The following is a 57671-nucleotide window of genomic DNA, read 5'->3' as shown; positions in this document are numbered from 1 at the left end:
CGGCGACGACTACGTGCTCGACGGGCAGAAGCAGTTCATTTCGGGGGCGGGCGCCAGCGATCTCTACGTGGTGATGGTGCGCACCGGCGGCGACGGAGCGAAGGGCATCTCGACGCTGGTGGTGCCCGGCGACACTCCGGGGCTCAGCTTCGGCGCCAACGAGGCGAAGATGGGCTGGAATGCCCAGCCGACCCGGGCGGTGATCTTCGAGGGCGCCCGCGTGCCGATTGCCAACCGGCTCGGCGCGGAGGGCGACGGCTTCCGGATCGCCATGGCCGGCCTCGACGGCGGCCGGCTCAACATCGCCGCCTGTTCGCTGGGCGGCGCCCAGGCGGCGCTCGACAAGACGGTGGGCTACATGGCCGAGCGCCGGGCCTTCGGCAAGGAACTGCGCGACTTCCAGGCGCTCCAGTTCGCGGTGGCCGACATGGCCATCGAGCTGGAGGCGGCGCGCACCTTCCTGTGGCGGGCGGCGAGCGCGCTGGACGCGAAGGCGCCCGACGCCACCCGGCTCTGCGCCATGGCCAAGCGCTTCGTGACCGATGCCGGGTTCGAGGCCGCCAACACGGCGCTGCAGCTGCACGGCGGATACGGGTACCTGGCGGAATACGGGCTGGAGAAGATCGTCCGCGATCTGCGCGTCCACCAGATCCTGGAGGGCACCAACGAGATCATGCGGATGATCGTCGCCCGCGACCTGCTCGGCGTGCGCTGAGGGAGGCCATCATGAACGATCCCGAAGACCTGCCGCCCGAGCCCGAGCCGGCGGTGGCGCGCCTGCTGGAGTGCCCAAGCTGGCTCTACCTGTTGCGCGAGTTCGACACGCTTTACCGGCAGGGCTCGGCCGGCGGCAGCCGGCTTATCCGCTCGCACCGAAAGCGGGTGCGCGACACGCTGTCGGCGATCGTCGAGGCCAACCCGATCGTCACGGTGAGGCCGGCCGAGCCGAAGCCGGTCGTGAGCCATCTGCCGCGCGCGCTGGACCTGGGCGAGCGCGGTGCGATGCGTGACATGGCGCGTGCCGTCTCCCGCGTCGCCGATCGACTGACCTGGGAATATGGCTATCAGTCGGTGCCCCGGCATCTTGCCCGCAAATATGCCTATTGCGAGGTGCTGGGACCGCGCGGTCCGCTCGTTTCCGACCGGCTTGTGCTGGGGTTCGTGCTGTTCGCCCCGGCGACCACCTATCCGCAGCACAGCCACGAGGAGATCGAGGAGAGCTACATCTCCGTCGCCGGAGCCTGGTCGGAGAACGACGTGGCGGTGCACGCGCCGGGCTCGCTGATCCTGAACCGTCCGGGCGACGAGCGCCGGATCACCACGGCCGACCTGGACCCGTGTCTGCTGGCCTATGCCTGGACCGGCTCGGAGGGACGCCTTGCCGCGCCGACGATGAAATTCTCCTCCAACCGCCGCAACCGGATCTCCAAGGGCATCTGAGATCGGGCCCAAGGTCGGTTGCCGCGCCTCGTAGCTGCTCCGAGAAGCCTGGCCGGCAATCGTTCGGACCGGAAGCGCCCGGAGCGCCAGGCGAGCAATCGACAGAACTGCAACCGCTTGCCAAGGCAGTAGCCGGCCGGATCCGGACGGCCGTCGCCGCCGGGTCATCGCCGAGGGCCGGCCGACCGCAGCAGGCCACGCTCGTTCTGCCCGGTGTGGGCTGCTTCGCGGCAGTAGTCACGGGAGCAGAACCGGTTGGGGAATTCAAGAAACCTGCCCTCTGACCTGGCAGGATGCCGACGGAGAGCCCACCAGATTTCGGGGATTCCTGCATAGGGCAGGGTGCAGCATGTGCGTTCAATCTGCTAAGCATGTCTGGCGTGTGTTCTGGAGTCATCAATGCCTCTGCGTGCAGGCCCTGAAGCATTGTTCCGCGACGGCGGGGCGAACGCAGAGCGGATGCATGACACGGCGTGGGACCAGCAGGCCGCAGTGGAGGCGATAGCAGGTTTGCCGAGTGCTGGACCATGGAGGAGCCGACGAGGGCAGAGCCTGCTCCGCGCCGGTCTGGTGGGGGTGTGGTTGCTCGTCGTCTGCTTCGCCTGCAATCCGCATCTGGCGGCCGCCGCCACGTTCACCGATGCGGAGCGGCAATGGATCGCCGACAATCCGCGCGTGACCGTCGGGGTGGTCGCGGACAACGAACCCTATTCCTTCTACCGCAACGGCCGGATGATGGGCTGGACACTCGACATCCTCGACAGGATCGAGGTGGAGAGCGGGCTGACCCTGGTGCCACGCATGGGCACATGGCCGGAGGTCTACGGCACCTTCCGGGCGGGCGGCCTCGATGTCATCGCCGACATCTCGCGGACGGAGGCGAGAGAGCCGTCCATCGCCTTCACCGATGCCTACCATCTGCGGCGAACGGTGATCTTCCACAACGTCGACCGTCCGCTGGCCTTGCCGGTCGATCTCGCCGATCTCCGGACAAAGCGCGTCGGAGTGGTGAAGGACATCTTCTATGCAGGCGCGCTGCGCGAAGCCGGATTGGAGCCGGTGGCGTACGACACGTACCGCGACCTTATGGCAGCGCTCGCCTTCGGCTGGGTGGATGCAGTCGTCGCCGCGGAAATGATCGGTGACTTCTTCGCGCGGGAGAACGGGTTTTCCGACGTGGAACCCGTGGGCTCGCTGCCGATGGCCGGCGTGACGCTGGAAGACTTCCGTCTGGGCGTGCTCAACGACAGCCACGATGGCGAGATGCTGGCGTCCATCCTTGCGAAAACGGTGAGGGCGCTGCCGACGGAAGAACTGGCTTTGATTACCGATCGCTGGCTGAGCTATCGCAGCAGCCGTGTCATGCCGGGCGGGCCCTTGAGGCTGTTGCCGGAGGAGCAGGCCTTCATCCAAGTGGCCGCGCCCCTGAAGGTCGGGTTTATCAGCGACTACGAGCCGTTCAGCTACCTGGAGGATGGCAAGGGCAAGGGGTTCGCCGTCGACCTGGCGCATGAGATCGCATCCGCCACCGGCCTGGAAATGGTGCCGGTTTACGACAACTGGTCGAACCTCCTGGAGGCGTTTCGTGCCGGTGAGATCGATATCATCGCCAATATGTCCCGCACCGCCGAGCGCGAGGACTACACGCTGTTCTCCCGCGAATATCACCGCATTCCGAACGCCGTGTTCGTGCGCTCGGGGTTCGGGCCCTACCGCGGGCTTGAATCGCTGGAAGGGCGCAGCGTCGGGATCGGCGAGGACATCTATTACGCCGATGCGCTGAAGGACCGGCTTGAGGATGTGCGGACGTTCACAACGCAGGAGGAGATCCTGCAGGCGCTGTCCAGCGGCGAGGTGGATGCCGCCATCATGGCGCTGTCCAACGGCAACTCGATCATCCGCCGCCTCGGGCTGATCAACATCGAGATCGGCGGCGAATTCCTCATGGACGGGGTGGAGCGTGAAGACCTGCGGTTCGGCGTCTCACCGCAGATACCCTATGCGCGCAGCATCATCGACCGGGCCATGAGCGCCATGTCGACCACCAACTGGACGGCGCTGGAGACGCGCTGGCTGGGGCCGGCCGTGGCCGGGAAAATTGCGGGCGAGCGACCGGTGCTCACCATGGAAGAGCGCGCCTATCTCGACAGCCTCGGCGTGCTGAAAGTCTGCGTCGATCCCGTGGCTCCACCTTACACCTCGGTCGATGCGGATGGCGCCTTCACCGGCGTCGCGGCGGAGGTGATGGAGCGGCTCGCGGCGCGCGGCGGATTTTCCTGGCAGGTGATGCCGGTCCCGATCTGGGGGGCGGGCATGCAGACGGCGGAGAACCATGCCTGCGACGTGCTTCCCTTCGTGACCGACCAGACCTCGCCGGACGGGGAGTGGACCTTCACGCTGCCCTACCTGGTGCTGCCGATGGCGGTGGCGAGCGCGCTGGACCAGCCGATCATCGACCGGATGAACCAGCTGTCGGGCAAGCGGGTGGGCGTGGCGCCGGGAGAAAGCCCGATCCGCATCCTGGAAGAGCGCTATCCGGAGGTGACGCTCGTCGAGGTCGCCAACGAAGCGGAAGCGCTCCAGGCCGTCCGCGAGGGTACGCTTGACGCCGCGCTCGGAACGCTGCCGAGCCTCGGCTACCTGCTGGCCTCCGAGAGGCTCTACGACGTCAAGATCGCGGGGCGGATTGCGGAGAACTGGCGGGCCTCGATCGCGACCCGGTCGGATGCGCCGCAACTGGCGGCCATCTTCGCCAAGCTGGTCGCCGACCTGGACGAGGACGAGGTCCAGGCGATGATGAGCCAGCAGATGCTGGTTCGCCTCGACCAGCGGGTCGACTATTCCCGGGTGCTTCTGGTGGCGGCGATCGCCCTGGTGGTGCTTGCCCTCGTGGTCTACTGGAACCGCAAGCTCAGGCGGCTCAACCGGGCGCTGGCGCAGGCCAACGAGAAGCTGCAGGACGTCAGCATCACGGACGCGTTGACCGGCCTCTACAACCGGCGCCACTTCGATGCGCGCATCGCCGACGAGTTCGGCCTGTGCCAGCGCAACGGCTGGCTGTTCTCCGTCGCGATGATCGACGTGGACCACTTCAAGCGCGTCAACGACGGCATGGGCCACGTTTTCGGCGACCATTGCCTGCGCCATATCGCGGGCCTGCTGCGGGGTGTCTTTGGCCGGGACGGCGACGTGATCGGCCGCTATGGCGGCGAGGAATTCGTGGTGTTCACGTCCGGCGGAACGGGGGGAGACTTTCTCGAGCGGCTGGAGCGGGTGCGGCGGCTGGTGCAGGACGAGCCCTTCGAGAGCCACGGCGAAACCTGGCACCTCACCATCAGCGTCGGAGCCCAGGCGGCCGTGCCGCCCCGCGATGCGACACCGAGTGATTTCGTGCGGCTGGCGGACGGGCGGCTTTACGAGGCCAAGCAGCGCGGCCGCAACCGCGTCGTCGGCGGAACCGTCTGATCGCCCTTCAGGCGCCGAAGCCGACCTGCCAGACGGTGACGGGGACGGCGAGCAGCAGCAGCAGCGCGAGAGCCACGACGCCGCCGTCCCGGGTGAGAAGGCCCGCCGCAAACAGGGCGATCACGCCGGACGCGATCGACCCCGACGTGGGGATGGCCTCCAGGAGCGGCATGAACAGCGTCAGCCCGAGGATCAGGATGAGGGGGAGAAAGATCCACGGCCGATGAAAGAGGATGGTCAGGCGCCGCTTCAGGAAGCGTTCGACGAAGCGGACGGGACGGCGCAGCCAGGCGATGCCCTTGCACAGCTTCTCCGTGGCGAGCCGGCGGCGGGTGATGAAGCCGGGCAGCCAGACGCTGTCGCGTCCGGCGATCATCTGGACCACCAGGATGAAGACGATCGCGCCGACCAGCGCCGTCAGTCCGGGAATGGCGCTGGCCGGCGAGGTGGATATCAGGGAGAAGACCAGCATCAGCGAGGCGAACGAGGACCGGCCGAGACCGTCGATCACTTCTTCCACTGCGATGCTGTCGCCGTGCGCCGTCTTCTCCAGCCGGTCCAGGACCTCGCTGAGCGCCCCTGTGTGCTCTTTGCCCATGCGTCACCTTTTGCGCTACGCAACGCGCCTGCGCGGCTCCGGTTCCGGTCGCTTCGGCTCTCCCTGCTTCTTCGCGGAAAGATCCCGAGGGCTTCAGCGGGATGTCATGACCGGTCAGGTAGAGGACTGCCCATAGCCCTTTTTTCGGAAGGATCAGATGACGCACAAGGACCTGGCCACCCAACCGGCCGCCGACGAGAGCGTGACCGTGCTCATGGCGCGGGACGTTGCGGTCCTCCCCGCGGCCGCCACCTGCGCCGAGGCGATTGCGAGCCTGGCAGGGCAGGCCGGGGCCGAGACGATCTACCAAGCCTGCGCCACCGATGCCGAGGGACGGTTCGTCGGACTCGTGTCGCTGCGCCGCTGCCTGGCGGCTGCCGGCGGCGATGCCCTCGCGTCCGTCATCGAGGCGCCAGCCTTCACCCTTGGGGCGGCCAACGAGGTACGCCAGTCGGCCAGCGCGCTCCTGGAGGCGGGCACCGAGGCCGTGCCCGTGCTGGCGTCGGACGGATCCGTTGCCGGGCTTCTCACCATCGAGCGCGCTCGGCGGTTCCTGCTGGAGGAAATGGAGGAGACCAGCGAACATTTTGCCGGCATCGTCGGCGAAGTGGCGGACGATTATCTCGACCACACGGTGTGGAGCGACTATCTGCGCCGGGTGCCCTGGATCCTCGGGCTGGCGGTCGCGGGGCTGGCGGCCGGCTACGTGGTCCACGTCTACGAGGACGCGCTCGACGCGCTGGTCATCCTGGCGCTCTACATGCCGATGGTGGCCGACACCGGCGGCAACGTCGGCACCCAGTCGGCGAGCCTGGTGACGCGCGCGATTTCCGTCGGAGACATCACCATGCGCGACAGCGCCCGCATCCTGTGGCGGGAGACGCGGGTGTCGCTGATGATGGCGGCGACGCTGTTCACCTTCGCCTTCCTGAAGGTCTACCTGATTTCCAACTCAGCCGACGTGCCGCTCGGGCTGTCGATCTCCGACATCGGCTTCGCCATCGCGCTGGCGCTGGCCGCGCAGGTGGTGTCGGCGACACTGGTCGGCGCGCTGCTGCCGCTCGTCGCCGTTGCGGCCCGCCAGGATCCGGCGGTGATCTCCGGGCCGGCGCTGACCACCATCGTCGATCTGAGCGGCCTGATCCTCTACTTCACCATCACCGCCTACATGCTCGGCCTGCCGATGCCGACCTGGTAGGGCGGCTGAGGCGGTGGGGCTCACTGTCCTGTGGCGGCGAGGGCGGCGTCGCGCGAGGTCATGCGACCGAGGGAGAAGGCCAGCGTGGAAGCCGCAACGAGGGCGGCGGCATGGGCATCCGCCTGGGCCTGGCGTGCGTCGAGGAGGCCGCTGTCGGCGGCGGTGGCATCGGTGATGGTGCCCACGCCGCTGCGGTAGGAGGCGAGCGCCGCGTCGTAGGTGACATTGGCGGCCTCGGTCAGTTCGCGGGCCGCGGCAAGCGCGGCGAGCGCGGTCCTGAGCGTGTCGCCGGTGATCACGATCTCACGGGCCGCGGCATCCTGGGTTTCCGTGAAGACCTGCCGGGCGCTTTCCGAGAGCGACTTCGCCTCCTCCAGCTGGGCCCGTCTCAGGCCACCGGAATAGATCGGCAAGGCCACGCCGACGAGCACACCGGCTGAGGTCGTCTGCTGGCCAAGGCCCGGCAGGCTGTCGACGGAGAAGCTCGTATTGTTGTGGGCGGCGATGCCGCTGAGATAGACCTTCGGCATGAAGTCCGCCTCGGACGCGCGGATACCGGCCTCGCTTGCCTTCATGCGGGAATAGGCGGCGAGGACGTCCGGCCGCTGGGCCAGCGCCGCCCGGATCATCTCCTCCGTCGGCTCGCCGACCGAGCGCGGCAGCCGGCGGCTGGCGACGTCGCCGACCCGGATTTCGGTCATCGGCGAGACACCCATGGCCGCCAGCAGCCCCTGGTAGGCGTCGCGCCGGGCTCCCTGCGCTTCCACCACACGAAGCTTGGACTGGGCCACCTGCTGGCGCGCCTGGGCCACTTCCACGCTGGTGCCGAGACCGCGCTCCTTGCGGCTCCTCGCGGCGTCGTCGATGAGCCGGCTGTTGCGCAGCGCCTGCGCGGCCGCGCGCTCGCGCGCCTGGGCCGCGCCGTAGCGGTAGTAGGCGGCGGCCACCTCGTAGATGACGCGCTGGTGGGCGCCGGTGAAGGCAACGTTGGCGGCAAACGAGTTCTGCCGCGCCACATCGGCGTTGGCCCGGCGCTGGCCGAAATCGAACAGCAGCCATTCCACCAGCACGGCCGGAACGACGCCCTCGGTGGTGGTGGTGAAGGAATCGATGCCGGTGATGTTGTCCGGCAGCGGGGTGCGGACCTTCTGGGCGCCGCCGATCACGGTGGCGGTAATGGTGGGCAGGAAGGTCGCCTCGGTCATGCCCACGGCGAGGGCGGCCTGCCGTGCCTCCTCCCAGGCGATGCGGGTGCGCGGATTGTTGCGCGCCGCGATGTCGATGAGTTCGGGGAGCTGGTAGGTGTGACCGACCTGCAATTGCGGTGGCGGGTCGAGCACCGCGGCGGCGGGATCGGGCGGGGCGATGAAGTCGCGGCTGCCCGTGCGCGGGGGCTGTGCGTCGTCGCCGGCGGGGAGCAGGGCGGGGCCGGTGTCGGCGGACGGGCTCCAGGGCTCCGACGGCGAGGCCGGTGCGAGCTTCAGCGCGTTGTCGGCGCAGCCGGAAAGCAGCCCAACGAGGGCAAGGGCTGCGAGACAGGAGCGCACGGCGGGGGCGCGGCGGAGACCCATTCAGCCAACCACCAGGGTTTCGATGCGGCCGATGCCGTCGCCCGCTGCGGTGCCGGGCGCGGGGGAGTCCGCCGCAGCGGGCGGCGAGGCCATTGTTTCCTCAAACCGGTCGGCCGCAAGGGCCAGCCGCTCCGCGAGCGGTGTGAGGTCGTTGTCGGAAACGGCAATCTCCGGGGCAAGCGCGCCGGCGGCGCCCACCAGCGCGGCGAGACGCCGGACCTCGGCCGGGTCCGGCTGCTGGCGCCGGGGCTCGAAGGGCAGCAGGAACAGGCCTTCCCGGGCCTCCCCCAGGGCGACGGCCGCGGCGGCGATATCCTCGGTACGGGTATCGCGCGCCGCCGATGGAACGGCTGCCGCCCGCGCCAGGGCGCGCAGCGCCTCGGCGAGCTTCTCGCGCACGGCGGCGACCGCGCTGCGCGGCCAGAGGCCGGTGAAGATCACGTAGATGATGGTGTTGCCGAACAGGATGCCGGCGATGCGGTCGCCGGCGTTGCTGAGGTCGGTGCTGGGGCCGAATCCGGTCAGGATCGTCAGCAGGAAGGCGAGGCCGATCTGCACGCCGGCATAGGAAATGCGCTCGCTGCCCGCCGCCACCCAGCCGGCGACGAGGATTCCGCCGAAGACCAGCACCATCAGGCCGCCGATCGACGCAAGCTGCGGGATCACCCAGATCATCGCGGCAACGCCCATCGCCGCGCCGATCAGGCAGCCGATGATGCGCAGGGCCAGCTTGTGGACCGTTTCCCCGGTGGTGCCGAGGGCCGCGACGTAACAGGTGATCATGGCGGTGTGTATGCCATCCCAGCCGATCCCTGTGTAGATCAGGTAGCAGATCATCGCCGCGGCGGTGGTCTTCAGGGCGTAGCGCTGGTGGTCCGGGTTGGTGAAGGCGTCGGCGGCGAGAAAGGGTGGCTTCTTCGGCACCGGGCGGGCGCCACCGTCGGCTGCGGCAAGGCCCGACAGCGCCTGCCAGGCCAGGGCTTCGGCTGTGGAGGCCGGCGATTCCGCGCGGACCGGGCAGGCCGGGCGCCGGCCCGCGACGATGTCGGCCCGTGCGATGCGGGCCGCGGCCGCCAACCGCCGCCGCGCCATGGTGGCGTCGGGGGCGAGCGCGGCGACTGCCGTCATCAGCCGGTAGCTCGTCTCTACCGCGCCGGCGAGCCAGTCCGTGCGGGCATCCGGAGCCAGGTGGAGCAGGCGCGCGGTCTGTGCCTTCTTCGCGAGGCCGTCGTTGCCCTCGATGAGCAAGGTATCGAGCGCGATGTCGTCGTCCGGCCGATCGAGTGTTCGGGCCGCCGCGTCCAGCCGGTCGGCGATGCGTTCTGCGACGAGGCTGTGCGGCCCCCGTCCGACCACCAGCAGGAAGCCGATCATCAGCACCATCGGCATCACCGCCATCTCCCAGGCGTACTTGAGCGCCTCGGAGCCGACGATGCCGGCGGGGATGTCGCTGGACAGCGTCATGATGAAGGCGATCACCAGGCCGATGATCGCGCCGGTCTCGCCCAGCGACGTGGCGGACGCGAGATAAAGCGCCACGAAGGTTGCTACCGCCATCACGACGAGCCGCGCGAAGGCGGAATCCATCGTGGCCGTCATCAACGGTCCCATCACCGCGACCACCACGGTGGCAAGCCCGATCAGCCCGACCGCCTGGCCGATGGTCTCGCTGGCGTCGGGGCGCATCAGGAAGATCACCAGATAACAGCTGATCGCCGCCTCGGGGATCCGGTAGAGCATGGCCGTCGCGGTCACCAGTGCGCAAAGGAGCGCGATCCGCCAGGTCATGCCGAACCGCCCGGGAAAGGGGCGCAGGTCGTGGACCGCGCGGGCGAAGATGGCGGGCCAGGTGGCCTCAGCAATCGGTGTCATCGTGCACCGTCGCGGTGGCCGAGGCCCCCATCCGCATCAGCTGCTCGGGCGGATCGAAAAGGCGGATGCGGACAGGGAAGCGCTGCGCAACACGCACCCAGTCGAGCGACCGTGGCACCAACGGAAGGCCGCTCGGGATGTTGATCATCTGCTCGGACGTGACGCCCCAGCCGGTGCTCTCGACGCGCCCCCGAATGGCGACACTGCGATCGGCGAGGGCGTGGACGGTGGCGCATCGGCCGACGGTGATGCGGCCGAGTTCGGTCTCCACGAAGTTTGCGGTGGCGTACCAGCTGGACGTGTCGATCAGCGTGAACAGGGCTTCGCCGGGCAGCACGAACTCGCCGGTGCCGACGGTCAGGCCGGTGACCCGTCCGTCATGAGGCGCCCGCACCACCGTGGAGGCGAGCTCGTGTTCGGCGATGGAGAGGGCGGCCTCGCGGGCCTGAACGAGCGCCTGGGCGGCGGCGGGGTTGCCGATGAGCGCATCGGCGGCCTCTGCTTGACGCTGCGCCTCCCGGAGACTGATTTCAGCGTCCCGTTTCGCGGTCGTTGCCGTGCCGACCTCCTGGGCGCTGACATAGCCTTTCGGCTCCAAGGGAAGCAGCCGGTTCAGGGTTTCGGTCGCATAGGCGAGATTTTCCTCGGCGCGCTCCACCTGGCCGACGGCAATGTCCGCGTTGCGGCGCTCCACCTCGATCTCACGACGCCGGTCGGCAAGGGCGGCCTCGGCGATGGCGAGATCCGCCGCGGCCTGGTTGACGGCGAGCTGGTAGGGGTTGGGATCGATGCGAAAGAGAATGTCGCCCTTCTTCACCGCCGCGTTGTCGGAGACCGGAAGCTCGACGACGCGGCCCGCCACGGTGGAGGAAATGTGGACGAGGCTCGCGGTGAGGACCGCTTCCTGGGAGAGCGGATTCAGGCGCGCGTCGTAGAGATGGTTGCGGACCAGGATCGCGGCCGCAATTACGATGACGATCGCAACGATCGCACCGCCCACTTTCGAGGCGTGGACCCGTTCGCTCATGCCGTCAGCGCCCGAACACGAGGTTGGAGATGGCGAGGCCGGCGATGGTCGCGACGGCGATGTAGACCAGCAAGCGAGCGGGCAGCGCATCGTCGAGACCGATGCGCACAAAGATCACCCGCACGACAATGGCGAGGGCAATGCCGGCGAAGGCGGACAGCAGCCAGGACGGGAAGAACGCGCCGAGGAAGGGCACCGCCGGCGCCGACGGCGTGCAGCCGGCGACGGCCGTAGCGCCGAGGAGTGCGGCGAGCGGGACGGGGCGGCGGCGAGCGGCGTTTCGGATCAAGCGGCACTCATCCATGCGCGGCCTGCCGGCTTTCGCGCATGAGAAGGAGCGCGCCGACGAAGAAGCAGAAGGCGCCGAACCAGAGGTTCAGGTTGCTGACGAGCGGGATCCAGCCGGCCTCGGGACCGGACGGGAACCAGGCCATCGTCGAGGCGATCATGAAGGCGATGCAGCCGACCAGGTTGATCGCGGTGATCTGCCAGTCGAGGTCCTTCGGTCGCCAGCTCAGATAGGCGTGACCGGCCTCGATATAGGCGAGGTAGGCGGACACCAGGAACAGCACCGATCCGATCATGCCCGGCAGCCAGATCACCAGGTCCTGAAGGACCCAGCCCGTCGGCGCGGGAAGGGCGTCGAAGGTGTTGAAGTTGAAGGCGACGGTTCCGACGAACTGGGCAATCGTGGACAGCCAGCCGGGACTTTGCGGCTGCCAGCCGATGAGGCGGATGTGGCGCTCCGGGTGGGCCGGCGGCTTGCGATCGAGCGGTGCGGCGTTGGCGGACTGGAAGTGCTGGAGATAGCCGGCGGTGGTGAACGGAATGGAGCCCAGGAAGAAGACGATGTTCACCTGGAAGGCCGAAAGCGCGATCCCGAGTTCCTGCAGGAGCGTCAGGAAGCAGCCCGCCATGAACAGGAAGGCCCCGACGGCGAAGACCGCGCCGGTGATCCAGTTGTAGCGGCGGGTCTGCCAGAACGGCGCATGCGCGGGATCGAGCCCACGCGTGTGATGCTCGAGGCCCTTGCGGTGCTGGCGTGCGCGCCAGACGATCAGCCGGCCGCGATGCCGGTACCGCCTGAGCGTCACGAATGGCCAGGGGCCCGTGGCGAGATGGTGTTGATGGTCGGGACGGGGCGGGATGGTCCCGCCCGCGTCCGCGCGTTTGCCGGTGGTCACGGTCAATGGTGGAAGCCGGACGCCTCGTGCTTGCCGAGCGATTCCTGGATCGGATGCGCCTCGAAATGGGCGATCGCATCCTTCATGTGATCGATCAGCAGCGAGCAGAGGTCGAAGCTGACGCCGTTGCGCACCAGGATGCGCTGGATCGCCTGCTGCTCGCAGTTGGCCGGCAGCGTGTAGGCCGGCACCTGCCAGCCACGCACCCTGAGCCGGTCGGCGAGATCGAACAGGGTGAAGCCGGGCTCCACGCCCTCCTTCATCTTCCAGGAGACGCAGGGGATGCCTTTTTCCGGATCCCCGTCATAGACGACCTCGAACGGCCCCATCCTGCCGATTTCCTGGGCCAGGAACGCCGCGCTCAGATAGCAGGCACCGTGGATCTTGCGGTAGCCGTCGCGGCCGAGGCGCAGGAAGTTGTAGTACTGGCAGACGATCTGGCCGCCCGGGCGGGAGAAGTTCAGCGCGATGTCGCGCATGTTGCCGCCCAGATAGTTCACCCAGAAGACCATCTCTTCCGGCAGGTCCTGCTCCTCGCGCCACAGAACCCAGCCCACGCCCAGCGGAGCGAGGCCGAACTTGTGGCCCGAGGTGTTGATGGAGCGCACCCGCGGCAGGCGGAAATCCCATTCGAGATCAGGCGCGCAGAACGGCGCGAGAAAGCCGCCGCTGGCGCCGTCGACGTGGATCGGGATGTCAAGGCCGGTGCGGGCCTGCAGGTCGTCGAGAATGTCGCTGACCGCCTTCACGGGCTCGTATTCGCCGGTGAAGGTGACGCCCAGCGTCGGCACCACGCCGATGGTGTTCTCGTCGCAGCGCGCGAGCACCTCTTCCGGCGTCATCATGAACTGGCCGTCCTCCATCGGGATCTCGCGGTGCTCGATGTCCCAGTAACGGGTGAACTTGTGCCAGCAGATCTGCACCGGGCCGGTGATCAGGTTCGGCTTGTCGATGGGCTTGCCCTCGGCCTTGCGCCGCGCCTCCCAGCGCCGCTTCATGGCCAGGCCGCCGAGCATGGCCGCTTCGCTGGAGCCGGTGGTGGAGCAGCCGACGCCCGCCTCCGGGTTCGGGGCGTGCCAGAGGTCCGCGAGCATGCGCACACAGCGGGCCTCGAGCTCGGCCGTCTGCGGATACTCGTCCTTGTCGACCATGTTCTTGTCGATGCAGTCATCCATCAGCCGATGGATTTCCGGCTCCTCCCAGGTCTGGCAGAAGGTGGCCAGGTTCTGGCGGGCATTGCCGTCCAGCATCAGTTCGTCGCGCACGGCGGCGTAAACGCGCCGGGGATCACGCTCGGCGGCGGGAAAGCCGCTCTTGGGCAGGGCGTGCGAAAGCTCCTGCGCGCCGTAGGTTTCGTCGTAAAGGGCGGCGTAGCGCTCGGTGGCGTCGTCGTTGGCCATGGCTGTCTCGCTTCAGATCGCGTTCTGGAAGGGTGGATCAGTCTTGGCGCAGCGGCGCCAGGAGTCGGAGGCGGTCGGATTGGCGTCGGCGGCCTTCTCCAGGGGAACGACCGTCGGTTCGCCAAGGGCCGCACACGCGGCGAGGTCGAACCGAACGAAGTTCAGGCTGCGATAGTCGCGGACATAAAAGCATCGGCGGGCGAGGTCGGAAAGGCTTGTCCAGGCGGTGAACTCGGTGGCGTAATCGGTCGTCCCGTCCTGGGCGAGGCCGGCCACCTCCAGGTGGCCGCCGCCTTCTTCCGGATAGTCGATGGTGGCGCCGCGCGGCCGATCGAAATTGTTCATGATGTGGGCGAGCGCCTGCACCGCGAGATCCGGGGTCGCGGCCTTCTCGGTGTAGTGGGCGTAGTAGGCGGCGCGCACGAAGCGGCCGACCGAGGTGTTGGAGGCCGGGAGAGCGGCGGTGGCGATGCCGGAATCCGGCTGCACTGCCTTGTAGGCTCCGAAGGTCGTAGCCGACCGGTCGACGTTGGTCAGGTGCGTGTAATTGTCGAGATTGGTCAGGTGCCAGTCGAAGCGGGGACCGTTGGTCATCACCCCGACGGGGTTGTCGTAGACGGTCATCTCCCCGCTGTGGAATTCGATCACGATCGACGCGCCGCCGGCGTCGTGGACAACGTAGTGGAACGGCGATTCCACCCCGCCCAGGATCGACAGAGCTTCCAGCATGACCGGCTGATCGGCCAGCGCGGCCTTCAGGTCAGCGACGCGGGTGAAGCTGCCCAGCGCCCAGCTGCCCAGGTCCGACGCGGAGAGGACCGCGCGCGTTGTCTCCACCGCCTGGTGGCCGCCGCCGGCGGAAGGGTAGGACAGGACGGAAAAGGTCAAACCCTCGGTGTTCATGCCCTCCAGAACCTTCATGTCACCGATGCCGAGCGGCGTGTCGGCGGTCGGGATCCGGCCGGGCATGGCGATGGTGAGGAAGGCGTAGCGGCCCGTGAAGGTGAAGGCCGGGTGGCCATCCATCTCGGAGGAGAAGGGCATGCCGGCCGGGAAGAAAACGAGCTGGTAGGGCAGATCGACCGTCAGCTCGAGAGTTCGGCCGAAATAGAAGCGGCCGGCCTTGTCGCTATAGAGGAGGGAGGTGCACATGACGCCTTACTCAATCCAGTCTGGGGGATGGTGATCGCCCGGGCCTCAACGCCACCTTTGCGTGGAGGGATAGCGAAGCGGGCGCGGCCAGACACCCCCCGCTTCTCCTAGAAGCGCAGGGTCGCGCCGATGATCGGTCCGCCAAGTTCAAGGTCGAGGCGGGTGTCGCCATCGTCGTAGTCGAGCGCCATGTGCCGGTAGCCGGCCGACACGTAGAAGGCGTCCGAGATGCGGTAATTCAGCGTGGCGAAGGCCTGCCACGTGGTTCGGCCGTCATAGCCTCCGACATCGGCGTAACCGATCACCGACCAGTCGGGGGCGAATTCATAGCGCCCGCGCACGCCGACGATCGGGTCGACCCATGAGAGGCCGCGGCTGGTGGAGGCACCGAGCGCGTAGGACGGCGCGATGCGGGCCTCGGCGGAGGCGGATGCATCGATCTGCCAGGCGCGCAGGCCGCCCACGATGTCAAGGGCACCTTTCGGCTGGGCAGCCACGCTGTAGCCGGCCGTGAGGGTCTGTGACGTCTGGGTGAGGTCGCCCTTGACCGAGACCGGAACCGGAAGGACGCCGGTGATCGACCCGTCGTCGGAGAGCGACACCCAGGTCAGGTCGCCGCTGACCACGAAACGCTTGTAACGGGCGCTGGCGGTGAGGAAGAAGGCACCGTCGAGCCGATCGAAGATGTCGCCGAACGACATGTCGCTCTCGAAGGTCGGCCCCCCGGCGCGCGGCCGGATCTCGGCTTTCGATCCCGCCCCCCAGAGATAGGGCGTGACCTGGAAGCGCCAGTCGTCATCGGCCGCAGCACCTGCGGGAGCGGCCAGCAGAAGGGCGAGCGCGCCGGCTGTGGCTTTGCGCCTCATGGCCTTGTGTCCTTGTAGATAACGCCGTCCTTCATGATCATCCTGAGATTGGTGTCCGGATCGGAGAGGAAGTCGAGGCTTGCGGTCGGGTCGCCGTCGGCGACGAGAATGTCGGCGAAGGCGCCGGGTTCGATCACGCCGAGCTTGCCGTCGTAGGGGCTGCGCGGACCGGACAGGCGCAGCAGCTCGCCGTTGCGGCCGGTGGCGGTGGCGAGCAGGTCCAGCGCGTCGTAGAAGCGGGTGAGCTTGGCGAGCTGGCGTCCCTGGCTCGGCAGGTTTTGCGGGCTGAACAGGATGTCGGTGCCCCAGGCGGTCTTGACGTTGAAGGCCTTTGCCATCTCGTAGGCGCGCACCGTGCCGCGGGCGACTTCCTCCTGCTTGGCGCGGGCGTCCGGACCCGACTTGATGTTGGCGTCGTCGTCGGCAAGGAACGGCTGAAGGCTCCACCAGACGCCTTCGTCGGCCATCATGCGAGCCGCCTCCTCGTCGGCGAGCTGGCCATGCTCGATCGACTGCACACCGGCGCGGATGGCGCGCTTGATGCCGGGCGGCGTGTAGACGTGCACCATGACGTAGGTGTTCCAATCGCCCGCCGCCTGTACGCCGGCTTGAAGCTCCTCCAGCGTGTACTGGACCGTGTCGATCGGGTCATAGGAGGAGGTGACGCCGCCGCCGGCCATCAGCTTGATCTGCGACGCGCCCAACATCAGCTGTTCGCGCACCCGCTTGAGCACCTGGGCGCGACCGTCGGCGATGGCGGAAACACCGACGCGCTCGCCGTAGCTGATGTCGCCGAAGCCTGCCGGCACCTCGTGGCGCATGCGGAAGTCGCCATGACCGGAGGTCTGCGAGATCATCGCGCCGGAGGGATAGATGCGCGGGCCGGACACGATGCCCTGGTCGATGGCCCGCTTGAGGGCGAAGGACGGGCCACCGGCGTCGCGCACCGTGGTGAAGCCGCGCATCAGCGTGCGCTCCGCCTCGCGCCCGGCGGCGAGATAGATGTAGCCGACGTCCGCCGTCATGGCCGTCAGCTCGGTGATGGCGCACAGCATGGTGTGCCAGTGGGCGTCGATCAGGCCCGGCATGGCCAGCCGCCCGCCGCAGTCGATGATTTCGGCGTCGTCAGGGCGGTCGTCGCGGCCGGGGAGCCCGACGATCCGGTTGCCCTCGACGAGGATCGAGACGTCGCCGCGTGGGGCGCTGCCAAGACCATCGAAGAGCCGCAGGTTGGTCAGGAGCAGCGGCCGATCGGACGGGCGCGGCAGAGCCGACTGCGCGGCGGCCGGGCGAAGGCCGAGAAACGGCGCGACGCTGGCTGCCGCCGCGCCGACGAGCAGGGCTCGCCTCGAGAGGTCGGCCTCTACCTTCTGTGATACGGCGCGGGCAGCGGCACCACCGCAATCGCACGGGCCGTGATGGTGTGGTGTGTGGCGATGCGGGCCGCCTACGCCGGAGTTGCAGGCCGCCGTTTCACGGGAATGCATCGTCATCAGAGTGCCCCAAAACCAAACCCGAGCGCCACGCGACCCCGCGCGCGCCATCACCTGCCGCATACAGCACTCTCGTCCTGGAGCGTCAATGCACAGCTGTGAGTGGGCGCGGGGCAGTATTCTTTTCGGTGCAGTATCTTATTACCATGTATCGGAGCTTGTGACGGTCTGTAGCCCCGACATTGGCTGTTCAAAAAAGAATCCTATTCCAAGATTATTTGAAGACTTTACCGGTTTTCCTGGCACTCTTGATTTGATAGGGCCGAAGTCAGGAGTTTGCGGGTGGGCGGTGCAATCGTTCGACTGGATCAGGCCTGTCTGTTCCCTCCGAAATCCAGGGTTTGGGAGAAGGTCCCTATGAGCGAGCAAGACGCGGGAAGTGACAATCCGTCGCCGTCGGAATTGATCGACGCGCGGATCGAGGGGCTTGGAGACTGGCGGGGCACGATGCTGGGACGAATCCGGAGCCTGATCCACAGCGCCGATCCGGAGGTCGTGGAGCAGGTGAAATGGCGCAAGCCGACCAACCCGAACGGTGTGCCCGTGTGGGAGCATGCCGGCATCCTGTGCACCGGCGAGACCTACAAGGACAAGGTGAAGGTGACCTTCGCCAAAGGCGCCGCGCTCGATGACCCGGCAGGCGTCTTCAACGCGAGCCTGGACGGTAATGCGCGCCGGGCGGTCGACATTCGGGAGGGGGATGTTCTCGACGAGGCGGCCTTCGTCGGGCTTGTTCGCCAGGCGGTGTCGCTGAATGTATCCGGCGGCCGAAAGTAGCGACCCGGCCAGAACCGGCCGCGCCGGATACAGAGGGACGGTGCCTCGTGGATGGGCGGCCGCAACGTGCAGGCGGGTGCTGCCAGAGCGCAGAAAGGTCTGCAGCGACTACTTTTGGACCAGAATGCCGTTGGTCGCGATCGTGACGAAGATGGTCGAAAGATCGCTGATGGTCATCGTTGTGGTCGGGCGGAACCAGGTCGATGGCGAATTGCACATGCCGAGGATCGCGTAGGCCGCGACTTTCGGGTCAAGGGTGTCGGAGATCTCGCCACGCTTCTGGCCCTCTGCGATCAGGTCGATCCAGTTGCGCTGGTAGCGACGCCAGATCTTCAGGAGATCCGCGAGGCGGCTGTCCTGCTTGGCCTTGCGCAGGCGCCGCACGGCCACGACCATGTCCGTGTAGCTCGGATTGAACCGGTGAAGATGGTTCTCGATAGCCAGGACCAGCTTGTCGCGCGTCGAGATGTCCAGATCCAGGATGCGCTGCAGCCCGGATTCCAGCGAAACGCTCTCCGGCTTGATGATCTCGATGAGGATGTCGATCTTGTCGGAGAAATAATAGTAGATCGATTCCCGCGTGACCCCGCACTCCGCGGCGATTTCCTCGATAGACGTGTGGGCGACGCCCTGTTCCTCGAAGAGCTCCGCCGCCCGGCGCACGATCAGCTCGCGGCGGGGGGAATTGCGCTTGCCCGGTCGGGCCTTTCGCAGCGCCGAGACGCTAGACATGGGCGGGCTCCAGCGGCGTCTTGTGTTCCAATTCGGCGTGGAGATCCCGGGTATTCTCCCGGTAACGCTCGATGCTCTTGTCCTTCACCGGCCCGAACCCCTTGATGGTCTGTGGGAGTTCGAGGATCCGCGCAGCTGTGTCACGGTGGTCCGCATCGAGCCGCCGCGCGACGTCGCGGATCGTTGCCTCGAACTCGCCGATCAGGCCTCGCTCCTGTCGGCGTTCAGCGGTGTAGCCGAACGGATCGAGGGCGGTGCCGCGCAACACGCGGAACGCCGCAAGCGTGGAGAACAGCGGCCGGATCCAGGGGCCGAATGCCATCTTGCGGGGCCTGCCTGTTGCAGGGTCCGTCTTCGACAGAAGCGGCGGAGCGAGATGATAGGCGATACGCAACTCCCCTTCGAACATCGAGGCCAGGCGCCGGTCGAGCCGGCCGTCGGAGTGAAGCCGTGCCACCTCGTACTCGTCCTTGTAGGTCATCAGCCGGAATAGCGAGCGGGCGGCCGTCTCGGCAAGGGCGCCGTCGCCGCCCGTACGGCGTTCCGCTTCGCGCAGCGGCTCGAGTGCGCGCTCGAAGCGCTTCGCCCAGCGCGCGCCCTGGTAGGCCCGGAGCTCGGCAAGCATTCCGTCATGATCGAGTGGCTGCGGCCGTTCCGCTCGAGGCTCCGCTGCCACCGGCTGGTCGGCGAAGCGGCGGCCAGCCTCGAAGGCGCGGAGGTTCATGGCGACGGCGGCGCCGTTGATCTCGATGGCCCGCTCGATTGACCGACGCTGGAGCGGCACCAGCCCCCGCTGCCATGCGAAGCCCAGCAGGATCATGTTCTTGGCGATGCCGTCGCCGAACCTCTCGACGGCGAGCGTCTCGGCATCGAGCGCATAGAGGCCGGCAGCCTCGCCTTCGAGCTTCGCGAGGCGATCGCGGGCGTCCGGCGTCGCGCTGCCGTCGAAGACGAACGACATGGTCGGCATGATATCGGCATTCGCGACCACCGTCGTTCGCGTGGGCGAAACGGTGGCCAGCGAGCCCGGTGCACCCGCCACGACGACGTCGGTGGCAAGCAGCAGGTCGGTGCTCTGCGGCGGAATCTTGGCGGACAGGGCGTCGCGCGTGGCGGAGATCCGCACGTGGCAGGTGACCGCTCCGTTCTTCTGGGCGAGACCGGCCATGTCCAGGGTCGTGGCGGACACGCCCTCGACGTGCGCCGCCATCGAGAGGATCTGAGAGATGGTGACGACGCCGGTGCCGCCGACGCCGGGAATGAGGATGTTGTAGGGCTCGTCCAGGTGCGGGATGGCGGGTTCGGCCAGGTCGAGGCTCTCGGCCGCGGCGTCGTCCGTTGTGCGCTTCTTCTGGGCGGACACGCCGCTGACGGTCACGAAGCTCGGGCAGAAGCCCTTCAGGCACGACGTGTCGATGTTGCAGGACGACTGGTTGATCTGGCGCTTGCGGCCGAACGGCGTTTCCAGCGGTTCGATCGCGATGCAGCCGGACTGGGCATGGCAGTCGCCACAGCCCTCGCAGACGCGCTCGTCGATGACCACGCGCAGGTCCGGCCGCGGAGCCTCTCCGCGCTTGCGGCGCCGGCGGAGCTCGGTGGCGCAGGTCTGCTCGTAGAGCAGGACGGTCACGCCCCGGATCTCTCTCAGCTCGCGCTGGACGCAGTCCATCTCGCGACGGTCGCGAACCTCGACGGCGTCCGGCAGGCCCGCTCGGGAGGCGTAACGGGAGACGTCGTCCGTGACCAGGACCACCTTGTCGACGCCTTCGGCCAGCACCTGGCTCGCCATCTGCTGCGGTGTCAGCCCGCCTTCCACCGGCTGCCCGCCGGTCATGGCGACGGCGTCGTTGTAAAGGAGCTTAAAGGTGATGGTGGCCTTCGCGGCGACGGCGGCGCGAATGTTCAGCGACGCGGAATGGGCATAGGTGCCGTCGCCGAGATTCTGGAAGCGGTGGCGCTCCTCGGTGAAGGGCGCCTGGCCGATCCAGTGCAGGCCCTCGCCACCCATGTGGGTCATCGACGCGATCTGGCGGTCGGGCAGCCAGCTGGCCATGCCGTGGCAGCCGATCCCGGCCATCGCGGTGCTGCCTTCCGGGACCTTCGTCGAGGTGTTGTGGGGGCAACCGGCGCAGAAATAGGGGGGACGTTCCGGCGGTCCGGCGGGTGACCGTGTTTCCTTCGTAGCCCGAAGGGACGCCACCCGGCCGGAAAGCACCGGATGCTCGGGATGGAGCGTGAGCAGGCGCTCCCCGATGACGATGGCAAGCTGCGCGACGTCGAGGACGCCGCAGTCGGAGATCAGCGGCCGGCCGGCCTCGTCGTGCTTTCCGATCAGGCGGGGGGCGTCGGGTGCGCCGTAGTAGAGGCGGGCGATCTGGTCCTCGACGACCGGACGCTTCTCCTCGATGACCAGCAGCGTCTCGTGACCGGACGCGAAATGGCGCAGGCCCGGTTCGGACAACGGCCAGACGAGACCCGGCTTGTAGAGGCCGAGGCCGAGATCCGCCGCCTCCGTGCCCGACAGGCCCAGAAGTCGGAGGGCATCGAGCACGTCCAGCGACGCCTTGCCCGGCGCAACGATGCCGATGCGCGGCGTAGCGGAGCGGAACAGGGTGGCGTCGAACACCCCGCTCGCGGCGAAGCGCGCCACGGCCGCGCGCTTGGCGCCGGTCAGCCGCGCTTCCATCTGGGCCGGCGGATCAGGCCAGCGGATGTGGACGTCATCCGGCTCGCCGAGGTCGGGTATCTCGACGAGGTCCGTGCCGACCTCGATGGAGGCCGAGCCCTCGACGACCTCGGTGAGGGCGGTCATGCCGACCCACAGCCCGCAATAGCGCGACAGGGCATAGCCGAGGAGGCCGAAGCGGTGGATCTCCGCGACGGAGGCCGGCGCCAGGACCGGGATCTGGGCGGCGATGAAGTCGTAGTCGGACTGGTGGGCAAGCGTGGAGGAGGAGGCCCCATGATCGTCGCCGGCGATGGCGAGGACACCGCCCCAGCGGCTGGTGCCGGCCGCGTTCGCATGCTTCAGCGCATCCATCGACCGGTCGACGCCCGGGCCCTTGCCGTACCAGAGGCCGAGCACGCCCTCGACGGTGCGCTGGGCATTGAGGGCGGTCAGCTGCGAGCCCCAAACGGACGTCGCGGCGAGATCCTCGTTGAGCCCCGGCTCGAAGACGATGCCGTACTCCTCAAGCAGCTTGCTCGACTGCCAAATCTGGTGGTCGAGGCCGCCGAGCGGCGAACCGCGGTAGCCGGATACGAAGCCGCCGGTGCGGAGCCCGGCCTCCCTGTCGCGGCGCCGCTGATCGATGAGGACGCGCACGAGTGCCTGGGTTCCGGTCAGGTGGATCCGTCCGGATGTCCGGGTGAAGCGCTCCTCGATCGGTGTCTTCTCGGTCGTGTCGACTGACGTCATGTCCGGCCTCACAGGAAGCCCGGCAGCCAGAGCGCCAGGATGGGAAAGAGAAAGACGAGCAGCAGCCCGAGCAGCTCGATGCCGATATAGGGGACGATGCTGCCGAGAATCTGGCGCATGGTCACCTCGTCCGGTGCGACGGACTTCATGATGAACAGCAAGAGGCCGAAGGGCGGCGTGATCAGCCCGACCTCGAGCGCAATCAGCATCAGCACGCCGAACCAGATCGGGTCGACGCCGCCCATGCCGATCAGCGGCATGAAGAAGGGCAGGGTGATCAGCATGATGCTGATCTGGTCCATCAGCATTCCCAGGAGCAGCGCCACCAGCAGCATCATCAGCACCAGCGTGCCGATCTCGATGTCGAGGGCGGTGACGACGCCCACCAGCTCGCGTGTCGCACCCGAGAAGGACAGGATCTGGGAGAAGGTGATCGACCCGCTGATGATGATGAAGATCATCGCGGTGGTGGCGGCGGTGCCGGCCAGCGCGCGGCGGATGGAGGCCCAGGTCAGGGACCGGTAGGCGGCCGCCGCGATCACGGTTGCGATGCTGCCGAGCGCGGCCGATTCCGTCGGTGTGGCGAAGCCGCCGAGGATGCTGCCGACGACGATCACTACGATGGCCATCAGCGGTACGACGTGGATCAGGAAGGGCCGCAGCCGGTCGCGGAACGGCTCGATCTCGTCGTCCTGGGCGGGGGCAAGCGAGGGGCGGAGCCGGGAGATCGCGACGATGAACAGGAAGAACAGCGCCGCGAGGAGCAGCCCCGGGATGATGCCGGCCAGCAACAGGCGCGAGATGGAGATGCCGGCGAGGCTGCCGAACAGAACCGCCAGCGCGGAGGGCGGGATCAGCATCGCCACGCCGCCGATGCCGAGAATGGGTCCGACGCTGAGCACCGGATGATAGCCCAGGCGCAGCATGTCCGGCAGCAGGACGCGGCCGAGCACGGCGGTGTTGGCGATGCTGGAGCCCGACAGCGATGCGAAGACGCCGCCGCTGACGACGGCAACCAGCGACAGCCGACCCGGAACGCCGGTGATCAGGCGTTCGATGGCGTGGATGGCGCGGGTGGCGAGGCCGGTGTGCAGCAGCACCTCGCCCATCAGGATGAAGAGGGGGATGGGTACCAGCGCGAAGGATGTCACCGCCTCGGTGGTGCTCAGCGCCAGCAACCGCAGCCCGGACTCGCCGCCGAGAATGAAGTAGGCCCCGGCCAGGTTCAGCGCCAGGAAGGCGAACGCCACCGGCACTCCGATACCCATGAGGAAGACGAGGGCGCCCCCCATGAGCCCGAGCATGACATCCCAGCCGATGCCGCTCATGCCGGATCCGCCGCAGGCTCGAGGACGAAGCGACGCCAGATGCGCAACAGGAACTCCACGGCGAGCAGCGTGATGCCCACGGGCAGGACCGACAGGACGATCCACTGGGGCACGACCAGATACTTGAAGAGGAGAGACCCCTTTACCCACGCATGGAAGGCGGCCTGGGTGGCGTAGTAGGCAAGCAGCAGGCAGGCGATCGTCGCGATCAAGTCGGACACCGTCAGCAGGACCCTCAGAACCGACGGAGAGACCTTTCGGGTCAGAACGTCGACGCTGATGTGCTCGTGGCGCCTCAGCACCCAAGGGGCGCCGAGGAAGGTCACCACGAGCAGTCCGTACTCGCACATCTCAAGGGTCCAGCCGAACGCCGGGAGGCCCAGATTGCGGACAATCACCTCCGCACCCACTGACAAGGCCAGGAACGCGATCACCAGGCTCGCGGCGATGCCGAAAGCATCGCAAACGCGTCCCATGGCCTTGTCGAGTGAGCCGATCATCGGATTGCCTGCCGTCAGTCCTTGTAGGTCAGCTGCTTGATCTGCGGACCGAACTCCGGAGAGTTCTTGATGACCACGTCCCAGCCGGCCTTGTCGGCCATGCCCACATAGGCAGCGCTTTCCTCATCGGAGAAGGTGATTGCCTCGATGCCGGCGTCCGCCTGCAGCGAGCGCTGCTCCTCGTCGACGCGGTTGCGGTAGTCGATGAACCACTCCTCCGTCTCGACAACGGACTCGCGCAGGGTGGCCTGCTGCTCCTCGCTCAGGCTGTCCCACTTGGCCTCGTTGAACAGGACGCTGATCTCGGCGTTGTAGAAGCCCGGCTCGACCCGGTAGTCGGTGACTTCCAGAAGGCCGAGGTCCTTGATGCCCCACAGCGGCCAGGCGTAGCCGTCGACGATGCCGCTCTCCATCGCGGAGTAGACTTCCGAGCCCTGCATCTGGATCACGTTGGCGCCGAGCGCCTCCATGAACGGGCGATAGAGCGGTGTGCCGCGCATATCCCAGCCGTCGAACTCGGGGACGTCGCTCTCCCGGTTGGTGTAGATGTGGTATTTGATGCCGTCGCCCATCTTGCCGAGGAAGACCGCGCCCATCTTCTGGCGATGGATGCTGTCGATCAGGTCCATGGCGCCGTTCTCGCGCAACTCGGCGACCGGGATGTTGAAGAGCTTGTTGGCGTCGGCTTCCGGCACGAGGTTCGTGTAGAAGGCGCCCGACAGGTAGGCCATGTCCACGACGCCGCTCGACACGGCATCGCCGAGCTGGAACGGGCTGATCGACGACGGGTCCGCCACGAGTTCCAGGCGCAGGTCGGAGTCCTTGGCGTTGACGGTCTCGATCAGGTGCTCCAGCGGGCCGTGCCAGACGCCCTGCGGGGCGAGGAACGTGCCGACCCTGAGCACGGTCTCGGCGGAAGCGGTCTGGGGCACGAGCAGTGCCAGTCCGATGGCGATCGCAGCTGTCGTATTCTTCATGGAAGGTCCCTTTTTCTGGTTTGGTGACGCTTGAGCCTATGTCCCTGCCGGGTGCCCTTCGGCCTGGGCGGCCTTGCGGAGCGCGGCCTTGTCGACCTTGCCGATGGGGGTCTTGGGCAGTTCGGAGACGATCTCGACGCAACTCGGGATCTTGTACCGGGTCAGCCGCTCGGCGAGGAATGCCTCGATCGCGTTGACCGTGACGCCCGGCGCGACCACGTGGACATGGATGGCCTCGCCCTTGCGGGTGTGGGGCACGCCGAACGCGGCAGCTTCGCGAACGCCCGGACAGCTGTAGAGCGTTTCCTCGATCTCGCGCGGGAACACGTTGAACCCGCTGACGATCACCATGTCCTTCTTGCGGTCGCTGATGGCCAGATAGCCGTCCTCATCGATGAAGCCGATATCGCCGGTGTAGAGCCAACCGTCCCGGATGGTCTGGGCGGTCTCGTCCGGCCGGTTGCGATAGCCCGTCATCAGCTGCGGGCCGCGGACGCGGATCTCGCCGTTGGCGCCCGGCGGGCAGGGCGTGACGCCATCGACCGGATCGACGATCTGCACCTCTGTTTCCGGCAGGATGACGCCCACCGAGCCCGCCTTGCGGACGCCGTCCCGCGGGTTGGCGGCGATCACCGGCCCGGTTTCGGTCTGGCCGAAGCCTTCGCAGATCACCGATCCAGTCCTGCGTTCCCACTCCGCAAGCGTTTCCGCCGGCAGGGCGGAGGCGCCGGAGAAGCAAAGGGCGAGGTTGCCGAAGTCCGTGCCGTCCATCAGCGGATGGGCAAGCAGGCCGTGGTAGATCGTCGGGCTCCCGGCGAAGAAGCTGATCCGCTCCCGGCCGATGGTGGTCAGCGCGATCTCGGGGGTGTAGCGGGGCAGGATGACAAGGGTTCCGGCGGCGTAAGCGGCCGCGAACAGGCCCATGGAGCTTGCATAGACGTGATAGAGCGGGGTCATCACCAGCAGCCGGTCATCGCCCCCGATGGGCACGATCGCCTGGCGCTGGGAGACGTTCGTCGCCGTCGCGCGGTGGGTGATGTCGACACCCTTCGGCTTACCGGTTGTGCCGCCCGTGTACTGGAGGATGCCGAGCGCGTCGGGGGAGGGAAGGGGCATGTCCGGAGCGGGCTCCGTTGCGCCGTCCCGGAGGCTGCGGACCTGGGGGCCGATTTCGATCACCGTGCCGAGATCGAGCCGATCGCCCAGCGCCGCGATCTTGTTCATCGCCTCCGAGGCCACCAGCACGACGTCGGGCCGGCAGTCCTGGAGGATCTCGCCAAGCTCGTGCGCGGTGTAGAGCGGGTTGAGTGGTGCGGTCTGCGCGCCGGCCGCAAGGCTGGCGAATGCCGCGATCGCGAAGTCGGTGGAGTTCGGCAGGATCAGCGCCACCCGGCCGCCCGAAGCGCCGAGACCAGTGAGTTCATCCGCGAAAGTTGCCACTGCGCCGGCATACTGGGCGTAGGTGAGCCGGTCGTCTCCGCAGACGAGCGCCTCCTTGTCCGGATGGATGCTGGCGGCACGGGCCAGCATGTGAACCACCGTCGGAAATGTCTCGGGCATCGTCATCCGCGCCGGTCCTCCACCTGGACGATCACGGCCATCGCACTGTCGCCCGCCGCGCAGCCCTGGAACAGGCCGTAGCCGCCGCCGGTCAGGACCAGTTCCTCGATCAGCTCGATGATGGCGCGGGTGCCGGTCGGACCCTGCGGATGCCCCCAGATCAGCGAGCAGCCGTAGTTGTTCATGCTCGCCAGATCGATGCCGAAGCTCCGGGCGAAGGCGATGTCGTTCACCGCGAACGGGTTGTGCGACTTGATGGCCGCCATGTCGGAGATGGAAAGACCCGCGGCCTTCAGGGCGGCGTGCGCCGCCTCGATTGGAGCGGCCGGCATGAAGCCCTTCTCCGCTCGGCTCTGGCCGAAGGCGACGGGGCGGATCCGGATGCCGGGATCTGCCGACATCTCGACCGCCCGTTCCGACGGTGCGACGATGATCGCCGCGTTGCCGTCGGCGGGGTGCGTCTGGGCCGCGAAGCTGACCGTTCCGCCGTCGACCACGGGGGAAAGGCCGGCCAGCTTTTCGGGCGTCGTCGGGTAGATGCCCTCGTCGCCGGTGAGGACGACCGGCTGCTTCCGGCGACCCGATGCGGGAACCTCGAAGGGCAGGGTCATGTAGCGTTTCTGGAAGGCGTGGTCGTCCTTGAGCGCGGCCTGGTACTGCTCGTAGCGCATCTGCACGAGGTCGTGCTGTTCGGCCATCGAGATGTCGAAGCGAGCGGCGACGTTCTCCGCCGTCTCGATCATCGCGCAACCGGCGATGGGGTCGCGAGCGAAGTTGTCGAGGATCCAGTTCTCGTAGTCGCCGGCGCCGCCCTGGGCGTTCGGGCGCGGGTAGATGATCTGCGGGCCGTTGGAAACGCGGTCGGCGGTGATCACCAGCGCCATGCCGGAGCGGCCGCCGGCAACCTCCTCGCAGCCCACCGCCAGGGCGCGCGCGCCGGTGGCGCAGGCCTGGCTGATCGTCGGACCGGCGGCCCCTTCCGCTCCCAGCAGGCCCATGAGCCACGGCAGGCCGTAGAAGCTGCCGCGCTGGGGAACCGTCATGCCGAGTACGCCGAAATCGAAATCCCGGACGTCGATACCCCGCCGGGCGGTTTCGCGTCGGGCCGTCTCGGCCGCGAGCTCCAGGCTGTGGGCGGTCGCCAGCGAGCCCTGCCAGCGGGCAAAGGGGGTCGACCAGTAGGCGCCGTAGGGGATCTCTGCGATCGGGGTCACGTCGACTTCTCGATTTACGTTGATGTAAAAATTGGACATATGAAAAAGTGCTTGTCAAGCTGGCTGGACCCTGGGGAAGAGGCTCGATACGGTTGTCTCGTCAGCCTTTCGGGCATTCTAAAAACATAACGGTGTGTGAAAATTGGATCGGTCAATTCATTCGTCGGTCTCGACGGTCAGGGTCGAGACGGAGGGCGCGCTCGGCATCGTCACGCTGAACCGGCCGGACAAGCGCAACGCCATCAGCGCGGAGATGATCGTCGCCGTGGGTGCGGCCTTTGCCGCCGTCCCGCCGGAGTGGAAGGCCGTGGTGATCCGGGCAGACGGCGACAATTTCAGCGCCGGCCTGGACCTGTCCGAGCACAAGGAGCGCACCCCGGAAGCGGTGCTGGACATCTCGTCGCTCTGGCACCGGGTGACGCAGTCGATCGCCGACAGCACCATTCCCGTGGTCTGCGCCCTCAAGGGCTACGTGGTCGGGGCCGGTCTTGAGCTTGCCTCGGCCGCCCACGTCCGGATCGCCGATCCGAACTGCCGGTTCTGCTTGCCGGAAGGCCGGCGCGGCATCTTCGTGGGAGGTGGCGCGTCGGTGCGCGTCGGGCGGCTGATCGGCACCAGCCGCCTGATGGAGCTGATGCTGTCGGGGCGCGAGATCGATGCGCAGGAGGCGCTCGCCGCCGGCCTTTTCCAGCGGCTCTCGGAGCCGGGTCGGGCGTGTGAACAGGCGATGGACTATGCGCGCGAGGTGGCGGACAACGCACCACTGTCGAACCGGATGATCCTGCAGGCGCTGGCCGAGATCGCGGAAATGCCGCCGCGCGCCGGCCTGTTCACCGAGTCGCTTGCGGCGGCGCTCACACAGACCAGCCCGGAGGCGGTCGAGCGGATCAACGCCTTCTTCGCCCACCAGCGCCGGTAGTGCGGACTGGCGGCGGCCACATGGCTGCCACCGCCAGAGCTGCCACCGCCAGATGTGTCGCTCAGTGCGGCAGTTCGCGGGCCGCCCGGTCGATGACATCGGCAACGGCCAATGGCTGGGACAGGAAAGGAACGTGGCTGGCGTCCACGTCCTCGACCCTTGCGCCGATGCGCGCGGCGGTGTGGCGCAGCAGGTCCGGGCTGATGGCGTGATCGTCGGTTGCGACGATCGCCCAGCTCGGCTTCTCTCGCCAGGCGGCATGGCTGACCTTCGTTGCGAAGATCGCCATGTTGATCGGAACCTGGGAGTCTCTCAGGAACGCCGCGTCGGCGTCGCCCAGATCTCCGGCAAAGCCGACCTTGAACTGTTCGAGGCTCACGAACCCGAACCCGTCCTCCTGCGTCTCGATGACGAATTCGGGCGGGGCGGGAATGTCGGCGAACTGGTCTCCGGTCGATTCGCCCACGTCCGGCGCCAGCGCAGAGACATAGACGAGCCCGGCCACCTTTGGGTCGATGCCGGCCTCGGTGATGACGGTTCCGCCGTAAGAGTGGCCGACGAGAACGGTCGGGCCGTCCTGCCGGGCCAGCACGCGCCGCGTCGCGGCCACGTCGTCGGCAAGCGAGGTCAGCGGGTTCTGAACGATGGAAACCCGGTACCCGCGCTGGGTCAGTGCGTCATAGACGCCGCGCCAGCCGGATCCGTCGGCGAAGGCTCCATGCACCAGAACCACGTTCCGGACGGCCTGGTCCTTGGGGATCTGTTCGGCCGAACGGGCGGAGGGTGCGGCGGTCGTTACGCCCGCGGCGAGGGCTGCGGCGGCCAGAAGTGTCGTGGTGGTGTTCATCATGTTCTCCATGAACCTTGAACGGTTGGCTAGACGGTCGGCACGGTTCCGCCGTCGATCACGTGTTCGGTGCCCGTGATGGACCCGGCGCGATCGGAAGCGAGGAATGCGATGAGGCTGGCAACTTCGTCCGGCCGGGAGGGCCGGCCGAGCGGAATGCCGCCCAGTGATTCCATGATCATCCGCTTGCCGTGGTCGATGTCGGCGCCGGCCTCGCGGGCCAGCCTTTCGGCCAGTCGCACCGACGCTTCCGTCTCGATCCAGCCCGGCGAAACCCGCACGACCCGTATCCCCCTGGGGCCGAGTTCCTTCGACAGGCTCTTGCTGTAGGTCGCCAGGGCCGCCTTTGCCGCGGCGTAGGCGGTCGTTGCTTCCGGCAACGGCAGTTCGCGCTGGATGGAGGTGACGTGAACGACGACGCCATGGCCCTGCGCCACCATTTCCGGAACCAGCGAGCGGTCGAGGCGGACGGCCGGCATCAGGTTGAGATCGATCTCCCGTGCCCATTCGCCATCGTCGAGGGCCTCGTAGCCACCGGCCGGAGCCGATGATCCGCCCAGCATGTGAACGATGATGTCGATCCCGCCCAGGCGCTCGTGCACGGCGCGGGCAAGCGCCGAGCAGCCTTCCGGAGTGGTCAGGTCGGCGGCCACGAACATGGCCTCGGGCTCGCCGGCCGGCCGCGATCGCGCGGCGGTCAGGACCCGTGCGCCGAGGTCGCGAAAGAGCGCGACGGTGGCGGCGCCCGCGCCGCGCGTGCCGGAGGTGACGAGGGCCCGCTTGCCGGCCAGGGTCAGAAAGGGACTCACGCGCCGACCTCCAGCTGCCTGATCCACCCGTGCTCGAGGCGGAAGGCGAAGGTCAGCACGGCCGGGCTGCCGGGAAAGGTTCCAGTCACGTTTGCGCGTACCCGGTACTCACCGCGCTCCTCGGACCAGTCAAGGGGCTCGGCGACGTGCTGGTATCTGGCCTTGGACGCACGCCACCATGCTTCGATTGCCTGGCACCCGCGATAGGTCCGGCCCTCGTCGCGCACGAGGGCATCGATTCCAAAAACCTGAAGCACGCCATCGGCGTCGTCGCGCCGGTCCGCAGCGAAGTAGGCCTCGATCGGGACGGGAAGGGTCATGCCACCGTTCTCCAGTTGCTTGTTTCTCGCCGGCATCATCTAGTCGTGGAATTCCGTCCCGATAATTGGGATGATGCGGGACGTGGAGTTTCGATTGGCAGGACAATGTATCGACCCGGGTTGACCGATCTGGAGGCCGTTCTGGCGATCGGGCGAAGGGGCTCCTTTCGCGCGGCGGCCCTCGATCTCGGCATGTCGACGACGGCGCTGAGCAACGCGATTGGAAAGCTCGAAAAGGAGCTCGGCGTCCGCCTCTTCAACCGGACGACGCGAAGCGTCTCGCTGACCGACGCGGGCCGCCGCTTCGTCGACCAGGTGGGGCCGCCGCTTCAGGACATCCGGGAGGCGATGAACGGTGTCAGGGCGCAGCAGGCGATCCCGTCGGGCACCATCCGCATCAACACCTTCGCCACGGCGGCGCGGGAGATCCTGTCACCGCTGGTGCTGGAGTTCCTGCGTCGCCATCCGCAGGTGCATGTCGACATCGTCACCGAGGGCCGGCTGGTCGACATCGTCGCCGAAGGCTTCGATCTCGGCATTCGGTCCGGCGACCTGGTCCCCAGCGACATGATCGCGGTTCCACTCGGGCAACCGCAGCGCCACGCTGTGGTCGGATCGCCCGGCTACTTCGAGCGGCACGACAGGCCGCGCGTTCCGCCAGACCTCGTCGGGCACAGATGCATCCGCGTCCGGCTGCCGAATGGCGCTCTCTATCGGTGGCAGTTCCGCAAGGGTGGGCAGAGCGCGCAGATCGACGTCGATGGGCCAATCACCCTGGATGAAGCGAGCCTGGCGCGCATCGCCGTCCTTGAAGGAACCGGCCTGGGCTATTTCATCGAAGCGAATGTCCGCGCGGACATCGAGGCGGGCCGGCTGGTCCGGGTGCTCGAGGACTGGACGCCGCCGCTTGCGCCGCTCGCTCTCTACTATCCGGGCCGGCGCAATCCGTCCGCCGCCCTGAAGGCGTTTATCGGGTTGGCCAGAGAACACGGCATAAAGGCTGCCCTCTGACAGGCACCCGGTCGTGAGGGCCGGCGACGAGCGAGATGCCGGAACGGTCGGGCAACAGGTAGCCAGCGCGGGTCAGGGCCCAGCGGAAAGCCGGGTCGGTATCGGCGGCATGACCGCTTGGCGTTGACGAACGCGGCGGTGGTCTTGCGGCTGTCCAGCATGGCAGACATGGCGTCAGCCTGCGTGGCGCGGAGCAGTCGGGCAATGGGCGGCACGGAGGGACAGCCCGGCTGGGAGGCTATCCGCGCCCCCCGAAAGACAAGGACGTATCGCCCACGGGATGGATGCACCTATCCGGCGGGGTGCGCCTCCTATCCGAAAGGGGCGCATTCATGCGCTCGAAGCCAGACACCATGGGCGCAGCGCTGGTTCTCGGTGGCAGGAATGGTCTAGAGTCCCGGAGCTGTGGGGCGCGGAGGAATTGATGAAAGTGCTGATCGCGGACGATCATGAGCTGGTGCGCGACACGCTGAGCGCGTTCATCGAGCGCGAACCGGATCTGACGGTTGTTTCCGCACCGGATTTCCCCGTCGCCGCGCAGCTCATCGAGAAGGAAGGTCCGTTCGACCTCGTCCTGCTCGACTACAATATGCCCGGCATGGACGGCCTGGATGGGCTGGCGCAGGCGAGGGAGCTCAATTTCAACAACCCCGTCGCCATCCTCTCCGGCAGCGCGCCGCGTTCCGTTGCAGAGCAGGCGCTCGCGGCGGGGGCTGCCGGGTTCCTTCCGAAGAACATGGCGGCGAAATCGCTGATCCACGCCATCCGCTTCATGGCTGCCGGCGAGCAGTATGCGCCGATCCAGTTCATGACCGAGAAGGAGGACGAGCAGGAGAACCCGCTCGCGGCCAAGCTGACCAAGCGCGAACTGGAGGTGCTGGAGGGGCTGTCCAAGGGGCAGTCGAACAAGGAGATTGCGCGCGACCTGGAGCTGCAGGAGGTCACCGTGAAGCTTCACGTGAAGACGCTGTGCCGCAAGCTCGATGCCCGCAACCGCACCCATGCGGCGATGATCGCCAAGGAAGCCGGCCTCTTCTGAAGGCGGGCGCCGCCTACGGTTGGGATAGGACCGGGCGCACAAGATCCCTTTCCCTCTTCGCGTGTGCCCAACCGCGCACAGCAAGAGGAGCGTGGGGCTGGTGGCGTTCCATAGAGAAATGCTCCATGTCCGCCAATGAGACCCCGTCCAAAACCGAGCATTGCCCGGCGCACGCGCTGCCGCCGCGCAGCCACATCCACGTGCCGTTCGGGCGGGGGGCCGTGCGCCGACTGTTCATCGCTCGGCTGCTTCGTTGGGGCTACCTTGGCACTCACGCCCGCGAGCTTCTCACCGAACGATGGCCTATCCTTTCGGATAGTGCGGCTCTGCCGATGAACCAGCCCGCCTGAATTTGGATCGGCTAGTCTCGGTGCAGTCCTGATAGATGGCCAGGGGGAACCGAGCCTACGATGATCAAACGATTTGCCGCCGTCGTCGCACTTGTCGGTGCGTTCATGGCCAGCCCCACGATGGCGGCAGGGCCATTGGCCGAGCCCACCGGCGAGGTGCTGCTTACCATCACAGGGGAGATCGCCAACACGAATGCCGGCGAGGACGTGGCTGAATTCGATCTCGCCATGCTCGAAGCCCTTCCGGCCACGGAATACACGACCGAAACCATCTGGACGGAGGGCGAGCACGTCTTCAGGGGCGTCACGCTCGGCGAACTGATCAACGCGGTCGGGGCCGAGGGTTCGAGCATCAGCGCAATCGCCATAAACGATTATGCGATCGACATTCCGATGAGCGATGCCACCGATGGGAGCGCTCTCGTTGCATACCGTCTCGACGGCGAGACCATGTCGATCCGCGAGAAGGGACCGCTGTGGATCGTGTATCCCTACTCGAGCGATGCCAAGTATCGCGCCGAGATCATTTATGCGCGTAGTATCTGGCAGTTGAAGGAGCTGGAAATCAGCCGCTGAGGGGGACATGCCACCTGCCAGAGACGACAAGATGTCTCTCGTGCGCCCCGCGCGCCTGTCTCCCTGGGGTATCGCTGTGGTCGTCGCCACGGCGATGACTGTGGTGGTGTTGTGGTCCTTCGGTACGCGAATCCACGATGAACTCCAGGAGCTGCGCGGAGCGTCGCGCGACAATGTCCAGTGGACGCTTGCCCAGTTCGAAGTCGAATACCTCATGTTGGGAGAAGCTCTCGACCGGGTTGGCGAGGGCAAGCCGGATGCCCTTCCCCAGCTGCGTCGCCGCTTCGATATCTTCTACAGTCGTGTGGATACCCTCTTGAATGGCGGGATCTACGGGCTCGTAACCGACGACGCCGCGATCCGGTCCAAGCTTGAGCTGATCAAGCGGGTCCTCAATGAGGCGATTCCCACTATCGACGGAAACAATCTGGACCTCCTCGCGGGCGTCCCCGATCTCCAGACCGAGGTCGATGCGCTCCGACAAATCGTTCGACAGGTTTCATTGAAGGGAGTTCGGCTGTTTGCCCAAGCGTCGGACAGACAGCGAGAAACGCTTTCCGCGCTGCTGTTCAACACGGCCGCGATCATGGCGGTCCTCATTTTCATTCTTGCGCTGCTGCTCGCCACCCTGACCCGCCAGAATCGGATTTCGGCGAGGCGGGCGAAGGCCCTTCGCCTTTCCTCGATCCGGTTCGAGCAGACCATCAATGCCTCGTTGAACGCCATTGTGGTCGCTGACGAGGGTGGACGCGTGATCGAGTTCAATCCAGCCGCCGAACAGACCTTCGGCTATTCGCGCAATTCCGCTCTCGGCCAGAACATCCGCGATCTGCTGATACCGCCGAAATACCGCGACGCGCACATGGCGGGAATGAAGCGATACCTGCAGACGCGCGAGGCAGAGGTCATCGGCAAGGGGCGCGTGGAGCTGGAGGCCATGCGTTCCAATGGCGACGTGTTCCCCGTCGAGTTGTCCATCGCGCATACGGTCGGTCCCGACGGCGACATGTTCGTAGCCGACATCCGCGACATCACCGCCCGCATTCAAGCGGAGCGCGAATTGCTGGAGGCCCGTGACAAGGCGCTTGCCGCAGCCCGGGCCAAATCGCAGTTCCTGGCGGTCATGAGCCATGAAATGCGCACACCGCTCAATGGCGTGCTCGCGATGCTCGACCTTCTGTCGAATACCCGATTGGCGGCGAAACAGCGCGAGTTTGTCCAGACCGCCATCACGTCCGGCGAGATCCTGCAACACCATATCGACGATGTGCTGGACATCACCCGCATCGAGGCCGGCCGGCTGACACTTCAGCCTCGCCCGGTCGACCTGAAGGCTCTCCTGCAGGAGGTGATGTCCATCAACCTGCCGCGTGCCGAAGCGCGCGGCAACACGATCGAATTCACCACCGATCTCCCCGACCGGCCCGTCCTCGCCGATCCGACCCGTATCCAGCAGATCGTGCTCAACCTGGTGGACAACGCCGTGAAATTCACCCAAGGCGGGGTGATCCGGGTGGATGCGCACCTTGCGGACGGCGCTGAACCGATGGTGATCATGTCGGTCGCCGACAATGGCCTCGGCATCGCCCGGGACGATCTCGATCGAATTTTCGACGACTTCGTCACCCTCGATCCGTCCTATCGGCGCACGGCGTCGGGCAACGGCCTTGGCCTGTCGATCTGTCAGCGCATCGTCCGGGCGATGAACGGCGACATTGCGGTTGAAAGCGAGATCGGTCGTGGCAGCCGCTTCACAGTTCGCCTGCCGCTCGAGTTCATCGAGGCAGTGGTTGAAGGGCCGGCCGCGGAAATGGGCGACGTGGCGGAGCCGCGGCGGGAGCTTTCCATCCTCTTGGTGGAGGACAACGAGACGAACCGGTTCGCCGCCCGGGAGATGCTGCGCGGCGAAGGGTGCCGGGTGACGGAAGCCAAGGACGGGCTGATCGGCCTGGGCCTCTCGGAGCAGGAACGTTTCGATCTCATCCTGATGGACATTTCCATGCCGCGCCTCGATGGCATCGAGGCGACCCGTGCGATCCGCAACGGAACCGGCGCTTCTTCCGATGTTCCGATCATCGGCCTGACGGCACACGCCCTGCCGGAGGAGCAGGAGCGCCTCAAGGAAGCCGGCATGCAGGACTGCCTGTTCAAGCCGCTCCGACTGCGCAACCTGCGACGTGTTCTGGCCGAGGTCCGGTCCGCGAAAGGGGTGCCGGTGGGGCGGCTGCGGACGCCGGCCCCGTCTCCGTCTCCTTCCGAAAACGAGACACTCGATCAGTCCGTGCTCGGCGAGTTGTGCGAGGTGATGGCGCCGGAGATGCTGGCCGACAAGCTGGACACGTTCTGCATGGAGCTTTCGGGCTTTCCCAAGCTCCTGCGGGCTGCGATCGGCGGCGATCGGGCAGACATGCGCGCTATGGCGCACAAGGCATCGGGTTCGGCCGCCATGTTCGGGGCGGTGAAAATACACGACATCCTGTCGACCCTCGAAGATGCCTGTGCCGACGGGGAGGACGAGTTTGTTGTTCCCCTGATCGACGAACTCGAAAAGGCTGTCCCTCCGACGGTGGAGGGTCTGTCGGCGGTCGTCGCGGAGCTCAAGAAGGCGCCGGTCTCATGATCGCGTGAATGCCGTCTGCCGACAGACCGGCTCAGGCGCGGCTGGCGGGCGACTGCCGGACGGTTCGGTGCTACCGCCTGTGTCGGGACAGGGATGGCCTAGTTGGCGAAGATCAGCGCCGGCGTGGAGATCGCTGCCAGGAGCTTCGCGATCTCGCCGACGGAGATCACCATACACACCAAGAGCCGTATTCTCGGCTCCCAGCCACCGCCGACAGGGAAAAATCGCGGTCGTGGCCGTCGGGGGGAAGCCGGGAAAAGCCAACGCAATCAATGAAAATGGCGGATGGGGTGGGATTCGAACCCACGAGACGGTTGCCCGCCTACACGCGTTCCAGGCGTGCGCCTTCGACCACTCGGCCACCCATCCGGCGCTTCCGAGGCGCGGCAGCCTGTCCGGACGCGGGGTGCGTCGGGAGCCGGTCCGCGGCTCGTCCGATCAGCGAACGCCGACACCGAACGGGCGTCACGACGTCTCCTTGATCGAAGGAAGAGTGCAGGGTCTAGCCGATCCGGCGCGCACGGTTCAAGAGCAAAGACGTGGCTTTGCGACGGCTTCCCACCGCATTCGCCGTTCTGCGGTGCCCCACGGGTGATCCGATGCGGCCCGGGATCCGTGACCGGGGCGGCGGCGCGATCGCCAAATCCGGTTCCGGTCGAGGCGCCAAACCGCCGAAATCAGCCGTGCAAGCCCGGACGTGCAGGACAGGCGCCGCGCCCGGCTGCGATGAATTCCGCATCGCGGAGCGCGGACCCCGATCGCACCTCCGGTCTTGCGTGGCGGCATCGGTCGGCCGACAACGAACCAACGACGCAACCCCAAGAGCCGGCACGTCACGCCCATGCGCACCATTTTGTGGATCGTCAGCCTGCCGTTGCGGATCGTCGGCTGGCTTTTCTTTCTCCTGGGGGCGGCCGCGGGCGCCTACGACGTCTACAACAGCGTCCAGCTCGACCGGAACGATTCCACCTCGCTCGGCGAGCTCTGGTACGCGCTGCACCCCGGAAGCCTCAACGTGAGCCAGGCGGTGATCCAGCGCCAGATCAGCCCGACGCTGTGGGATCCCTACATCCAGACGCTGCTGGTCTGGCCGGCCTGGGCGGTGCTCGGCGTTCTCGGCATCGCGCTGCTGGCGCTTGCACGGGTATTCTGGAAACCCAGATAAGGATCGACACGCCGCCGGACGCATCCGCGTTGCCGGCGGCACCGAACAACGGAGACCCGGGTTCATGTCGCTGCTCAAGATGCTGTCCAAGAAGATGTCGATTCCCTCCGCCGACGAGGCGACGCCCGGGCGCGCGAACCCGCTCCCCACCGCCGAGATTCATGCCGTCAACGGCCGGCCGCTCCAGGGACCGTACCCGGACGGCACCGAGAGCGCCGTCTTCGCGCTCGGCTGCTTCTGGGGCGCCGAGCGGCTCTTCTGGCAGGCCGAGGGCGTCTGGGTCACCGCGGTCGGCTATATCGGCGGCCACACGCCGAACGCCACCTACAACGAGGTCTGCAGCGGTCTGACCGGGCACACCGAAGGGGTGAAGGTCGTCTACGATCCGGAGATCGTTTCCTTCGAGGATCTCCTGAAGATCTTCTGGGAGGGGCACGACCCGACCCAGGGCATGCGCCAGGGCAACGACGTCGGCACCCAGTACCGCTCGGCGATCTACACCACGACGGACGAGCAGTTGAGGGCGGCCGAGGCCTCGAAGGCCGCCTATGGCAAGGCGCTTGCCGCGCGCGGTTTCCCGCCGATTACCACCGAGATCAACGCCGACGCGGCCTTCTACTTCGCCGAGGACTACCATCAGCAATATCTGCACAAGGTGCCGCACGGCTATTGCGGCCTTGGCGGCACCGGCGTCAGCTGTCCCTCCGGGCTTGGGCTCGACGCCCCGGCGCCCTGATCACCGGGGCGCCGAGGGGCCGCGGCTAGAAAGGGGTCGGTCGCATGCCGGGACGGCTTTGCGTATCCGATGACTGGGGCCGGGAGCTGAAACGGCTCCTCGTCGCCGAACTCTCCGGCGCGCGATCGGCGCTGGACGGTCCCGACCTCACTCCCGACGCCCGTGTCCATGTTGCCCGCCGCACCCTGAAACGGGCGCGCTCGCTGCTGCGGCTCCTGAAGCCGCACCTGGCCGGCGACTACGAGCGCCATCGTGACCGGCTGAAGCAGGCTGCCTCCGTGCTATCCGGCACCCGCGATCTCGACGTGATGGCGGCGACCGCCGACGGGCTGAAGACAGGCGCCGGAGACCGACTAAAACCGTCCCTGGCCGAGATCGCCGCAACGCTCGCCCGCCAGGCGGGCGCAGCGCACGGCAGCGAGACGCCGGTGGACGCGGCGATCGCAGAGCTCGACACGGCGCTGGCCGAAGCGGGCGCCCTGAAGGCGCCGCCAAACGGCAAGGCGCTGTTCGAGGCCGAACTCATCCGTGCCTACAAGGCGGCCCGCCACGCCATGACGGACGCCGAACGAGAGCGGAGCGAGGATCGATTTCACGATTGGCGCAAGCGCGTAAAACATCAATGGCACCTGTCGCGCTACGCGCAGGGCGCGTGCGCCGCGACCCGAAAGAAGACCGTCACGCGTCTCGACGAACTGGGGGAGCTGCTCGGCCTGGAGCACGACCATGCAGTGCTCGCCGGCCGGCTGATCGACGATCCGCTGCTTGCCGGCGATGGCCGCTCGGCCGACCGGGTGCTCGAACTGATCGACGAACGGCGGGCGCGTCTCCAGAAGAAGGCCTTCAGGATCGGCGTTCGGCTCTACGCGGAGCCGCCCAAGGCGTTTCGCAAGCGTATCGACCTGGGCTGAGGCACGCGCGCCAGCTCAGTCGGCCAGGAGCACCCTGCGGCAGGCGGCCGGGAGGTCAGAGACCATCGTCTCGCGCCGTTTTACGGGCTTTGCTCCCGGCTTCGGCGTGTAGGGCTCCTCGGTAAACCACCAGGCAAGTTCGGCTCCGCAGCCCGATCCCGCAGGCGGCGGCGACTGGTTGCGGCATCCCCGCTGATCGCCGGGGCATTTCAGCCGCACGTGGAAATGATAGTGGTGGCCATACCAGGGCCGCACGTGCCGCAGCCAGTCAGCGGCGTCGGGATCGTCGCCGGCAAAGGTGCAGAGCGCCCGCTTGATGGCCGGATGCACGAAAATGCGCTCGAGCTCGGGATCGGAAGCGGCGCGGCGGATGAGCCGGGCGTGGGCATCCGTCCAGATCTCCGGATCGACCGTCATGCCGGCATCCTTCAGCATGGAGACGGCACTCATGGTCTCGCGCTCGTCCGCGGACAAGGTGCGCTCCGGCATCGGCGTCAGCCAGATGTCGCCGTCGAGCCCAATCTGGTGGCTGGCGTGGCCGGTGAGCATCGGGCCGCCGCGCGGCTGCGCGAGGTCGCCAACCAGAAGGCCTGGCCAGCCCAGCCCGGGCGCATCGGCCGCAAGCCGCTCCAGATAGTCGACGAGGGCAGGGTGCCCCCAGTTGCGGTTGCGCGACAGCCGCATCACCTGCCAGCTCGGTCCGTCGACCGGAAGGGCCACGCCACCGGCCAGGCAGCCGCGCGAATAGGCGCCGAGCGAGCGCGCGGGAAGCGGCGCCGGTTCGGGCTTTGCGCCGAAAAGGAAGCGGGCCGGTTGCGACAGATCGGGCGGAGGCGCCACGTAGCCTTCGGGCACGGGGGGCTTCTCGGCCGGCGTCGGCGGGACCAGCACCGCCAGCTCGACAACCGGACCCGGCGCGACGCTGTCGGGATCGGGCCTGGCGGCCGGCACCGTCTCGATGGATTTAAGCGGGAGTGCCTCGTCCGGCGCCGGATTGTCCTGTGCCCCGAGCGGCGCGGCAGCGGCGAGCCAGACAATCCAGGCGACGGCCGTGGAGCGGCGGAAGCGGATCATGGACGCCATGTGGCGATCTCCCGAGACGGCACAACGACTGCCGGATCGTCCGACTATGGCCGACTCGACGGGAGCCGGTCGAGGCCGGAAGCAGGGGTGGGCGGGGGCAGGGCGCATCGATGCAAGATGTCGCTGTGTCGAGACGTTATAATATTTCTTGTCGACCGTGATCGCGAAATGCTTTGAGACAACGGTGAGGATATAGACTTCGATCGGTCTCAGAAGAAAAACGAAGCCGGCGCTTGAGGCCGTTGGCCGGATCGCCTAGAAGGCGGGCTCGTCACGACGGAGCATGGGAAAGGCACCATGGCGCACGATCACGGTCACGGCCATCCGCACGGGCACGGACACTCCCACGCTTCAAGCAACGAACGCGCCACGCTCATCGCGGCGTGCCTGACCGGCGGCTTCATGATCGCCGAGGCGGCCGGCGGCATCATCGCCAACTCGCTGACCCTGCTCGCCGACGCCGCCCACATGATGACGGACTCCGTCGCCCTGTTCCTGGCGTGGTGGGCTTTCCGGCAGGTGCGCAAGCCGGCCACGCCCGAACTCACCTTCGGCCATCACCGGATGCCGGTGCTGATCGCCTTCGCCAACGCGATCGTGCTGCTGCTGCTGACGGTCTGGATCTTCATCGAGGCGGTGGGGCGCATCGCCCAGCCGCAGCCGGTGGCGTCGATCCCGCTGCTCATCGTCGCCTGGCTTGGCCTGCTGGTGAACATCGCCGCCTTCCTGGTGCTGTCCAGCGGCAACCGGGAAAGCCTCAACATCCGGGCGGCGGTGCTGCACGTGCTCTCCGACCTGCTCGGGTCGGTGGCAGCCATCATCGCGGGCGGCGTGATCCTGTTCTTCGGCTGGACGATGATCGACCCGATCCTGTCCATCGTGGTGGGGCTGCTGATCCTGCGCACGACCATCCGGCTGATGCGAGAATCGGCGCACATCCTGCTGGAGGGGGCCCCGAAGGGCGTCGATCCCGCCGAGATTGCAGCGGATCTGACCACCACCGTTCCCGATGTCGACAAGATCCATCACATTCATATCTGGTCACTGTCGGAAGAACGCGCCCTGGTGACGCTCCACGCCGTGCTGACGCCAGACGGCGATGGGCCGATGGCCGCCGCCGGCATCCGCGCGCGCCTCGCGGAAAAGTTCGGGGTGGGCCATGCAACAGTGGAGCTGGAAGTGCCCGGACGGGAAACCGTGGCCGACGCCGACCCCTGCACCGACGGGGCGCCAGTGACCGGCGACCGCGCGCACGGCCACCATCACGACTGACGCCTGGGCAGACGGCGCCGCAGACGAGGCCCTTGTTCAGGCCATCGTGCCGATGCTCTTGCGGAAGCGCGACAGGGCGAGGGCGAACAGGACGGCGCCAATGACGGTCATGGCGACAAGCTGCGGCCAGACCACGCCGATGCCGGCGTCGCGGAACAGGACCGCCTGCGCCAGCATCACGAAATGGGTGTTGGGCGCTGCCAGCATCACCAGCTGAACGAGCTGGGGCATGCTCTCATACGGGGTACTCGCGCCGGAGAGCATCTGAAGCGGCAGAAGAACCAGCACGAACAGAAGCCCGAACTGGGGCATGGAGCGCGCCACCGTCCCGAGCAGGATGCCGAGCGCCGTCGTGGCGACGATGTCGAGCGCCGCGCCGCCCAGAAAGAGCGGAATCGATCCGCTGAGCGGCACCTGAAGCAGTCCGCGGACAATTACGAACAGCGTGAAGGTGGTGGCCACCAGCACGACGAGCCCCATCGCCCAGATCTTCGACGTCATGATCTCCGCCGGCGTCACCGGCATCACCAGTAGATGCTCGATGGTGCCGTGCTCGCGCTCGCGGATGAGGGCCGCGCCGGTCAGCACGATGGCGAGCAGGGTGACGTTGTTGATGAGCTCCATGACCGAGCCGAACCAAGCCTTCTCCAGCTCCGGATTGAAGCGGATGCGGCTGACCAGCTCGACCGGAATGTCGGTGCCATTGCGGTGGTGGTTCACGAACTCCGCCACCTCTTCCGTCACGATCTCGTTGATGTAGCTGGACCCGGTGAAGGCCTGGCTCATGCGCGTGGCGTCGACATTGAGCTGAATGGCGGGCTGCCGGCCGGCAAGCACGTCGCTCTGGAAGTCCGGCGGTATGTCGAGGGCGAAGGTGTCGAGGCCGGCGTCCATGCGCGCATCCATCGCGTTCTGGTCGATCAGCTTCGGCGGCACGAAGTAGGGGGGATAGAAAGCGTCGACGATCCGCTGGGACAGGGCCGACCGGTCCTCGTCGACGATGGCGATGGGGGCACGGTTGAGGCTCTCCGGCTCCGCGCTCGCGGCGGCGTAGATGGCCAGCGTAAAGGCGTAGACGATGAGGATCACCATCGTCCGGTCGCGGCCCAGCGAGCGCAGCTCCTTGATGCCGAGATGGAGCACGTTTGCGAGCCGCATGGTCAGCGCTCCTGCTTCTTCAGAAGAGCTGCCGTAATGACCAGAAGGACGGGCACGGCGATAGTGAGGGCCAGGAAGGAGGCGCCCAGGTCCGCGAAGCCGAGGGCCTTGGAGAAGGTGCCGCGCGAGATCGTCAGGAAGTAGGTCGTCGGATAGATCTCGCCGACAACGCGGCCGAAACCCTGCAGCGAGGAGACCGGGTCGATCAGGCCCGAGAAGCTGATCGCCGGCAGGGTGGTCAGGATGGCAGAGCCGAAGATTGCCGCGATCTGGCTGCGGGTGAAGGTGGAGATGACGAGGCCGATGCCCGTCGCGGCGAAGCAGTAGACGAGCGCGCCGGCGAACAGCGCCGGGATGCTGCCCTTGAGCGGGACCTCGAAAACCGTGACTGCGGCGATCACCAGGATGACGAAGCTCAGCATGGAGATCGCCACGTAGGGGATCTGCTTGCCGAGCAGGAACTCGAAGCGCGTCGTCGGGGTTACGTAGAAATTGACGATGGAGCCGAGTTCTTTCTCGCGCACCACGCTCAAGGCGGCCAGCATCGCCGGGATCATCATCAAGAGGATCGCGATCACGGCGGGGACCATGGCGACCAGGCTTTTCACGTCCGGGTTGTAGCGGAAGCGGGTCTCGACGCTGGCGGGCGCGGCGAGGGCGCCGGACTGGCCGATCTCCGCGGCCTTGCGGGTCAGCCACGTCGCGTGCATTCCACCGACATAGCTGAGTACCGTCTCCGCCCGGGTCGGCATCGCTCCGTCGATCCAGGCACCGACCTCAACCGGGCGCCCGCGGGAGAGATCCCGGGCGAAGCCGGGCGGAAGCTCGATGGCGACGGAAAGCTCGCCCTCGCGCATCCGCCGGTCGAGTTCGGCATAGCTGGTCAGCGCCGGTGTCTCGACGAAGTAGCGCGAGCCGGTGACATTCTGGGCATAGTCCCGGCTGAGGGTGGTGTCGTCACGGTCGAGCACCGCTACGGTGAGATCCTCCACGTCGAGGCTGATGCCGTAACCCATCACGAACAGCAGGATCAGGCTGCCGAGAAGGGCAAGCGTCAGGCGGACGGGATCGCGCCTGAGCTCCAAGGCTTCGCGCCGGGAATAGCTCAGCATGCGGCGGGGATCGAAGATGCGGCGCCACCCGGCTGATGCCGCCACAGGCTCGTGTGCGGCGTCTTCGAGCGCGCCGGGGGCCTCTGCCGCGGCTTCCTCGACCGCGCCCTCGGCCACCGCCTCTTCGAGATAGGCGATGAAGGCGTCCTCGAGGCTCGCCGCGCCGCGCGCTTCCACGATGGCGTCCGGAGCGTCGGACACCAGGACGCGGCCGGCGTGCATGAGCGAGATCCGGTCGCAACGCTCTGCCTCGTTCATGAAGTGGGTGGAGATGAAGATCGTCACCCGGTCGGTGCGCGAAAGGTCGGCAAGAAGCTGCCAGAAGCCGTCGCGGGCAATGGGATCCACGCCGGACGTCGGCTCGTCGAGGATCAGCATCTCCGGCTTGTGGATCATGGCGACCGCGAGCGACAGGCGCTGGCGGTGGCCCAACGGAAGCGCTTCCGGCAGGGCGTCCGACGTGTCGCCGAGGTCGAAGCGGTCGAGCATCTCCGCGACACGGCCGCCGATCTCGCGCTCCGGAACGGCGTAAAGCCTGGCGTGCAGCTCCAGGTTCTGGCGCACGGTCAGCTCGGTGTAGAGCGAGAAGGCCTGCGACATATAGCCGACGCGCCGGCGGGTCGCGAGGTTGTGCGGATCGATCTCCTGGCCGAACAGCCGCGCCCAGCCTTCGCTGGGTGGCAGCAACCCGGTCAGCATCTTCATGGTGGTGGTCTTGCCGCAGCCGTTGGAGCCGAGAAAGCCGAAGATCTCGCCGCGCTCGATGGCCAGGCTGACATGGTCGACCGCGGTGAAGGCCCCGAACCGCTTGGTGAGCCCTTCCGCTTCGATCGCGAGCCCGTCGCCGTCGTTGCGCGGAGGAATGATCACCTCGCGATGCGCCGCCTGCACCGCGTCCGGAAGGAGCGCGATAAAGGCGCGCTCCAGGGTCGGCGCACGGGTGCGCTCGAGTAGCGCGGTGGGCGTTCCGGTTGCGAGCACCCTCCCGGCGTGCATGGCGACCAGCCAGTCGAAGGTTGCCGCCTCGTCCATGTAGGCGGTGGCCACGATCACGCTCATCTCCGGCCGTTCGATCCGCAGGCGGGCGATCAGGTCCCAGAACTGGCGGCGCGACAGCGGGTCGACGCCGGTGGTCGGCTCGTCGAGGATCAAGAGGTCCGGATCGTGGATGAGGGCGCAGCACAGGCCGAGCTTCTGCTTCATGCCGCCCGACAGCTTTCCCGCCGGCCGGTCCACGAACGGGGCAAGCCCGGTCGCCCGCGTCAGGTCGGCAATGCGCCGGTCGCGCTCGGCCCGCCCGTGTCCGAACAGGCGGCCGAAAAACTCCAGGTTCTCTCGTACGGACAGCGTGGGATAGAGGTTCTTGCCGAGGCCCTGGGGCATGTAGGCGATGCGGGGCATCACCCGTTCGCGGCTCGACCGCCGGCCCATGTCGGCACCGAGCGCGATGACCTCTCCTTGCTGGATCGCGCGGGCTCCGGCGATCAGCGAGAGGAGGCTCGACTTTCCGACCCCGTCCGGCCCGATCAGGCCGACCATGAGCCCCGCCGGAACGTCGAGGCTGACCGCGTCGACGGCCAGCGTCCTGCCGTAGCGCAGGGAGACGTCGGCTAATCGCACCACGACAGACCCGCCGGAGAGCGCACCATCGTCGCGGCCACGGACGCCGCGGCCCGGTGTCGGGGCGCTCATTCCGGCAGCTTGACCTGGAGGGTGTCCGGCCACTCCGCGGCGGGATCGACCTTCACATAGGCGACGCCGGGGACGCCGGTCTTGACCATCTCCAGATACCGGTTGAGCAGGTCCGGCGCGATCTGCGCCTTCACCCGGAACATGAGCTTCAGGCGTTCCTCGGCCGTCTCCACCGTCTTGGGCGTGAACTGGGCGACGTCGGCGACGAAGGAGATGCGGGCCGGCACGACATAGCCGGGGGCCGCATCGAAGATCAGCCGCGCCTCCGAGCCGAGGGCCAGCCGCCCGGCGTCCTCGGTGGGCAGGAAGAAGGTCATGTAGACGTCGGTCAGGTCGACCATGTTGACCACGGTGCCGCCGGCGGCGATCACCTCGCCGGGCTGGGCGACCCGGTACTGGATGCGGCCCGAGCGTGGCGCGCGAAGCGTCGAATCGGCGATTTCCGCGTTGACGCGCTCGATCTGGGCGTTGATGGCCTCGACAGCGGCTTCCGCCGACACTGCCTGCGACCGTGCCTGGGAGATCGCGGCATCGGACGCCGCCACCTGGGCGCGGGCGGCGGCGAGGGCAGCCTTGGCGCCCTCGTAGACGGCGAGATCATCATCCAGAGCCTGCTGCGAGGTGGTGCCCCGTTCAGTCAGGCGCCGGGTCCGGTCGTGGCGCTTCTGCGCGGCGTCGCGCTCGGCCTCGCGCTGGGCAACAACCGCGATGGCGGCTTCCTTCTCGGCGGTGCGTTGCTTGACCAGTTCCTTGGCCGTGTCGATGCCGATGGTTGCCCTGCGCAACTCCGCCTGCGCCTCGCGAAGCTCCGCGCGGAGGGTGGAAATGTCCATTCGGGCCACGAGGCGACCTTCGCGGACAAAGTCACCTTCATCGACGACGATGCGATCGATCCGTCCGGCCACCTTGCTGGCGATGTCGACGGAGACGGCCTCGATGCGCCCGTTGCTCGCGGCAATGCCCGGCGGCAGGGGATCGGGGCGCACCGACTGCCAGGCGAGATAGGCTGCAACCGCGAGGGCCGCGACGAGGGTGATGCGGATGGACCAGATGCGCACGGGATGCGGCATGGGCGGTTGAGGTCCTTCGCTGCGAGCACGAAGCCTTGCGGCCCGCCTGGCTGGCAGGCGCCGCCCATGGCTCCGTTCGGCTCACTCTGGTCGGCTGCCGGCGGTGCCGCCTTGCGCCTGATCAAAGGGGCGGCGGGGGGCGTCTCGGGGCGGTCGCCGATGTGCCCGGAAAGCGGCAGCCGCGCACCAAATGATCATTTTCACTGCAAATTCGTGTCGGATTTCGCCCCTAGGCCTCGCCTTACCGAAACGCATTCGGATCATTGACGAATTCTCTGGAGGTTTTCATGAAAGCTTTGCTCGCGTCCGCTGCCGCCCTCGCGATGTCGACGTCGGTCGTTTTCGCCCAGACGGCCACGCAGCAGGGTGAAGCGCAGCGCCAGGTGCCGACCTGCCAGGAGGCTCTGCCGCAGATCGCCAACCTGATCGGCCAGGCCGATACGGCCGGTCTCGACACCGCGACGGCCAAGTCGCACCTGAACGAGGCCCGCGAGGCCAAGAGCTCCGGCCAGGAGCAGCAGTGCCTCGAATCGCTGGTCATGGCGCAGAACGATGTGCTGCAGCGCGCCCAGGCGCAGGGTCAGCAGCGCTCCACCAACTGAGCACCGCAACCGATCGGCAATCGACCGGCGCGGCCACAGTGGTCGTGCCGGCCGCCTTCAACTCCGCGAACACGCTGCCTGTAACCCGATCTCCGAGAGCCCGCATGGGAGGAGACCGGTTTCAACGGTTCTCCCTCGCTCTCCGCTGCCCCTTGCAGTCATTCCCATCTCTGCCGCATTGAGTTGCGATGGTTTCTCCCGTCCTGACGGGCATGGGCTGCCGGCTTCCCCCCGGTGGCCGTGGTGGGGAGCGGCGCTGGGCGCCACGAAGGCGACGGAGGATCGATGACAGTGCGGCGAAGACCCCCTTCCGGCAAACCAGGCCGGATGGACGGCCCCTCGCGGAGACGCGTCGGGGCGTGGCGCGGGGGCAAGCGATGAGCGCATCCGCAACCGGTCTCCTGCGCGGCCGAAAGCTGTTCCTTCTCTTGCTCCTGCTTGTGGTGGGCGCCGGAGCTGCGCTCTGGGAAGCGCGCGACATGGCGCCGACCTGCAGCCTTGCCGACCGGCTTGGTGGGGCGAGTGGCTGCGCCGCCTCCTACACGCTTGTCGACCTGGAAGCCCTGCCCGAAACCACCATGGCCGGGCCGCCCGATGGCGGTCTCGCCATCGTCGGCACGCAGGCGGACGCGCAGGGGCGCGCGGTCTTCGTGCGCTTCGACGGCTGGACCGGGCAGCAAGTGGCCCGCCGTGTCCTGCCGATGGATCCGGCGCCCGACCGGATGCGAGCGAACGCCGATGGAGCGGAGATCGCCCTCTTCTGTCCGGCAGGCATCGCCTGCGCACAGGACGGAGCGCACGGCCTCATCATCCGTGCCGCGGACGGCGCCACGCTCCGGCCCATCGCGCCGGCCGATGTCGACCGCTTCCGCTTCGACGGTGAGCCGGCGGCCGGCGAGGCCGGGTTCGCAGCCGTCGCGGTGCCCGGCACGGCGCTTGTTGCCGAAGCCGATCCCGAGTCTGGCACAGTCATCGTGCGTGACACCGGCGGGGCCGGCGCCGTGATCCGGTTCAACCCGGCAAACCAGTTTCCCCTCGACGAGCAGTCCTTTGCGCTGGCGCCCTCGCCAAGCGGGCGCTTCGTGGCTGCGGTTTACGCCGATCCGCCGGCGGAGCTGGGCACGGGCGCCCTTATTTTGATCTGGGATGTCGCGACGCGCCGGATCGTCGCCGAGATCGCCACAGATCCCGGCCACCGGATCGAGCCAAAGATCGTCTGGTCGCGGGATGAACAGGCCGTTTTCCTGGCCCGAAATGCACCGGACGAGGCCGGAATCGTCATTGAACGCTTCATGCTGCCCGAGCGCGATCGGGCAACGATCCCGCGACCCTAGGTCAGGGAAGCGAGTCCATGCCGCAACCGGGGCGGCCGAAGCGGACCGGTCTCTAACGGCCCGTCAGCACGGACACGATCAGCACGGCGAGCATCCACCAGGTGCCGGAAGCAAAGGGCAGGGCGAGCCCCAGCGGCAGGAACGGCCGCATCGCGGGAGACCGCAGGCCCTTGCGGGCGAAGTAGAAGGCCGCGGCGACGAACACCGGATAGAGCAGCGTGCTCGCCAGAAGGTAGGCCTGGATCGTCTCGGGGAAGACGCCGGGCTCGCGGGCTGCAACCTGCATGGAGAAGGGCCACCACACGAGGAGCGCGCAGTGAACGATCATCGCGCCCCGGAAGAGGCGCCGGCGTTTGCGGTCCGGGTCATTTGGGTGCAAGGCGCCCGGGCGTGGCTGCCCGGTCGCAGGTTCGGTCATTCGCAGGGGCCGACGATACGGTCGATGCGCAGCCTAGGAATGCCGGTCTTCTCGTCGGGGCCGAAGTCGCCCTCGACGATCAGACATTCGTCGGCGTTCCACGCCTCCTGCACGGCCTTGCGGTGATCCGACGGTCCGCGGAGGTTCGGCAGGCCGACGGTGCCGTCATGGTCGGCGAAATGGAGCGCCTTGCGGATCTCGGCGAGCGAGCCCTTCGGGATTTCAGCGATCCAGATGCCGCGCACCGGGCACGGTGCCTTGGCGCATTCGACGCCGGTGGCGCCCACCGCATAAAGGGTGGTGCCCGATCCGGCTTCGGTCGGTTCCTGGGACTGGAGCGGCTGCGGCATCGCGAACGCAAGCACGGCAACCACTGCGCTTGCCCATGCGCCGGCCCGTCCCGCCATTCTGTCGCCAAGCCTCGTCCAGTTCATCGTCCGCATCCCTCAGCCGTTCGTCAGCGACGGGAACCTACGTCGGGCGCGGGGCGGGCGGCAAGACGGAACTGGCGCAATTCGTGCGGTTTTCTGAGCCGGAAGCGCCCGAATCGGCATCAATCGCAGGCGAAAATGTCCTCCAGGGCGCCTTCCGCCCCTTCCAGGGCGAAGGCCATGTTGGCGCCCGTCTCGTCGAAGACGATCTCGTCGCCGATCTGCATGGCATCGACGAGCGTCTCCATCTGGGAGGCCGTCCAGTCGTCCGAGGGTTCCCATTCGGCGCGCGGCGTGTCTGCGTCCCTGACGAACACAACGGGCACCAGGAAGACCTGACCGTCCACCACGATCTCGATTTCGCGGATGCCGTCCTCGATCGAGCCGGCGTCCCGGGGAAGGTCGACGCGCATGAAAGGGCCGCGGCGGATGTCGGGGTTGGCCTCGGCTGCTGAAGGGTCGCCGCACTGGAAGCGGATTTCGGCGCCGGCATCGTTGCGAGCGCTGGCAGTGGTCACGCCGGCCTCCTGGCTGCGCTCCCAGCCGGCAGCCGCCGCAGGCAGGGTCATAACCATCGTTCCGGCGAGGGCGAGGCTCACGGCCGATGCTGCGCGAGAGGGAAAAGTGCGTTCGGGCATTCGAACCTCCGGCTGGGGTTGCAGAACGGTCTGCGGGTCGCATGGCGTTGCTGCAAAACGCTCCTCGGGCCTTCGGGTTCGCCTTTCCTCGGCTGGCGCATGGGGAGATTTCGTGGCGGCAAGCGGGCGGCGGTGAGACAGCGCCGCCCGCTGCCGGTCGATCAGGCCTTGCCGCGCGCGGTGGCCAGGATGGCGGTCGCCTCCGCGCCGCAACTGTCCCCGGCCCAGGCCACGAACTGGTCGGGCCGCACCAGCACCAGCCTGGCGGCATAGCGCTCCAGCGCATCGCCGCCGCTGTCGCGGACGATGGTCAGCGGTGCGCCGGCATCCTTCGCGGCGGTCATAAAGGCGGTCACATCGGCTTCGTCCGCGCCGAGCGCCAGCAAGGTGAAGCCGCTCCCGAGCGCCCCGATGGCATTCTGTCCCGAGGCGAGGGACGCCGGCGCCAGATGGTGCCCCGGTCGTGCGGTGAAGGTGTGCTGGCCCACGGCGCTGGTATCGTCATCGCCTGCGCCGCGCACCACCGGCGAGGCACCATAGTGGGGCTCGAACGCCGCGACCTCGCCCTTGGCGCCGGAGCCGCGCTCGGCCCACTCCCGCTCGAAGGCCTCGCGATCCACCGCCGGATCGTAGGTTTCCAGGAACTCCCGGTCGGTGTAGATCGCCTTCTCGATGAAATCGCCGGCGGTGGAGGCGAAAACCGGTTGGCGCTCCGCGTCATAGGAGTCCAGCAGGGCCTCGCCGCCCCAGCCTTCCAGCCGGGCCGCCAGCTTCCAGCCGAGATTGCGCGCGTCCTCGAGGCCGGAGTTCACGCCGTAGCCGCCATAGGGCGGGTGGCTGTGTGCGGCGTCGCCGGCAATGAAGATGCGGCCGTTGCGATACCGGTCTGCGATGGCGAAACGCAGGTCCCAGAAGCCGATATGGTCGAGTTCCACGGCGAACTCGGCGCCGGCGGCCTCGTGCAGGTAGGCGACGAAGTCGAAATTGTCCTTCGTCGTGTCGGCGGGCACGGGGGCGTGGAAGAACCAGGTGGTGCCGAGGTCCACCCGGCCGAAGAACAGCCAGTAGCCCTTCTGGTGGGGATGCAGCACGTTGTAGAAGGACTTGCCGGGGTAGCGCTCCAGAAGCTCGTGGAGCTCGGTGGAGCGGAACACCAAGAGCACCATCAGCCGGTCGTGATCGGTGCGCGTCTGGGTCAGTCCGCCCTTGTCGCGCAGTATCGACCGCGATCCGTCGCAGCCGACCGCGTAACGCGCGCGGACCGTCCGGCGGCCCTCGCCCTTGCGCTCGGCGATCGCCAGTTCCACACCGTCTGCGTCCTGGCTGACGTCTTCGACCTGCCAGCCGTAGAGCACCTCGACAGAGGGCAGCTCCGCCACGCGCGTGCGCATCACGGCCTCGGTCTGGTACTGCGGCAGCCGCTCGTTGTCGGCGGCATAGTAGGGCCGTACCAGTTCGCGCTGCAGCCAGTCGTGGGTGTAGTCGGAGAGCAGCGTGCGGTAGGTGGTCAGCCCGCCGATGCCGTAGTCGGAGCGGACGGTCCGGGCGTTGCGCACCGCCTCCTCGATCCCCCAGGCCTGGAAGTGCTCCATCGTCCGCTGGGTGAGGTTCTGCCCTTTCGGCACCGGCTGAAGCTCTGGATAGCGCTCCACCACGATAACGGAAATCCCGCGCTGGCCGAGCTCGATGGCGAGCCCCATCCCGACCGGGCCGCCGCCGGAAATGATGACGTCGGCGTCAAATGCCTGTCCGTTCACGCCGGTACCTCCAGGCCGAGGAGTGCCACGGCGTTGTCCTGATAGATCTTCCGTTTCAGCGCTTCGTCCTCGAGGCTGTCGATGATCCGGATCGTCTCGCGGATGTAGGTCGGTCCGCCCTCCGGATCGAACGGGGCGTCGGACGCGAACAGCACGTGCTCCTCGCCGAAGAACTCCGCCGCGTGCTCGATGGCCTTCTTGGAGCCGAACGTGGCGGTGTCGGCGTAGAAGTCGCGGAAATAATCGAGATGCGGCCGCTTAAGCCCCTTGAGGGTGGCGCCCAGGTCGCGGTCGGTCGTGCGCTTGCCCATCTGGTCCCACCCCGGCCCGACGCGGCCCTCGAAGAAGGGCACCATGCCGCCGGCGTGGTGGGTGATGATCTTAAGGCCCGGGCAGCGGTCGAACAGGCCGGAAAAGACCATGCGGGCCATGGCGGCGCTGGTCTCGTAAGGCCAGCCGAAGGTCCACCAGATTTCGTACTCCGAGCGGTCCTCGGTGAGGTAGTCCGGGAAATTCTGCGCCCGCAGCGGGTGCATCCAAACCGGTTTTCCGACCTCGGCCATGTAGGCGAAGAAGGGCTCGAATTCGGGCCTGTCGAGCGGCATCCCGTTGACGTTGGTGTAGATCTGCATGCCGACGGCGCCGAGCTCCTCCACCGCCCGGCGGCACTCCGCGACGCAGGCGTCACCGCTGGTCAGCGAAGCGGTGCCGATGAAGCCGGGGAAGCGGTCGGGATGCTCCTGGCAGAGCTCGGCCATGGAATCGGAGCCGATCTTGGTGAGCTCCAGCGCCTTCGCGGGATCGGCGATCGCCTCCGGAGCGGGCGCGGCCAGGGAGAGGATCTGGCGGTAGTCCTCGCCGAACATGTCCATCACCTCGAACCGGCGGTCGAGGTTGGTCATCATCGGCACCCGTCCCGAGCGGGCGGTGATCGCCTGCATCTCGCCCGTTGCGGCGATCAGGGCATCGAAGTAGGGCTTCGGCCAGATGTGATTGAAGACGTCGATCTTCTGCACGACGAAGGTCCTTTCATTCACTCAGATCAGTCTTGTTCGGTCCGTCACTCGGCTGCTTCGAGCCGGCGGCGGGAGGCGAGGCGATCGCCGATGCGGGCCGCCGAGGCCATGACCTCCCGGGCGATGGCAGCCGGATCCAGCCGGGCGAACTCGCGCTCGGCCATTGTCAGGCAGAGGCTGCCGACCGGGACCGGTCCCGCCCCGAAGATTGGCGCGGCGGTGCCGACGACGCCGGGCTGCACCTCGCCGCGCGAGGCGATGTAGCCATCGCGCCGCACCTGCCGGTACCGGCTGAGGATCGCGTCGGGATCGCTGCCGAAGCCGATGTCGCGGTAGTCGTCGAGGCGGGCCTCCACCAGCGGCAGGAGCTGGCGGCGCGGCATGTAGGCGACGATGGCGTGCGATGTGGCACCGCGGCCCACCGGCATCGGCTTGCCACGGGGAAAGCGGGACACGACGTCGGCGGCGGAACTGGCCGAGGTGATGCAGAGAACCCGGTCGCGGTACCAGCGCGAAACGAAGGCGGTGCCGGGATAGCGGGCGGCCACCGCCTCGATCTCCTCTTCGGAATCCGGCACCAGCGGATCGGCCCGCCTGAGCAGATAGTCGAGCTCCACCACCCGCGGTCCGACCGTGTAGGTGGCCTGGTCGACGCTCGCCACCAGGCCGGCGCCCTTCAGCATCTTCAGGTAGCGGTAGAGCGTTGGCCGGCTGGTGCCGAGCTGCACGGCAAGCTCCGCCGGGGTCCATTCCGGCCGGGCCTCGTCGAAGAGGCCGAGGATGGCCAGCATCCGCTCCAGGCTGCTGCTATCGCTCACTTTGCCGCCCCGGATGCGCCGCGCCGCGGGGCGCCGTAAAGCGTGTAGAGCATGACGGCCAAGCCGCCGGCGACCCCGGCCATGTCGGTGTAGAGCGCGCCGTCGAAGGCCCCGGCCGGCACCAGAGCCATCAGCCCGAACAGGGCGAACAGCCCCCGCATGACCGGCGACAGCCGGGCCATGAAGTAGCCGGCCAGCGCCGCCGACACGAGCCATACGCCGAGCGCCGCCGTGACGATGGCCAGTGCCACCTGGGCCGGGTTGCCGATCAGGATCAGCGCGGGCGAGAAGACGAACAGGAACGGCACCACGTAGGCCGCCCAGCCGAATTTTACCGCTGCCATGCCCGTCTTCATCGGATCGGCCTGCGCGATCGAGGCAGCCGCGAAGGCGGCCAGCGCGATCGGCGGGGTGATCATCGACATCATGCCGAAGTAGAGGACGAACATGTGCGCCGCGACCGGCTCGATGCCCACCTCCACCAGCGCCGGGGCGACGAGCGCGGCCAGCAGCACGTAGACCCCGAGCGTCGGCAGCCCCATGCCCAGCACGATGCAGATGAGGGCCGACAGGACGAGCAGCAGGATCGCGCTGCCGCCGCCGATCTGGACCAGCGCGTAGGTGAGGTTGAAGGAGAGCCCGGAGATGTTGAGGACGCCGATGACGATGCCGGCGGCCGCAGAGATCACGATGATCTCCACGACGCCTTCGCCGGTGGTCACCAAGGCCCGGGCAATGGCTCCGATCCCGGCCCGCGTGCCGTCGTAGCCGAAGACGAGCGCCGTGATGACGACGGCGGCCGAGGCCAGGATCGCCGCGCGCTCCGGCTGCCAGTTCATGCCGAACAGCGCGTAGATCAGAAGCGCGAAGGCGAGAACGAAGTGGAGCCCGCCGAGCACCGTGCGCTTCTTCGGCATTTCGTCTTCGGGGGCCGCGGCGATGCCGAGGCGCGCGGCCTCCAGGTCGGCCTGGACGAACAGGGCGCCGTAGTAGAGCAGCGCCGGGATCAGCGCCGCCAGGACGATGTCGGAATAGGGAAGCTGCAGGAACTCCGCCATCAGGAAGGCGGCGGCGCCCATCACAGGCGGCATCAGCTGGCCGCCGGTGGAGGCGACCGATTCGATGGCAGCGGCCTTGTGGCTCGGATAGCCGCTGCGCTTGATCATCGGGATGGTGACGACGCCGGTCGCAACGACATTGGCCACCGCCGCCCCGGAGATCGATCCGAACAGGGCGGAGGCGGCCACCGCGATCTTCATCGGGCCGCCGCGCAGCCGCCCCATGGAAAGAAGCGCGCCGTCGGTGAAGAAGCGCGAGCCGCCGGTCACGTTGAGCAGGCTGCCGAAGAAGATGAAGGCAACCACCACGGTTGCGGCCACCGAGATCGGGATGCCCAGGATGCCGTTCACGTCATAGGCCATGTAGCCGGAGAGCTTCTGCCAGTCGGAGGCGCGGCCCGCGAGCCGGCCCGGCATGGCATCGCCCCACATGGCATAGGCCAGGAAGACGACGATGATGATGACCAGCGCCCAGCCGGTGGTGCGGCGCACGGCCTCCAGCGCGAGGAGAATGAGGATCACGCCCGGCACATAGGCTTCGGGCGGGCGAAAGAAGATCTGGTTGACCACCTGCGGGTAGACGACGGCGACGTAGAGGCTCGCTCCGAGCCCGAGCAGGGCGGCGAGCGCGTCGTACCAGGGAAGCTTGCCGGTGCGGCGGTCACGTCCGGCGGTGGTGAGCACAAAGGCGAGCGCCAGCGCGATGCCGAGCACGATGGCCAGGAACTGCTGGGGGTAGAAGGACGTGCCGAGCATGCGCGGCACGCCGAGCGACCAGGCGCCGGCAACGAGCGTGATGGCGGCGGCGAGGGTCGTGGCGAGGGGGCGCCAGACGGAAAAAGGGAGCCCGAATCCGGGCTCCCGAGCAAGAGATGCGGTCATCCGGGTCTACTCTTTCCAGAGCCCGGCTTCCTTGTAGAACTTGATCGCTCCGGGATGATACTGGCCCGGGGCGACGTCGCCGACCATGTGCGTGGCCGGATCGAACTTCTTGAAGGGCGGGAAGCTGGAGGCCAGCAGCTCCTGGTTCTCGTAGACCGCCTTGGTCATCGCGTAGACGACGTCATCGGACACCGACGCATTGGTGAACATCGTCTGCGGGTATTCCCAGTAGGTCCCCGTCTCCAGAACGCCAGGATAGGCGGGACCCGGCTCGATCGTGACGACGCTGGCGGTCTTCCAGTGCTCACGAAGCGCGGCCAGGGCTTCCGGCGTGTCCGGCACCGTCAGGGCGCGCAGACCGCCCACCGATGCATCCGCCTCGCGCACCTTGCCGGCGCCATGCGAGAAGATGAAGCCGACTGAATCGCCGGCCATGAAGGCGTCCGCGCCGCCGACCACGCTGGGCACCTGCACCGGCTGCATGTCATCTCGCGTCATTCCCGCCGTGGCGTACATGGCGTCGAGGTGCGGGAGGATGGTGTTCTGGGCGGTGTAGCCGTCCACCATCGGCTTGCCCTTGAGGTCGGCGATCGTCTTGATATCGGAATCCTTGCGGACGAAGATCGCTTCCTGAAGCGGCATCAGAAGCGCGACCACGCGCAGTTCCGGGTTGGCCCGTCCGTTGAACCACTCCAAGCCCTCGTAGGCGTAGAGGAATTCCTCCAGGTTGGAGACGCCGAACTCCATCTCGTTGGCGTTCACCAGCGGCAGATACTGGTTCGGGCTGGTGGCCGGCTGGATGGTGGTGTTCAGCCCGCTTTCGTTGGCGGCCTTCGCCACTGCCGAGCCGATGCCGTGATAGAGCGAGCCCGGATTGGACGTCGCCATGCCGACGGTCTGAGCGCTTGCCGCGCCTGCGACTGTCAGTCCCGCCGCAAGGATTGCGGGCGCAATGAGCCTGTTGATCATCTGGTCAGTTTCCTCCCGTTGGTGCCGGTCGTTGCCGGCGGAGCCGTGTGTTCGGCCAGCGTCACTTTATTACAAAGTGAGAATTCTGCCGATACCTTATCAAGCGCGGCGCCGTTGTCATCTCCGTTTTTGACGGCGTTCACGAACATCCCGCCGGCTGGCGGGGAGGCGTTCGACGGGGGCGGCGCTGTCCGCTAGGCTCGTCCCGACCCGACAACCGCCACCAGAGTTTCCTGGAGTTTCGTCATGTGCCGAGACTGCGCTCACACGATTCACCGCACCCGCAACCACTATGGCTGGGACCGGTCGATCGAGCCGGTGGCGCGCATCGCGCCGGGAGAGACGGTGGCCTTCGAGTGCATCGATGCCTCCGACGGGCAGATCACGAAGGCCAGCACCGTTGCCGATCTCGGGCGGATGGACGACGGCCGGGTGAACCCGGTGAATGGCCCGGTGTATGTGGAAGGCGCGGAACCCGGCGACGCGCTGAAGATCACCATCGATGGATTTGATCCGTCCGGCTTCGGCTGGACAGCCAACATTCCAGGCTTCGGTCTTCTCGCCGACCAGTTCCCCGATCCCGCGCTGCACCTGTGGTCCTATGATCGCGAAATCCGCCAGCCGGCGGCCTTCGGGGCTGTCGGCAAGGTTCCGCTGAAGCCCTTCGCGGGCACCATCGGTTGCTCTCCCGCGGCGCCGGGCCCTCATTCCGTCATCCCGCCACGTCGAGTCGGCGGCAATCTCGACGTGCGGGATCTGTCGGCGGGGACGGTTCTCTATCTCCCGGTCGAGGTGGACGGGGCGCTTCTGTCCGTGGGCGACACCCATGCCGCGCAGGGCGATGGCGAGGTCTGCGGCACCGCGATCGAAAGCCCGATGGACGTGGCGCTTACCATCGACCTGGTGAAGGACGCCCGTCTCGCCATGCCGCGCTTCACGACGGCTGGACCGGTGACCCGCCACCTCGACGCCAAGGGTTACGAAGTCACCACCGGCATAGGCCCCGACCTGATGGAGGGTGCGCGGGCGGCGGTGTCCGGGATGATCGATCTGCTGTCTGCGGAGACCGGCATGGACCCGGTCGATGCCTACATGCTGGCGTCGGTCTGCGGCGACCTTCGGATTTCCGAGATCGTCGACGCGCCGAACTGGGTGGTGTCGTTCCATTTCCCGCGGGTGGTGTTGGGATAGCAAAGCCAGGAAAAGTGGGAACCGGTTTTCCGTCCGGCTTTGCGTTGAAGAGATGCCCCTCACGCCGAGTTCGCTTGCGCTCACCGGCTCCGGGA

General features: G+C 67.5%; 48 protein-coding genes and 1 tRNA gene (1 of these 49 running past the window's edge). 17 read left to right on the top strand and 32 right to left on the bottom strand.

Annotated elements, in window-relative coordinates; all coding sequences use genetic code 11:
* From C507_RS0104325 to C507_RS0104315, 3 genes are all read left to right on the top strand, one after another.
* Positions 1-715: the 3' portion of an isobutyryl-CoA dehydrogenase gene (locus C507_RS0104325; RefSeq protein WP_018698433.1), read on the top strand. 428 nt of this gene lie to the left of the window's left edge; the window shows 715 of its 1143 coding nt (coding positions 429-1143); the start codon falls outside the window, past its left edge; it ends in the stop codon at positions 713-715.
* Between the two features lie 11 nt (positions 716-726).
* Positions 727-1440 (top strand): dimethylsulfonioproprionate lyase family protein, encoded by a 714-nt coding sequence (locus tag C507_RS0104320; protein WP_018698432.1) that lies wholly within the window; start codon positions 727-729, stop codon positions 1438-1440.
* Positions 1441-2016: 576 nt separating this feature from the next.
* The gene (locus C507_RS0104315) at positions 2017-4905 is read left to right on the top strand and encodes a transporter substrate-binding domain-containing protein (protein ID WP_018698431.1); all 2889 of its coding nucleotides are present in this window, start codon (positions 2017-2019) and stop codon (positions 4903-4905) included.
* Between the two features lie 7 nt (positions 4906-4912).
* Here C507_RS0104315 and C507_RS0104310 read toward each other — a convergent pair whose 3' ends face one another.
* Positions 4913-5503 (bottom strand): exopolysaccharide biosynthesis protein, encoded by a 591-nt coding sequence (locus C507_RS0104310; RefSeq protein WP_018698430.1) that lies wholly within the window; start codon positions 5501-5503, stop codon positions 4913-4915.
* A 157-nt stretch (positions 5504-5660) separates the two neighbouring features.
* On the opposite strand from C507_RS0104310, the gene C507_RS0104305 reads away from it, so the two are divergent.
* On the top strand, positions 5661-6701 hold the full coding sequence (locus C507_RS0104305; protein ID WP_018698429.1) for a magnesium transporter: 1041 nt from the start codon (positions 5661-5663) through the stop codon (positions 6699-6701).
* A gap of 20 nt (positions 6702-6721) precedes the next feature.
* Here C507_RS0104305 and C507_RS0104300 read toward each other — a convergent pair whose 3' ends face one another.
* The 9 genes from C507_RS0104300 to C507_RS0104260 form a co-directional block, all read right to left on the bottom strand.
* Positions 6722-8272, bottom strand: coding sequence for a TolC family protein (locus C507_RS0104300; protein ID WP_018698428.1), 1551 nt, complete (start codon positions 8270-8272; stop codon positions 6722-6724).
* On the bottom strand, positions 8273-10144 hold the full coding sequence (locus C507_RS0104295) for an FUSC family protein (protein ID WP_018698427.1): 1872 nt from the start codon (positions 10142-10144) through the stop codon (positions 8273-8275). It abuts the gene before it with no gap.
* Entirely contained in the window at positions 10128-11171 is a 1044-nt protein-coding gene (gene mdtN, locus C507_RS0104290) for a multidrug transporter subunit MdtN (RefSeq protein WP_018698426.1), read from the bottom strand. The genes C507_RS0104295 and mdtN overlap by 17 nt, the downstream gene beginning before the upstream one ends.
* Before the next feature lie 4 nt (positions 11172-11175).
* Positions 11176-11460, bottom strand: a complete 285-nt coding sequence (locus C507_RS0104285) for a YtcA family lipoprotein (protein ID WP_018698425.1) — start codon at positions 11458-11460, stop codon at positions 11176-11178.
* Positions 11461-11467: 7 nt separating this feature from the next.
* Positions 11468-12265 (bottom strand): hypothetical protein, encoded by a 798-nt coding sequence (locus tag C507_RS0104280; RefSeq protein ID WP_245559646.1) that lies wholly within the window; start codon positions 12263-12265, stop codon positions 11468-11470.
* A gap of 92 nt (positions 12266-12357) precedes the next feature.
* The gene (gad, locus tag C507_RS0104275; protein ID WP_018698423.1) at positions 12358-13755 is read right to left on the bottom strand and encodes a glutamate decarboxylase; all 1398 of its coding nucleotides are present in this window, start codon (positions 13753-13755) and stop codon (positions 12358-12360) included.
* Positions 13756-13767: 12 nt separating this feature from the next.
* On the bottom strand, positions 13768-14907 hold the full coding sequence (locus C507_RS0104270) for a linear amide C-N hydrolase (protein ID WP_018698422.1): 1140 nt from the start codon (positions 14905-14907) through the stop codon (positions 13768-13770).
* A gap of 107 nt (positions 14908-15014) precedes the next feature.
* A complete protein-coding gene (locus C507_RS0104265) occupies positions 15015-15773 on the bottom strand; it encodes a porin family protein (protein WP_018698421.1) in 759 nt (252 codons plus the stop codon).
* The gene (locus C507_RS0104260) at positions 15770-17266 is read right to left on the bottom strand and encodes a metal-dependent hydrolase family protein (protein WP_245559645.1); all 1497 of its coding nucleotides are present in this window, start codon (positions 17264-17266) and stop codon (positions 15770-15772) included. The genes C507_RS0104265 and C507_RS0104260 overlap by 4 nt, the downstream gene beginning before the upstream one ends.
* 357 nt (positions 17267-17623) lie before the next feature.
* Between C507_RS0104260 and C507_RS0104255 the strand changes: the two genes are divergently transcribed.
* On the top strand, positions 17624-18043 hold the full coding sequence (locus tag C507_RS0104255) for a DUF1801 domain-containing protein (protein ID WP_018698419.1): 420 nt from the start codon (positions 17624-17626) through the stop codon (positions 18041-18043).
* A gap of 108 nt (positions 18044-18151) precedes the next feature.
* Here the strand turns inward: C507_RS0104255 and C507_RS0104250 are convergent, their stop codons facing one another.
* Genes C507_RS0104250 through C507_RS0104220 form a run of 7 tightly spaced genes read right to left on the bottom strand, consistent with a single transcriptional unit; the run spans position 18152 to position 27772 of the window.
* Complete coding sequence (locus C507_RS0104250; RefSeq protein WP_018698418.1) at positions 18152-18775, bottom strand: TetR/AcrR family transcriptional regulator; 624 nt, start codon at positions 18773-18775, stop codon at positions 18152-18154.
* The gene (locus tag C507_RS0104245) at positions 18768-22193 is read right to left on the bottom strand and encodes an indolepyruvate ferredoxin oxidoreductase family protein (protein WP_018698417.1); all 3426 of its coding nucleotides are present in this window, start codon (positions 22191-22193) and stop codon (positions 18768-18770) included. The genes C507_RS0104250 and C507_RS0104245 overlap by 8 nt, the downstream gene beginning before the upstream one ends.
* An 8-nt stretch (positions 22194-22201) precedes the next feature.
* On the bottom strand, positions 22202-23521 hold the full coding sequence (locus C507_RS0104240; RefSeq protein ID WP_018698416.1) for a TRAP transporter large permease: 1320 nt from the start codon (positions 23519-23521) through the stop codon (positions 22202-22204).
* Positions 23518-24021, bottom strand: coding sequence for a TRAP transporter small permease (locus C507_RS0104235; RefSeq protein WP_018698415.1), 504 nt, complete (start codon positions 24019-24021; stop codon positions 23518-23520). The genes C507_RS0104240 and C507_RS0104235 overlap by 4 nt, the downstream gene beginning before the upstream one ends.
* 14 nt (positions 24022-24035) lie before the next feature.
* A complete protein-coding gene (dctP, locus tag C507_RS0104230; protein ID WP_018698414.1) occupies positions 24036-24998 on the bottom strand; it encodes a TRAP transporter substrate-binding protein DctP in 963 nt (320 codons plus the stop codon).
* A 36-nt stretch (positions 24999-25034) separates the two neighbouring features.
* Positions 25035-26564: an AMP-binding protein gene (locus C507_RS20320; protein WP_018698413.1), complete on the bottom strand. Its 1530-nt coding sequence runs from the start codon at positions 26562-26564 to the stop codon at positions 25035-25037.
* Positions 26561-27772, bottom strand: a complete 1212-nt coding sequence (locus tag C507_RS0104220) for a thiolase family protein (RefSeq protein WP_026318833.1) — start codon at positions 27770-27772, stop codon at positions 26561-26563. The genes C507_RS20320 and C507_RS0104220 overlap by 4 nt, the downstream gene beginning before the upstream one ends.
* A 142-nt stretch (positions 27773-27914) precedes the next feature.
* On the opposite strand from C507_RS0104220, the gene C507_RS0104215 reads away from it, so the two are divergent.
* The gene (locus C507_RS0104215) at positions 27915-28691 is read left to right on the top strand and encodes a crotonase/enoyl-CoA hydratase family protein (RefSeq protein ID WP_018698411.1); all 777 of its coding nucleotides are present in this window, start codon (positions 27915-27917) and stop codon (positions 28689-28691) included.
* Between the two features lie 61 nt (positions 28692-28752).
* On the opposite strand, the gene C507_RS0104210 is transcribed toward C507_RS0104215, so the two are convergent.
* Positions 28753-29538: an alpha/beta fold hydrolase gene (locus C507_RS0104210; RefSeq protein WP_425386844.1), complete on the bottom strand. Its 786-nt coding sequence runs from the start codon at positions 29536-29538 to the stop codon at positions 28753-28755.
* Positions 29539-29567: 29 nt separating this feature from the next.
* Entirely contained in the window at positions 29568-30347 is a 780-nt protein-coding gene (locus tag C507_RS0104205) for an SDR family oxidoreductase (RefSeq protein ID WP_018698409.1), read from the bottom strand.
* Positions 30348-30772: 425 nt separating this feature from the next.
* Here C507_RS0104205 and C507_RS0104195 point away from each other — a divergent pair, with 425 nt between their 5' ends.
* The 4 genes from C507_RS0104195 to C507_RS20315 all read left to right on the top strand — a co-directional run bounded on the left by C507_RS0104195 (position 30773) and on the right by C507_RS20315 (position 36263).
* Positions 30773-31678 carry a LysR family transcriptional regulator gene (locus C507_RS0104195; protein ID WP_026318830.1) on the top strand — a complete coding sequence of 302 codons (906 nt, stop codon included), beginning with the start codon at positions 30773-30775 and terminating at the stop codon, positions 31676-31678.
* Between the two features lie 424 nt (positions 31679-32102).
* The gene (locus C507_RS0104190) at positions 32103-32717 is read left to right on the top strand and encodes a response regulator (RefSeq protein ID WP_018698406.1); all 615 of its coding nucleotides are present in this window, start codon (positions 32103-32105) and stop codon (positions 32715-32717) included.
* Between the two features lie 410 nt (positions 32718-33127).
* Positions 33128-33643 (top strand): putative pterin-binding protein, encoded by a 516-nt coding sequence (locus C507_RS0104185; RefSeq protein WP_018698405.1) that lies wholly within the window; start codon positions 33128-33130, stop codon positions 33641-33643.
* 31 nt (positions 33644-33674) lie between these two features.
* Positions 33675-36263, top strand: coding sequence for a hybrid sensor histidine kinase/response regulator (locus tag C507_RS20315; RefSeq protein ID WP_018698404.1), 2589 nt, complete (start codon positions 33675-33677; stop codon positions 36261-36263).
* Positions 36264-36542: 279 nt separating this feature from the next.
* Here the strand turns inward: C507_RS20315 and C507_RS0104170 are convergent.
* Positions 36543-36632 (bottom strand) — tRNA-Ser (locus C507_RS0104170).
* 472 nt (positions 36633-37104) lie between these two features.
* Here C507_RS0104170 and C507_RS22245 point away from each other — a divergent pair.
* The 3 genes from C507_RS22245 to C507_RS0104155 all read left to right on the top strand — a co-directional run bounded on the left by C507_RS22245 (position 37105) and on the right by C507_RS0104155 (position 39075).
* Positions 37105-37428 (top strand): hypothetical protein, encoded by a 324-nt coding sequence (locus tag C507_RS22245; protein ID WP_018698403.1) that lies wholly within the window; start codon positions 37105-37107, stop codon positions 37426-37428.
* Positions 37429-37492: 64 nt separating this feature from the next.
* Positions 37493-38164, top strand: a complete 672-nt coding sequence (gene msrA / locus C507_RS0104160) for a peptide-methionine (S)-S-oxide reductase MsrA (RefSeq protein ID WP_018698402.1) — start codon at positions 37493-37495, stop codon at positions 38162-38164.
* A 44-nt stretch (positions 38165-38208) separates the two neighbouring features.
* Complete coding sequence (locus C507_RS0104155) at positions 38209-39075, top strand: CHAD domain-containing protein (protein ID WP_018698401.1); 867 nt, start codon at positions 38209-38211, stop codon at positions 39073-39075.
* Between the two features lie 15 nt (positions 39076-39090).
* Here C507_RS0104155 and mepA read toward each other — a convergent pair whose 3' ends face one another.
* Positions 39091-40158 (bottom strand): penicillin-insensitive murein endopeptidase, encoded by a 1068-nt coding sequence (gene mepA, locus C507_RS0104150; protein WP_018698400.1) that lies wholly within the window; start codon positions 40156-40158, stop codon positions 39091-39093.
* A gap of 297 nt (positions 40159-40455) precedes the next feature.
* Here mepA and C507_RS0104145 point away from each other — a divergent pair, with 297 nt between their 5' ends.
* Positions 40456-41430: a cation diffusion facilitator family transporter gene (locus C507_RS0104145; RefSeq protein ID WP_018698399.1), complete on the top strand. Its 975-nt coding sequence runs from the start codon at positions 40456-40458 to the stop codon at positions 41428-41430.
* A gap of 36 nt (positions 41431-41466) precedes the next feature.
* On the opposite strand, the gene C507_RS0104140 is transcribed toward C507_RS0104145, so the two are convergent.
* Genes C507_RS0104140 through C507_RS0104130 form a run of 3 tightly spaced genes read right to left on the bottom strand, consistent with a single transcriptional unit; the run spans position 41467 to position 46462 of the window.
* On the bottom strand, positions 41467-42588 hold the full coding sequence (locus tag C507_RS0104140) for an ABC transporter permease (protein ID WP_018698398.1): 1122 nt from the start codon (positions 42586-42588) through the stop codon (positions 41467-41469).
* A gap of 2 nt (positions 42589-42590) precedes the next feature.
* The gene (gene rbbA / locus C507_RS0104135; RefSeq protein WP_018698397.1) at positions 42591-45392 is read right to left on the bottom strand and encodes a ribosome-associated ATPase/putative transporter RbbA; all 2802 of its coding nucleotides are present in this window, start codon (positions 45390-45392) and stop codon (positions 42591-42593) included.
* Entirely contained in the window at positions 45389-46462 is a 1074-nt protein-coding gene (locus C507_RS0104130; protein ID WP_018698396.1) for an HlyD family secretion protein, read from the bottom strand. Before C507_RS0104130 ends, rbbA begins: the two co-directional genes overlap by 4 nt.
* Before the next feature lie 287 nt (positions 46463-46749).
* Here C507_RS0104130 and C507_RS0104125 point away from each other — a divergent pair, with 287 nt between their 5' ends.
* Positions 46750-47064 (top strand): hypothetical protein, encoded by a 315-nt coding sequence (locus tag C507_RS0104125; RefSeq protein WP_018698395.1) that lies wholly within the window; start codon positions 46750-46752, stop codon positions 47062-47064.
* 377 nt (positions 47065-47441) lie between these two features.
* Positions 47442-48398, top strand: a complete 957-nt coding sequence (locus tag C507_RS0104120) for a hypothetical protein (RefSeq protein WP_018698394.1) — start codon at positions 47442-47444, stop codon at positions 48396-48398.
* Between the two features lie 52 nt (positions 48399-48450).
* Here the strand turns inward: C507_RS0104120 and C507_RS0104115 are convergent, their stop codons facing one another.
* The 8 genes from C507_RS0104115 to C507_RS0104080 form a co-directional block, all read right to left on the bottom strand.
* On the bottom strand, positions 48451-48726 hold the full coding sequence (locus C507_RS0104115; RefSeq protein ID WP_018698393.1) for a hypothetical protein: 276 nt from the start codon (positions 48724-48726) through the stop codon (positions 48451-48453).
* 86 nt (positions 48727-48812) lie between these two features.
* Entirely contained in the window at positions 48813-49250 is a 438-nt protein-coding gene (locus tag C507_RS0104110; protein ID WP_156829159.1) for a hypothetical protein, read from the bottom strand.
* Between the two features lie 119 nt (positions 49251-49369).
* Positions 49370-49885 (bottom strand): hypothetical protein, encoded by a 516-nt coding sequence (locus C507_RS0104105; protein ID WP_156829158.1) that lies wholly within the window; start codon positions 49883-49885, stop codon positions 49370-49372.
* A 161-nt stretch (positions 49886-50046) separates the two neighbouring features.
* Entirely contained in the window at positions 50047-51642 is a 1596-nt protein-coding gene (locus C507_RS0104100) for an FAD-dependent monooxygenase (protein WP_018698390.1), read from the bottom strand.
* A complete protein-coding gene (locus C507_RS0104095) occupies positions 51639-52658 on the bottom strand; it encodes an amidohydrolase family protein (RefSeq protein ID WP_018698389.1) in 1020 nt (339 codons plus the stop codon). The genes C507_RS0104100 and C507_RS0104095 overlap by 4 nt, the downstream gene beginning before the upstream one ends.
* A gap of 44 nt (positions 52659-52702) precedes the next feature.
* Complete coding sequence (locus tag C507_RS0104090) at positions 52703-53476, bottom strand: IclR family transcriptional regulator (RefSeq protein WP_156829157.1); 774 nt, start codon at positions 53474-53476, stop codon at positions 52703-52705.
* The gene (locus tag C507_RS0104085) at positions 53473-55416 is read right to left on the bottom strand and encodes a TRAP transporter permease (RefSeq protein WP_018698387.1); all 1944 of its coding nucleotides are present in this window, start codon (positions 55414-55416) and stop codon (positions 53473-53475) included. The genes C507_RS0104090 and C507_RS0104085 overlap by 4 nt, the downstream gene beginning before the upstream one ends.
* A gap of 6 nt (positions 55417-55422) precedes the next feature.
* Positions 55423-56385 carry a TAXI family TRAP transporter solute-binding subunit gene (locus C507_RS0104080; RefSeq protein ID WP_018698386.1) on the bottom strand — a complete coding sequence of 321 codons (963 nt, stop codon included), beginning with the start codon at positions 56383-56385 and terminating at the stop codon, positions 55423-55425.
* A gap of 246 nt (positions 56386-56631) precedes the next feature.
* Here C507_RS0104080 and C507_RS0104075 point away from each other — a divergent pair, with 246 nt between their 5' ends.
* Positions 56632-57576 (top strand): acetamidase/formamidase family protein, encoded by a 945-nt coding sequence (locus tag C507_RS0104075; RefSeq protein WP_018698385.1) that lies wholly within the window; start codon positions 56632-56634, stop codon positions 57574-57576.
* Positions 57577-57671: the final 95 nt, after the last annotated feature.

The sequence above is a fragment of the Amorphus coralli DSM 19760 genome, from assembly GCF_000374525.1.
Classification (GTDB): domain Bacteria; phylum Pseudomonadota; class Alphaproteobacteria; order Rhizobiales; family Amorphaceae; genus Amorphus; species Amorphus coralli.
The sequence above is the reverse complement of the archived record's forward strand: the minus strand, read 5'-3'. Positions and strand labels throughout refer to the sequence as shown.

Coding starts and splice junctions, on each gene's coding strand:
- mepA (WP_018698400.1), bottom strand. CDS start 40,158: ATGGCGTCCATGATCCGCTTCCGCCGCTCCACGGCCGTCGCCTGGATT.
- C507_RS0104130 (WP_018698396.1), bottom strand. CDS start 46,462: ATGCCGCATCCCGTGCGCATCTGGTCCATCCGCATCACCCTCGTCGCG.
- C507_RS0104115 (WP_018698393.1), bottom strand. CDS start 48,726: ATGATCGTTCACTGCGCGCTCCTCGTGTGGTGGCCCTTCTCCATGCAG.
- C507_RS0104085 (WP_018698387.1), bottom strand. CDS start 55,416: ATGACCGCATCTCTTGCTCGGGAGCCCGGATTCGGGCTCCCTTTTTCC.
- C507_RS22245 (WP_018698403.1), top strand. CDS start 37,105: ATGCGCACCATTTTGTGGATCGTCAGCCTGCCGTTGCGGATCGTCGGC.
- C507_RS0104195 (WP_026318830.1), top strand. CDS start 30,773: ATGTATCGACCCGGGTTGACCGATCTGGAGGCCGTTCTGGCGATCGGG.
- dctP (WP_018698414.1), bottom strand. CDS start 24,998: ATGAAGAATACGACAGCTGCGATCGCCATCGGACTGGCACTGCTCGTG.
- rbbA (WP_018698397.1), bottom strand. CDS start 45,392: ATGAGCGCCCCGACACCGGGCCGCGGCGTCCGTGGCCGCGACGATGGT.
- C507_RS0104185 (WP_018698405.1), top strand. CDS start 33,128: ATGATCAAACGATTTGCCGCCGTCGTCGCACTTGTCGGTGCGTTCATG.
- C507_RS0104300 (WP_018698428.1), bottom strand. CDS start 8,272: ATGGGTCTCCGCCGCGCCCCCGCCGTGCGCTCCTGTCTCGCAGCCCTT.
- C507_RS0104250 (WP_018698418.1), bottom strand. CDS start 18,775: ATGTCTAGCGTCTCGGCGCTGCGAAAGGCCCGACCGGGCAAGCGCAAT.
- C507_RS0104075 (WP_018698385.1), top strand. CDS start 56,632: ATGTGCCGAGACTGCGCTCACACGATTCACCGCACCCGCAACCACTAT.
- C507_RS0104295 (WP_018698427.1), bottom strand. CDS start 10,144: ATGACACCGATTGCTGAGGCCACCTGGCCCGCCATCTTCGCCCGCGCG.
- C507_RS0104255 (WP_018698419.1), top strand. CDS start 17,624: ATGAGCGAGCAAGACGCGGGAAGTGACAATCCGTCGCCGTCGGAATTG.
- C507_RS0104235 (WP_018698415.1), bottom strand. CDS start 24,021: ATGATCGGCTCACTCGACAAGGCCATGGGACGCGTTTGCGATGCTTTC.
- C507_RS0104190 (WP_018698406.1), top strand. CDS start 32,103: ATGAAAGTGCTGATCGCGGACGATCATGAGCTGGTGCGCGACACGCTG.
- mdtN (WP_018698426.1), bottom strand. CDS start 11,171: ATGAGCGAACGGGTCCACGCCTCGAAAGTGGGCGGTGCGATCGTTGCG.
- C507_RS0104310 (WP_018698430.1), bottom strand. CDS start 5,503: ATGGGCAAAGAGCACACAGGGGCGCTCAGCGAGGTCCTGGACCGGCTG.
- gad (WP_018698423.1), bottom strand. CDS start 13,755: ATGGCCAACGACGACGCCACCGAGCGCTACGCCGCCCTTTACGACGAA.
- C507_RS0104265 (WP_018698421.1), bottom strand. CDS start 15,773: ATGAGGCGCAAAGCCACAGCCGGCGCGCTCGCCCTTCTGCTGGCCGCT.
- C507_RS0104270 (WP_018698422.1), bottom strand. CDS start 14,907: ATGTGCACCTCCCTCCTCTATAGCGACAAGGCCGGCCGCTTCTATTTC.
- C507_RS0104240 (WP_018698416.1), bottom strand. CDS start 23,521: ATGAGCGGCATCGGCTGGGATGTCATGCTCGGGCTCATGGGGGGCGCC.
- C507_RS0104320 (WP_018698432.1), top strand. CDS start 727: ATGAACGATCCCGAAGACCTGCCGCCCGAGCCCGAGCCGGCGGTGGCG.
- C507_RS0104125 (WP_018698395.1), top strand. CDS start 46,750: ATGAAAGCTTTGCTCGCGTCCGCTGCCGCCCTCGCGATGTCGACGTCG.
- C507_RS0104245 (WP_018698417.1), bottom strand. CDS start 22,193: ATGACGTCAGTCGACACGACCGAGAAGACACCGATCGAGGAGCGCTTC.
- C507_RS20315 (WP_018698404.1), top strand. CDS start 33,675: ATGTCTCTCGTGCGCCCCGCGCGCCTGTCTCCCTGGGGTATCGCTGTG.
- C507_RS20320 (WP_018698413.1), bottom strand. CDS start 26,564: ATGACGATGCCCGAGACATTTCCGACGGTGGTTCACATGCTGGCCCGT.
- C507_RS0104305 (WP_018698429.1), top strand. CDS start 5,661: ATGACGCACAAGGACCTGGCCACCCAACCGGCCGCCGACGAGAGCGTG.
- C507_RS0104120 (WP_018698394.1), top strand. CDS start 47,442: ATGAGCGCATCCGCAACCGGTCTCCTGCGCGGCCGAAAGCTGTTCCTT.
- C507_RS0104145 (WP_018698399.1), top strand. CDS start 40,456: ATGGCGCACGATCACGGTCACGGCCATCCGCACGGGCACGGACACTCC.
- C507_RS0104110 (WP_156829159.1), bottom strand. CDS start 49,250: ATGAACTGGACGAGGCTTGGCGACAGAATGGCGGGACGGGCCGGCGCA.
- C507_RS0104210 (WP_425386844.1), bottom strand. CDS start 29,538: ATGAACACCACCACGACACTTCTGGCCGCCGCAGCCCTCGCCGCGGGC.
- C507_RS0104140 (WP_018698398.1), bottom strand. CDS start 42,588: ATGCGGCTCGCAAACGTGCTCCATCTCGGCATCAAGGAGCTGCGCTCG.
- C507_RS0104105 (WP_156829158.1), bottom strand. CDS start 49,885: ATGCCCGAACGCACTTTTCCCTCTCGCGCAGCATCGGCCGTGAGCCTC.
- C507_RS0104155 (WP_018698401.1), top strand. CDS start 38,209: ATGCCGGGACGGCTTTGCGTATCCGATGACTGGGGCCGGGAGCTGAAA.
- msrA (WP_018698402.1), top strand. CDS start 37,493: ATGTCGCTGCTCAAGATGCTGTCCAAGAAGATGTCGATTCCCTCCGCC.
- C507_RS0104260 (WP_245559645.1), bottom strand. CDS start 17,266: ATGACGATGCATTCCCGTGAAACGGCGGCCTGCAACTCCGGCGTAGGC.
- C507_RS0104080 (WP_018698386.1), bottom strand. CDS start 56,385: ATGATCAACAGGCTCATTGCGCCCGCAATCCTTGCGGCGGGACTGACA.